49 protein-coding genes and 3 pseudogenes (1 of these 52 running past the window's edge) are annotated in these 57,671 nt (G+C 44.0%); all 52 read right to left on the bottom strand.

The window, feature by feature from the left end; genetic code table 11:
- On the bottom strand, nucleotides 1-385 hold the start of the coding sequence (locus ACYQ3Q_RS20145) for an AMP-binding protein (RefSeq protein WP_459930297.1). Its footprint begins 1,256 nt before the window's first position; 385 of the gene's 1,641 nt are visible here — the first part of the coding sequence; it begins with the start codon at nucleotides 383-385; its stop codon lies beyond the left edge, outside the window.
- 332 nt (nucleotides 386-717) lie between these two features.
- Nucleotides 718-1,875: an acetyl-CoA C-acyltransferase gene (locus ACYQ3Q_RS20140; RefSeq protein ID WP_459930296.1), complete on the bottom strand. Its 1,158-nt coding sequence runs from the start codon at nucleotides 1,873-1,875 to the stop codon at nucleotides 718-720.
- 11 nt (nucleotides 1,876-1,886) lie between these two features.
- The gene (locus ACYQ3Q_RS20135) at nucleotides 1,887-4,274 is read right to left on the bottom strand and encodes a 3-hydroxyacyl-CoA dehydrogenase/enoyl-CoA hydratase family protein (RefSeq protein WP_459930295.1); all 2,388 of its coding nucleotides are present in this window, start codon (nucleotides 4,272-4,274) and stop codon (nucleotides 1,887-1,889) included.
- A 159-nt stretch (nucleotides 4,275-4,433) separates the two neighbouring features.
- Nucleotides 4,434-5,048: a nitroreductase family protein gene (locus tag ACYQ3Q_RS20130; RefSeq protein ID WP_459930294.1), complete on the bottom strand. Its 615-nt coding sequence runs from the start codon at nucleotides 5,046-5,048 to the stop codon at nucleotides 4,434-4,436.
- A gap of 58 nt (nucleotides 5,049-5,106) precedes the next feature.
- Complete coding sequence (locus ACYQ3Q_RS20125) at nucleotides 5,107-6,921, bottom strand: acyl-CoA dehydrogenase family protein (protein ID WP_459930293.1); 1,815 nt, start codon at nucleotides 6,919-6,921, stop codon at nucleotides 5,107-5,109.
- A 153-nt stretch (nucleotides 6,922-7,074) separates the two neighbouring features.
- Nucleotides 7,075-8,553, bottom strand: a complete 1,479-nt coding sequence (locus ACYQ3Q_RS20120; RefSeq protein ID WP_459930292.1) for a 4-hydroxyphenylacetate 3-hydroxylase family protein — start codon at nucleotides 8,551-8,553, stop codon at nucleotides 7,075-7,077.
- 27 nt (nucleotides 8,554-8,580) lie between these two features.
- Nucleotides 8,581-8,750: pseudogene (locus ACYQ3Q_RS20115) on the bottom strand (enoyl-CoA hydratase-related protein); the annotation flags it as partial.
- 292 nt (nucleotides 8,751-9,042) lie between these two features.
- A complete protein-coding gene (locus ACYQ3Q_RS20110) occupies nucleotides 9,043-10,437 on the bottom strand; it encodes a sigma-54 interaction domain-containing protein (protein ID WP_459930291.1) in 1,395 nt (464 codons plus the stop codon).
- Between the two features lie 358 nt (nucleotides 10,438-10,795).
- Nucleotides 10,796-12,442, bottom strand: coding sequence for a long-chain-fatty-acid--CoA ligase (locus ACYQ3Q_RS20105; RefSeq protein ID WP_459930290.1), 1,647 nt, complete (start codon nucleotides 12,440-12,442; stop codon nucleotides 10,796-10,798).
- A 73-nt stretch (nucleotides 12,443-12,515) separates the two neighbouring features.
- Nucleotides 12,516-13,382 carry a 3-hydroxyacyl-CoA dehydrogenase family protein gene (locus ACYQ3Q_RS20100; protein ID WP_459930289.1) on the bottom strand — a complete coding sequence of 289 codons (867 nt, stop codon included), beginning with the start codon at nucleotides 13,380-13,382 and terminating at the stop codon, nucleotides 12,516-12,518.
- A gap of 683 nt (nucleotides 13,383-14,065) precedes the next feature.
- A complete protein-coding gene (locus ACYQ3Q_RS20095) occupies nucleotides 14,066-15,271 on the bottom strand; it encodes an ABC transporter substrate-binding protein (protein ID WP_459930288.1) in 1,206 nt (401 codons plus the stop codon).
- 352 nt (nucleotides 15,272-15,623) lie between these two features.
- A complete protein-coding gene (locus tag ACYQ3Q_RS20090; protein ID WP_459930287.1) occupies nucleotides 15,624-16,739 on the bottom strand; it encodes an epoxyqueuosine reductase in 1,116 nt (371 codons plus the stop codon).
- A 53-nt stretch (nucleotides 16,740-16,792) separates the two neighbouring features.
- The gene (locus tag ACYQ3Q_RS20085) at nucleotides 16,793-17,083 is read right to left on the bottom strand and encodes a putative quinol monooxygenase (RefSeq protein ID WP_459930286.1); all 291 of its coding nucleotides are present in this window, start codon (nucleotides 17,081-17,083) and stop codon (nucleotides 16,793-16,795) included.
- A 45-nt stretch (nucleotides 17,084-17,128) separates the two neighbouring features.
- A complete protein-coding gene (locus ACYQ3Q_RS20080; protein ID WP_459930285.1) occupies nucleotides 17,129-18,235 on the bottom strand; it encodes an oxidoreductase in 1,107 nt (368 codons plus the stop codon).
- 28 nt (nucleotides 18,236-18,263) lie between these two features.
- Nucleotides 18,264-19,055 (bottom strand): enoyl-CoA hydratase/isomerase family protein, encoded by a 792-nt coding sequence (locus tag ACYQ3Q_RS20075; protein ID WP_459930284.1) that lies wholly within the window; start codon nucleotides 19,053-19,055, stop codon nucleotides 18,264-18,266.
- Nucleotides 19,056-19,141: 86 nt separating this feature from the next.
- The gene (locus ACYQ3Q_RS20070) at nucleotides 19,142-19,414 is read right to left on the bottom strand and encodes a carboxymuconolactone decarboxylase family protein (RefSeq protein ID WP_459930283.1); all 273 of its coding nucleotides are present in this window, start codon (nucleotides 19,412-19,414) and stop codon (nucleotides 19,142-19,144) included.
- A gap of 49 nt (nucleotides 19,415-19,463) precedes the next feature.
- A complete protein-coding gene (locus tag ACYQ3Q_RS20065; protein ID WP_459930282.1) occupies nucleotides 19,464-20,765 on the bottom strand; it encodes a DUF362 domain-containing protein in 1,302 nt (433 codons plus the stop codon).
- Nucleotides 20,766-20,813: 48 nt separating this feature from the next.
- Complete coding sequence (locus tag ACYQ3Q_RS20060; RefSeq protein ID WP_459930281.1) at nucleotides 20,814-21,653, bottom strand: 3-hydroxyacyl-CoA dehydrogenase family protein; 840 nt, start codon at nucleotides 21,651-21,653, stop codon at nucleotides 20,814-20,816.
- Between the two features lie 54 nt (nucleotides 21,654-21,707).
- Nucleotides 21,708-23,261: an acyl-CoA carboxylase subunit beta gene (locus tag ACYQ3Q_RS20055; RefSeq protein WP_459930280.1), complete on the bottom strand. Its 1,554-nt coding sequence runs from the start codon at nucleotides 23,259-23,261 to the stop codon at nucleotides 21,708-21,710.
- A 69-nt stretch (nucleotides 23,262-23,330) separates the two neighbouring features.
- Nucleotides 23,331-24,809, bottom strand: a complete 1,479-nt coding sequence (locus ACYQ3Q_RS20050; protein WP_459930279.1) for a 4-hydroxyphenylacetate 3-hydroxylase family protein — start codon at nucleotides 24,807-24,809, stop codon at nucleotides 23,331-23,333.
- Between the two features lie 417 nt (nucleotides 24,810-25,226).
- On the bottom strand, nucleotides 25,227-26,432 hold the full coding sequence (locus tag ACYQ3Q_RS20045; protein WP_459930278.1) for an ABC transporter substrate-binding protein: 1,206 nt from the start codon (nucleotides 26,430-26,432) through the stop codon (nucleotides 25,227-25,229).
- A 316-nt stretch (nucleotides 26,433-26,748) separates the two neighbouring features.
- Nucleotides 26,749-27,123 (bottom strand): annotated as a pseudogene (locus tag ACYQ3Q_RS20040) (Coenzyme F420 hydrogenase/dehydrogenase, beta subunit C-terminal domain); the annotation flags it as partial.
- Nucleotides 27,123-27,221: pseudogene (locus ACYQ3Q_RS20035) on the bottom strand (hypothetical protein); the annotation flags it as partial. The pseudogenes ACYQ3Q_RS20035 and ACYQ3Q_RS20040, both read right to left, overlap by 1 nt.
- Nucleotides 27,222-27,329: 108 nt before the next feature.
- Nucleotides 27,330-29,144: an acyl-CoA dehydrogenase family protein gene (locus ACYQ3Q_RS20030; protein ID WP_459930277.1), complete on the bottom strand. Its 1,815-nt coding sequence runs from the start codon at nucleotides 29,142-29,144 to the stop codon at nucleotides 27,330-27,332.
- Between the two features lie 26 nt (nucleotides 29,145-29,170).
- Nucleotides 29,171-29,413, bottom strand: a complete 243-nt coding sequence (locus ACYQ3Q_RS20025) for a MoaD/ThiS family protein (RefSeq protein ID WP_459930276.1) — start codon at nucleotides 29,411-29,413, stop codon at nucleotides 29,171-29,173.
- A 265-nt stretch (nucleotides 29,414-29,678) separates the two neighbouring features.
- Nucleotides 29,679-31,523, bottom strand: coding sequence for an aldehyde ferredoxin oxidoreductase family protein (locus tag ACYQ3Q_RS20020; RefSeq protein ID WP_459930275.1), 1,845 nt, complete (start codon nucleotides 31,521-31,523; stop codon nucleotides 29,679-29,681).
- A gap of 23 nt (nucleotides 31,524-31,546) precedes the next feature.
- The gene (locus ACYQ3Q_RS20015) at nucleotides 31,547-32,716 is read right to left on the bottom strand and encodes an iron-containing alcohol dehydrogenase (RefSeq protein ID WP_459930274.1); all 1,170 of its coding nucleotides are present in this window, start codon (nucleotides 32,714-32,716) and stop codon (nucleotides 31,547-31,549) included.
- 80 nt (nucleotides 32,717-32,796) lie between these two features.
- Nucleotides 32,797-34,122 (bottom strand): acetyl-CoA hydrolase/transferase family protein, encoded by a 1,326-nt coding sequence (locus ACYQ3Q_RS20010; RefSeq protein ID WP_459930273.1) that lies wholly within the window; start codon nucleotides 34,120-34,122, stop codon nucleotides 32,797-32,799.
- A gap of 88 nt (nucleotides 34,123-34,210) precedes the next feature.
- Complete coding sequence (locus tag ACYQ3Q_RS20005) at nucleotides 34,211-35,101, bottom strand: MBL fold metallo-hydrolase (RefSeq protein ID WP_459930272.1); 891 nt, start codon at nucleotides 35,099-35,101, stop codon at nucleotides 34,211-34,213.
- 128 nt (nucleotides 35,102-35,229) lie between these two features.
- Entirely contained in the window at nucleotides 35,230-36,423 is a 1,194-nt protein-coding gene (locus ACYQ3Q_RS20000) for a thiolase family protein (protein WP_459930271.1), read from the bottom strand.
- A gap of 13 nt (nucleotides 36,424-36,436) precedes the next feature.
- Complete coding sequence (locus ACYQ3Q_RS19995) at nucleotides 36,437-37,585, bottom strand: acyl-CoA dehydrogenase family protein (protein ID WP_459930270.1); 1,149 nt, start codon at nucleotides 37,583-37,585, stop codon at nucleotides 36,437-36,439.
- Nucleotides 37,586-37,631: 46 nt separating this feature from the next.
- The gene (locus ACYQ3Q_RS19990; protein WP_459930269.1) at nucleotides 37,632-38,546 is read right to left on the bottom strand and encodes a 3-hydroxyacyl-CoA dehydrogenase family protein; all 915 of its coding nucleotides are present in this window, start codon (nucleotides 38,544-38,546) and stop codon (nucleotides 37,632-37,634) included.
- Nucleotides 38,547-38,622: 76 nt separating this feature from the next.
- Nucleotides 38,623-39,789 carry a thiolase family protein gene (locus ACYQ3Q_RS19985; protein WP_459930429.1) on the bottom strand — a complete coding sequence of 389 codons (1,167 nt, stop codon included), beginning with the start codon at nucleotides 39,787-39,789 and terminating at the stop codon, nucleotides 38,623-38,625.
- A gap of 26 nt (nucleotides 39,790-39,815) precedes the next feature.
- Nucleotides 39,816-40,682: a 3-hydroxyacyl-CoA dehydrogenase family protein gene (locus ACYQ3Q_RS19980; RefSeq protein WP_459930268.1), complete on the bottom strand. Its 867-nt coding sequence runs from the start codon at nucleotides 40,680-40,682 to the stop codon at nucleotides 39,816-39,818.
- A 71-nt stretch (nucleotides 40,683-40,753) separates the two neighbouring features.
- Nucleotides 40,754-42,568 carry an acyl-CoA dehydrogenase family protein gene (locus tag ACYQ3Q_RS19975; protein WP_459930267.1) on the bottom strand — a complete coding sequence of 605 codons (1,815 nt, stop codon included), beginning with the start codon at nucleotides 42,566-42,568 and terminating at the stop codon, nucleotides 40,754-40,756.
- A 32-nt stretch (nucleotides 42,569-42,600) separates the two neighbouring features.
- The gene (locus ACYQ3Q_RS19970) at nucleotides 42,601-43,380 is read right to left on the bottom strand and encodes an enoyl-CoA hydratase/isomerase family protein (RefSeq protein ID WP_459930266.1); all 780 of its coding nucleotides are present in this window, start codon (nucleotides 43,378-43,380) and stop codon (nucleotides 42,601-42,603) included.
- 327 nt (nucleotides 43,381-43,707) lie between these two features.
- On the bottom strand, nucleotides 43,708-44,586 hold the full coding sequence (gene sucD / locus ACYQ3Q_RS19965) for a succinate--CoA ligase subunit alpha (RefSeq protein WP_459930265.1): 879 nt from the start codon (nucleotides 44,584-44,586) through the stop codon (nucleotides 43,708-43,710).
- 1 nt (nucleotide 44,587) lies between these two features.
- On the bottom strand, nucleotides 44,588-45,706 hold the full coding sequence (gene sucC, locus ACYQ3Q_RS19960) for an ADP-forming succinate--CoA ligase subunit beta (protein WP_459930428.1): 1,119 nt from the start codon (nucleotides 45,704-45,706) through the stop codon (nucleotides 44,588-44,590).
- Between the two features lie 64 nt (nucleotides 45,707-45,770).
- Nucleotides 45,771-46,175, bottom strand: coding sequence for a MaoC family dehydratase (locus ACYQ3Q_RS19955; RefSeq protein WP_459930264.1), 405 nt, complete (start codon nucleotides 46,173-46,175; stop codon nucleotides 45,771-45,773).
- Nucleotides 46,172-46,570: an FAS1-like dehydratase domain-containing protein gene (locus tag ACYQ3Q_RS19950; RefSeq protein ID WP_459930263.1), complete on the bottom strand. Its 399-nt coding sequence runs from the start codon at nucleotides 46,568-46,570 to the stop codon at nucleotides 46,172-46,174. The genes ACYQ3Q_RS19955 and ACYQ3Q_RS19950 overlap by 4 nt, the downstream gene beginning before the upstream one ends.
- Nucleotides 46,571-46,589: 19 nt before the next feature.
- The gene (locus ACYQ3Q_RS19945; RefSeq protein ID WP_459930262.1) at nucleotides 46,590-47,303 is read right to left on the bottom strand and encodes an ABC transporter ATP-binding protein; all 714 of its coding nucleotides are present in this window, start codon (nucleotides 47,301-47,303) and stop codon (nucleotides 46,590-46,592) included.
- Nucleotides 47,296-48,060 carry an ABC transporter ATP-binding protein gene (locus tag ACYQ3Q_RS19940; RefSeq protein WP_459930261.1) on the bottom strand — a complete coding sequence of 255 codons (765 nt, stop codon included), beginning with the start codon at nucleotides 48,058-48,060 and terminating at the stop codon, nucleotides 47,296-47,298. The genes ACYQ3Q_RS19945 and ACYQ3Q_RS19940 overlap by 8 nt, the downstream gene beginning before the upstream one ends.
- Entirely contained in the window at nucleotides 48,032-49,072 is a 1,041-nt protein-coding gene (locus tag ACYQ3Q_RS19935; RefSeq protein WP_459930260.1) for a branched-chain amino acid ABC transporter permease, read from the bottom strand. Before ACYQ3Q_RS19935 ends, ACYQ3Q_RS19940 begins: the two co-directional genes overlap by 29 nt.
- Nucleotides 49,073-49,936: a branched-chain amino acid ABC transporter permease gene (locus ACYQ3Q_RS19930; protein ID WP_459930259.1), complete on the bottom strand. Its 864-nt coding sequence runs from the start codon at nucleotides 49,934-49,936 to the stop codon at nucleotides 49,073-49,075.
- A 190-nt stretch (nucleotides 49,937-50,126) separates the two neighbouring features.
- Entirely contained in the window at nucleotides 50,127-51,335 is a 1,209-nt protein-coding gene (locus tag ACYQ3Q_RS19925; protein ID WP_459930258.1) for an ABC transporter substrate-binding protein, read from the bottom strand.
- Between the two features lie 357 nt (nucleotides 51,336-51,692).
- A complete protein-coding gene (locus tag ACYQ3Q_RS19920) occupies nucleotides 51,693-53,372 on the bottom strand; it encodes a methyl-accepting chemotaxis protein (protein WP_459930257.1) in 1,680 nt (559 codons plus the stop codon).
- Nucleotides 53,373-53,408: 36 nt separating this feature from the next.
- Nucleotides 53,409-54,716: an MFS transporter gene (locus ACYQ3Q_RS19915; protein WP_459930256.1), complete on the bottom strand. Its 1,308-nt coding sequence runs from the start codon at nucleotides 54,714-54,716 to the stop codon at nucleotides 53,409-53,411.
- Between the two features lie 227 nt (nucleotides 54,717-54,943).
- Nucleotides 54,944-55,141, bottom strand: a complete 198-nt coding sequence (locus tag ACYQ3Q_RS19910; RefSeq protein WP_459930255.1) for a hypothetical protein — start codon at nucleotides 55,139-55,141, stop codon at nucleotides 54,944-54,946.
- A gap of 5 nt (nucleotides 55,142-55,146) precedes the next feature.
- Entirely contained in the window at nucleotides 55,147-55,749 is a 603-nt protein-coding gene (locus ACYQ3Q_RS19905) for a hypothetical protein (RefSeq protein WP_459930254.1), read from the bottom strand.
- A 41-nt stretch (nucleotides 55,750-55,790) separates the two neighbouring features.
- Complete coding sequence (locus tag ACYQ3Q_RS19900) at nucleotides 55,791-56,093, bottom strand: 4Fe-4S binding protein (RefSeq protein ID WP_459930253.1); 303 nt, start codon at nucleotides 56,091-56,093, stop codon at nucleotides 55,791-55,793.
- A 15-nt stretch (nucleotides 56,094-56,108) separates the two neighbouring features.
- Nucleotides 56,109-56,942 (bottom strand): 4Fe-4S binding protein, encoded by an 834-nt coding sequence (locus tag ACYQ3Q_RS19895; protein ID WP_459930252.1) that lies wholly within the window; start codon nucleotides 56,940-56,942, stop codon nucleotides 56,109-56,111.
- A complete protein-coding gene (locus ACYQ3Q_RS19890; protein ID WP_459930251.1) occupies nucleotides 56,926-57,603 on the bottom strand; it encodes a DUF6282 family protein in 678 nt (225 codons plus the stop codon). The genes ACYQ3Q_RS19895 and ACYQ3Q_RS19890 overlap by 17 nt, the downstream gene beginning before the upstream one ends.
- Between the last annotated feature and the right edge of the window lie 68 nt (nucleotides 57,604-57,671).

Raw genomic sequence — 57,671 nt, 5'->3', positions numbered from 1 at the left:
CTGCTGCCACGATCACTTTCGCTTCCATATCGTTGAGTTGGCTCTCCAATTCCCACTCCTTAAACAAAGGACTGCACGGCCCCACGACTGCTCCGATTTTCTGGATTCCATAATGCGCAATAAAATATTGGGGACTGTTAGTGAGAAAAAGCGCTACGTGATCTCCTTTCTTAACCCCGGAGACCGACAAGAAAGTTGCAAACCGCTCGCTGAGATCGTTTAGTTCACGATAGGTGATCTCTCGTCCATACCAGATGATCGCGATCTTCTCTGGATTCAAGTTGGCATTGTCCCGCAGGTACTCGTGCAAGGGCTTTTGTCCTTGCCGATAAGAGAGCTCCGGGGCTAAATCTGGGGGCCAACTTTTACGCTTACGATCGTCCATCTAACTACCTCCTCAAAAAAATTGCCTCACCAACGCCAAGGTTTTTGCACTTTTGGAAAAATTCTGACTTATTAGAACATCGTGATTTGCTACTTAAACAATGACCTGAGACCTGACCATTCCGAAGTGTGTTGAAAAGTATACACTTCAGAACTCAGGCGGTTACTCCATAGAGCATGCGCCTTGGGCATAGTCGTTAAAGCCCATTGCCCATTGTACATCACCACTTCATTGGATCTCTACAACCAGAAACCAAGGGGGCTTAGCTAAGTAAACACGTCAATAGAGTTTACTTAGCTAAGCGAGTGCTGAGCTAAAAGACCCTTACAGCCCTACAGTAATTCGTATACGCCTGCAGCTCCCATGCCACCACCGATGCACATGGTAACCATACCGTATTTCTTCTTCTGTTTTGTCAATTCATGTAATAGAGTAGCTGTAAGCTTAGCTCCAGTACAGCCGAGTGGGTGTCCAAAAGCAATGGCCCCGCCGTTAGGATTAACTTTTGCCAGGTCTATGTCCAGCGTCTTAATGATCGCCAGCGATTGCGAGGCAAACGCTTCATTTAACTCAAATAAATCGATTTGATCAAGGGTCAGCCCAACTTGCTTTAATACTTTAGGAATGGCCTTTATCGGGCCAATGCCCATCAGGTCGGGATCCACACCAGCGACTGCCAATCCACGCCAAACGGCTACAGGTTTGAGACCCAACTCCTTAACTTTCTGTTCAGACATAAGAATAGTGATTGCTGCTCCGTCACTAGTCTGGGACGAGTTCCCTGCCGTGACTGAGCCTCCATTCTTGAAGGCCGGCCTGAGTTTTGCCAACGATTCCAGCGAAGTTTCCGGACGAATCCCCTCATCTTTGTTGAACCATTTTTCACCAGGTTTTCCCCAAGTGGGAAGAGGGATTGGAACAATTTCATCATCAAATCGTCCGCTGCTTTGGGCAGCAAAAGCTTTCTGATGGCTTTGTACTGCGAAAGCATCTTGCTGATCACGGGTGACTTCATATTTCTTAGCGACGTTTTCAGCAGTTATGCCCATCGATATATAGACTTCTGGAGCATTCGCCAACATAAAGCGATTCGGTGCCGGTTTACCCCCACCCATCGGAACCATAGACATACTCTCTGCTCCACCAGCGAGCATGACATCAGCTTCACCCAAGCGAATCCGATCAGCAGCCATGGAAATCGCCTGAAGCCCTGACGAACAAAATCGATTGATGGTCACACCGCAAACTTCAATCGGGAGACCAGCGCGCAGGGCCATAATTCTGGCCATATTCATCCCTTGCTCTCCTTCTGGAAAGGAACAACCAAGAACGAAGTCCTCAATCTCTTCCCCTTTAAGAGCAGGAACATTTTTGAGAATATCCTGTATGACATAAGCCCCTAAATCATCCGGACGAACCTGTGCCAAGCTACCTTTGACAGATTTACCAATGGCCGTCCGCTTGGCCTGTATAATGAACGCCTCTTGCATGCTTTTCCCCCCTAATTCCGTAATGGCTTGCCTTTAGCGAGCATATGGCGGATGCGATCCTGTGTTTTCGCTTCCCCAAGTAAGCTCAAAAAGACTTCTCGTTCAAGATCTAAGAGATATTGCTCGTCCACGAGCATTCCGGCCGGACGATCCCCACCGGTTATGGCATAAGCCAGTTTATTGCCTAGCTGCTGATCATACTCAGAGATATAACGTCCTTCGCGCATTCCGTACATCGCCAGTTCCAAAGTGCCGCGCACACCGGAACCCGCTATTTTAACCTTCGTTGGCAAATTAGGCCTGAAGTTACGAGCCAAGTCAATGACCCTTGCCTTAGCATCCATAATGATATGCTCCGGATTCATGCTATAGCGGTCATGGTCACGCAAGAAACCAAGCTGACGTGCTTTTTCCGCACTCGTCGAGACTTGAGCCATGGCGATCACTTCAAAGCGTTTGGCAAAGAAGTAATCTGGAGCAACTTGTACACCCGGTAGAATTCCTTCCATCGCCCGAACAGCCAATTCCTTCGTCCCACCACCAGCTGGAATTAAGCCAACACCGAGTTCAACGAGTCCCATGTAAGTTTCCGAAGAGGCCTGAATGGCATGAGTGTGCAGACAAATTTCCGTTCCACCACCGAGGGCCATTCCGAAAGGAGCCGCTACGACAGGTTTCTTAGCGAATTTCAAGGCCATCGTTGCATTCTGTAATGCACGCACGCCCAGATCCAGATCAGCCCAGTTTCCTTTTTCGACTTCCTGTAGGATAAGCATGAGGTTAGCCCCCACGCAGAAATTCTTTCCTTGATTGCCGATCACCAGTCCTAGGTAATTTTTCTCCACTTCTGCTAACGACTTATTGATCATCTCTATAAGATCCGCGTCGATGGTATTATTCGGAGAGTGAAATTCCAAACAAGCTACATCGTCTCCAAGATCCACCAAGCTGGCACCTGCATTGCTCATGATCACCTTACCAGTTTTATGGGCTTGTTTTAACGAGAATGCGTATGGACTGACTGTTTTTTGATGATAGGTTCCATCCTTATAAAAAGCGGTCTCTCCGGTCTCCGTCTTCTGATAAAAGCTTTCATATCCTTTAGCGAATAATTCTTCCACGAGCGGGGGAATTACACCGCCTTCCGCCACAATACGATCCGCTGTAGCTTTGACTCCAAGTGCATCCCATAGTTCAAAGGGACCCATTTGCCAATTGTAACCCCAGCGCATAGCCTCGTCGATGCTGGTAATATCGTCTGCTATATCTCTGACTATAGCAGCAGCATAAATCAGAGACGTTTTTAAAATATTCCAAACAAACTCTGCCCCAATATCATCTCCGCTGACTAAGGTGCGAACTTTCTCGGGCAGACTTCTTGCCGCTTTTGCTTTTTCTAGGGAAGCAAAGTTCACACTTTTTGGGGGACCATAGGTCATCGTATGAATATCCAGAACTTCAATAACAGTGCCTTTTGGGCCTTTGGACTTTTTGTAAAAGCCTTGCTTTGTTTTGTCTCCCAACCAGCCATTTTTCTGCATAGTGAATATAAACTCTGGTAAAACAAGATTATCTTTTTCCGCAGGCACTCCATTAGCTACATTATTGTTGGAATGGATAAAGGTATCCAATCCGACGAGGTCTATCGTACGAAACGATGCGCTCTTCGGACGTCCCATGACGGGTCCTGTCAAGGCATCCACTTCATCAACGGTTAACCCTGTACGGAGCATTTCTTTAAGCAACACAGGAGAGCCGATGGCACCAATCCGATTCGCAATAAAATTGGGCGTATCTTTGGCTATGACAACCCCTTTGCCCAAGGCTCGCTCTCCAAATTCACATAGGAATGTGATGACATCTGGGTCAGTATTGGGACCGGGGATAATCTCTAAGAGTTTCATGTAACGTGGGGGGTTAAAGAAGTGCGTCCCCAGAAAATATCGAGTAAAGCTCTCTGGGAGCCCTTCTATCATTGATTTCAAAGAGATCCCCGAGGTATTAGAAGTGACAATCGTACCTGGGCGGACCTGCTCAGCAACCTTTTTAAAAAGATCCACCTTGATGTCGAGACGTTCTACTACAACCTCAATCACCCAATCAACTTCGCTCAAGCGCCCTAAATCATCACTTAGGTTTCCCACCTCAATTCGCTCCGCAAACTCAGGAACCAAAAATGGGGCAGGACTCATTTTTAACATATTGGCCTTATTTTGTTCCGCAATGCTATTTCGAACCTTACGGTCCTCGAGGGTTAATCCGGCAGCTTCTTCTTTGGCCGTTAGCTTGGAAGGGACAATATCCAACAACAGGCTGGGGATTCCAGCATTGGCCAAATGAGCTGCGATGGTACTTCCCATTACACCTGACCCTATGACCGCTACTTTATGAATCTGCATTTATATCCTCCTCTCGTTTCTTGCTGGGTGACCTCGTTTTATCTCTCTCAAATTTCTTCTTTAACCGAAGTACGCCTTCGAATTAAAACCCTTTTTCGTTTTCTTACCCCATTCTCCCTTGGCAAACTTCTCAACAATTATCACTAATTAGTAGCTTAATTAATCTACTACTTTATAGACGATGTCTTGGATACTTACCCGAGGACGAGGTGCCGGGTTCTGATCTGGAAAACCTACCGGCATCAACGCAGTGATCATCAAATTTTCCGGCATCTCCAAGATCTGGGCAATCTGCTTGGCTTTGAACAATTGCACCCAACAGGTGCCCAAGCCCAAAGAAGCAGCGCGTAAAGCAATATGCTCCGTAGCTATGGCCACATTTAACATGGCATGAGGAATAAAAGCTTTTAAGGTATTAAAGTCTTTAGGCTTATCAATATCTGGATAACTTTCGAATGCTTCTGGTCCAAATACCCCCGCATCAATCAATTCCTGTAACCGTTTCCTGGTATCGCGGGCATAGGTCGTAAGGTCAGCACAGCAGACTAATAGAATTGGTGCCTGGCTAAGGAATTTCTGATTAAACGCTGCGGCTTGAATCCGTTCTTTCACATCTTGGTTCTTGACCACGATGAAACGCCAGGGTTGATGATTGGTTCCGGATGGGGCTAAACGGGCAGCCTCTAATAATTCCTGCAGCATGTCGTCAGGTACTGGATCTGATCTATATTTACGGATGCTGCGCCGCTCACTCATAGCTGTTCTAATATCCAAAACTACTTACCCCCTTCTCATTCATAAGCCTGGTACTTTTGTCTTGGTTGGAGTCCTCTTAGAAAGCCGCTTCTGGAATATCGATTGCCGAAGTATCACCTTCTTTAATAATTCGTACTGTTGCCACCACATCAGGCACAATGTTAAGAACATAAAATTTAGCGCTCTGTATTTTGCCATTATAGAAGTCTTGGTCATCATTTCCTTGACCCAGTTTTTCTTGGGCAACTAAAGCTTGTTGCATCAGCAAGCAGCCGCCATAGAGTTCGGCTGTAATCCGCAAAATTCTTGTACTATACAGCGGTACCAGTCTGATATTTTCCTTAAAGTAGCCTAAGACTGTAGCCAAGAGTTCTTGGTATGCCAATAATGCTTTACTCAGCACCTCGAACTCACGGGCAAAGTTGGCATGATTCTGGTTAGCCTGTACGAATGTAGCCATCTCCATCAGCCATTCTTTGAAGATACTGCCTTTATCCAGACCCCACTTACGACCCACAAGGTCCATCGACTGTATGAAATTGGTCCCTTCCCAGATGGAGTAAATCTTGACGTCCCTGGCTTGACGCGCCACTGGGTATTCCTCTGTAAACCCGTAGCCAGCGAAGACTTGAATGGCTTCGGTAATCATAAACCACCCTTGGTCCGAGCAATAAGCTTTGACCAAAGGGGTGATGACTTCAATAGAGCGTTTTGCTTCTCGAAGATCTGCAGGATCCTCCCCGAATTCGATTAAATCTAAATAGTAGTAGCCTTTAAAAATCATGGCACGCATAGCTTCCAGCGTGGCCTTCTGGGTTAGCAGCATCCGGCGGACATCTTCGTGTTGAATGATGGGTACCCGACTCCCTTTAGGATTGTTAATGGGTCGACCCTGAATGCGCTCCTTGGCATAATGAACTGCATTGTTATACGCCACCGTCGCCACGGCTAGAGCACTGTGCCCCGTATCCATCCGCGATCCATTAATCATCATAAACATTTGCGCCATGCCCTGTCCGATCCCTTTTTCATCCGGTGCGCTACCTAATAGGACACCGCGACACTGGCCCTCGTCTCCAAAGCTGAGCATTGCAGTGGCCGAACCCTTGAGGCCCATTTTGTGTTCGATCCCAAGGGTTGAGACATCGTTGTGTTCTCCTAAGCTGCCATCCTCATTAACCCAGATCTTTGGCACAATGAATAACGACAAACCTTTAGTACCAGGAGCCGCGCCATCAACACGGGCTAGAACCAAGTGAATGATGTTTTCTGTGAGATCGTGATCTCCTCCGGTTATAAAACATTTTGTCCCTTTAACCTTATAGATTAATGGGTTTTCTGTGGCGAAAGCCTTGGTCGTCATATCCCCCACATCGGAACCGCCACCGGGTTCAGTTAGGCACATAGTGCCTTCCCAAGTGCCCTCGAACATTTTTGGGGTGTAGAGGGCGATCTGTTCAGGAGATCCGAAGGCCTTGATCACGGACGCTATTCCACCACACAACCCAATATAGGGGGACATTGCCGGGTTGGCTCCAATAATATATTCACGGACAGCTTCGTTAAGAATCTCAGGAAGGGCTCCCTCTCCGTCTACATCACTGTTGCTAGCACCCCACCCGTTTGCTTGAATAAATTGAAAGGCCTTATGGAAAGATGGTGGAACTGTAACTTTTCCATCCTTAAAGATCGCTCCGATCGTATCGCCATCATCATTGGTGGGAGCGACCACGTCTCTACATACTTTTAAGGACTGATCGAGAATTCCATCGACATCCTCAATGGAGAGATAATCCTGAAAGCGCTTTAAGCCAAGAATTTTTTTTCCATCCAACCATTCTTTAATAATAAATTTGTGATCCCTGTTGTTATAAATAAAGTTACTAGCCAAGTAGACTCATCCTTTCACTTCAACAATTCACATATCACCATGTTCGAGACTACACATATTCATTCCAATTTGATTCCAGCTAAGAATGTCGCCAGATCCTTTTTTGCTTTCAGCCATACTGACCTATAACTGCAATGAGTTCCATAATTCTGCTTATCTTTTCTTTGGATTGCGTGCCATTCCAGCTATAGCACGAACGATATCCTTCTTGGAATCCATATCATACTGGGAAGTGATAGCAATTTGTTCCATAATTGGGGATCCACCGCCATGGTACGCTCCATATTGTGTAGGACCTGAAAAGCTGGAGAGACCGAAATCTGTAAAGTTCAACCAGAACTTAATTTGATCCTCGATGGGAATCTTCGGATTTCGTTTAATGTACTTTTCTAGCAAATCTTTGGTGTCAGGGTTTATAAGGTCATTTTCATAAGGGAAGGTGGCAGGCATGCCCCCAGCGATGTTGCATAGGATCTCTTGCTCGTGGAACACAGCCTCTCCAGTCAAGCATCTCCCGACATTGGCATAGATTGAGTTCGGGATATAACTGCCAGGACCATACTTCATAACGCCCATACCAGGCATGTAAACTTCGGGCTTGCCGAGGGCGGATGCCGTGTAGCCTGCTGCGTATCCGAGTTCACCCGTCATGATCAGCTTGGACTGCATTTCACGCACGTGTGGGGTATTCTCAATGCCATTAATTTCCGCAGCCAGAGCACTTAGACCGATTACATAGTCGAGCATGGCAGGCTTGCAACCAGAGTAGGAATGACGGTGGAACAGAGCAAACAATAAAGCGGCAATACCACCGTGCTGAATTTCCCCACAAAGAAACACTCGTTCCCAGGGAACGAAGCAGTCCTCAAATATGATATAAGAGTCTGTATAACCGTATTCAATTCCCCTTTGATAGTGTTCGCGCTTGCGGACATTGTGGATATGAACTACTTGCTTGATACCTTCATAGTCCGAAGGAACTGCGAAGCATAGTGCATACGCTTCTTCGCCCTTTTTAAGGGCTCGGTTAGGCACTACCAAGATCTCGTCGGAGATCGAGGCTTCAGAAATATGGACCTTGGAACCGCGGACGATAATGCCGTCGCTCCGCTCTTCCACTACGTGCACATACATGTCAGGGTCATCCTGCTCGGATGGCCTCTTCAGACGCTCGCCCTTAACGTCGGTCTGAGCACAGCTTGCAACGAGATCCTCCCTCTGGAAACGTTCCAACCACTTAAGCCAGTTATCATGGTAGGCAGCTTTGGCCTTAGGGGACTTCTGCGCCTCGTAAGAAACCGCGTTGATCGCGTTGGCAGCATCAATACCCATGCATCGTTGGATACACTGCCCAACCTTGTTGCACATAAAACGAGTCATGTCTTGCTTCTTGTGCAAGTCTTCTACGTTCTGGTGAATGTGATTGAAACGGTTGATGATTTCTCCTGTGATATGGGACGTTGCCGTGCAGAGATCCTTGCTGGCGGGATCCCAGGCCGCGTCAAAGGTCAAGCCCATGACGTTAATAGTCCCTTCTTGACGCTCATCTAGCCTCTCCATCTTCTGTCCATTGCAATAGAGGTTGTTGTTCATCTTACCTAATCTCTCAATATACTGTGCTCTAGTTCTCATATTCCATCTCCTTTTGTTTTAGTGACCCTATCTTCCCAGGAATTTCGGTGAACATTTTCAGAAAAAGCCCTCATACCTTCTTTTTGATCTTCAGTAGCAAAAAGAAGACTAAAGCATTTATGCTCGTATTGCAGGCCTGCCTCCAAATCCATCCTTAGCCCCTCATTCACTGCCGATTTGGCCAGACGTAAGGCTACCCAAAAATCACTTCTTTTGCCCGCCTCATACAACACGTGGTACTTCAAACTCACTCCTTTGGGTTATTTTCAGAAATTTTTTACTCTTAAATTGCAAAAATTGTGCCAACTCATAAAAAAACAGAAAAACCCTCCAGACAAACAAATTAGCTTGCTGGAGGGATTTGTACATGTATGGAATTAGATACAAGCCACGATACTTATCCGTATTTTAGTGCGTAATACATACAAGTGAAATTAATACCCTTTTTAACATTTCCGATGACTAACTGCCACGACGGTTGGGCTACTACTATTCAATACCATACCGGTGTAACTTATCGTAAAACACCCGCCTAGAAAATCCCAATGCCTTCATGGCTTTAGTACGGTTATTGCTATAAGTGTCCAAGGCTGATAGAATCAGTTCCTTTTCCACCCTAGCGACAATCTCCTTTACAGCGTAAGGTTTATCCTTAAATCTTAAGTGATTATCATTGGCGGGAATTATATAAGCAGGCAAATGCTGAATTTCAATAGACATGCTGCTACACACTATGCTTGCATGTTCTAGGACATTTTGTAATTCCCGAATGTTCCCGGGCCAGTTATACTCCTGAAAAACCCTTGCAACTTGGGGAGACAGTGTCAACTCATGACCAACTTCTCGTGAGAACTGATCAAGAAATGTTTTAGCCAGTACCAATATATCATCTTTGCGCTCGCGTAACGGGGTCAGATTGAGAGGAACGATATTTAACCGGTAGTACAAATCACGCCGGAAGGTGCCTTTTTCGATCATGCTTTCTAAATCTCGGTTAGTAGCCGCGATCACTCGGATATCGACCTTGACAGTCTTTGTTCCGCCTACCCGTTCAAACTCCTTTTCTTGCAAGACTCGTAATAATTTAGCTTGCATGGTGAGGCTCATATCTCCGATTTCATCCAGAAAAATAGTACCGCTATGGGCTAATTCAAACTTACCAAGCTTGCCTCCCTTTTTAGCCCCCGTAAAAGCACAGTCTTCATACCCGAATAATTCACTTTCAAGCAAATTCTCAGGTATGGCGGCACAATTCACCTTAATCATAGGCATATCCTTACGTCGACTACTATAATGAACGGCCCTAGCTAATACTTCTTTGCCAACACCACTTTCACCGAGGATCAACACTGTACTATTTGTACGCGCTACTTTAGCTGCTAGCACAAGGGTTTCCTTCAATTGGCTGTTTTGTCCCACATATTCCTTGAAAGACAGAGGCAGTTGTTCCCATTGCTCTAACTGCTCTTTCAAATAGTCAGCAACTCCCTTTGTTTGCTGCAACTCACGGTTTAGTGCAACAACTTCAGTTATATTCTTAAAAATTGAAATACAGCCAATTTTTCTTTTGCCATTATATAAAAGAAATACACTTCCTATTACATTTATACCGAGGGAATCCAAATAGTCTTCGCCTTTTTGGGAGTTTCCAGTACGCAGTACGTTGATTGCCGCGGCTTTAGGTTCTATTTTGTCCAGCCTGCGTCCTAACACTTTCGCTACGGGCACCCCTAAAATCCTTGCATAGGCCTCGTTCGCATATACAATAGTTGTATCGGTATCTATTACAAGTACCACATCATGAATGTTGTTCAGGATTTCGAATAATAGCTCTCGATCCCAGCAAGGAAAATCGCTGGTTGTGATCGCATGTGCAGCACTCATGTTTATCCCCCATTTACTCCTTCTAATGTAAACATTATACAAGAGCAAAGCAATTGAAGTAAAGTTAAACCCTTAATATTGCAAAGTATTTTTAATATTCCTATAATTATCTTAAAATTCCTACGATTTATTTCTTGAACACTTTGCGGTGAAGGAAGAATCGACATCACCTAAAGTTTTTGAAGATCTCACCCCCGCTTATAGAGTAGCTAATATAATCAAGAACTTGTTTAATAATTTTTTTGATTTAGTTTTAAAAAATCGGTGCAAGTATCCATGAAAAGCTCAGTATCGAAAAAGAACTGTTTCCCCGGTTAAAGGGAAACAGTTCTTGTCTTTTAAATAATCAGAAACTTACCTAGGATTCAGTAGTGGCCGCCGTTTGAAGTTTCGCCTTTTCCTCTTCTACCAGCTTGCGGCGCAAGACTTTCCCGACAATAGTCCTAGGCAATTCATTCCTAAACTCCACGTGGCGGGGGACTTTATAAGCTGCCATTCTGGTCTTGCAAAAAGCGATGAATTCCTTTTCGTTTGCTTCCGTATTAGGATGCAAGACTATATAGGCCTTGACCGTTTCACCACGGTAGTGATCCGGTACCCCTGCTACGACAACCTCTTTAACCTTGGGATGTTCATACAGAACTTCCTCAATATCACGCGGATAGATATTATATCCCCCTGCAATAATGATATCTTTCTTGCGGTCGATAATATAACAGAAACCATCTTCGTCCATTCTGCCTATGTCACCCGTATGCAACCAACCGTTGCGCAAGGTTTCGGCCGTCTCCAGGTGCTTTTCCCAATACCCTTTCATCACTTGAGGACCCCGAATGCATAATTCTCCTATTTCACCCACGGGAACTTCCCGGTCGCCCGTCTCTAAATCCATAATTACGTAATCAGTGTCTGGGAGCGGTAAACCGATAGAACCAGCCAGTGATGGACGATCAAGTGGATTGCAATGCGTAACAGGGGAAGCTTCAGACAAGCCATATCCTTCGACTAAAATTCCTTCGCCATGGGTCACTTCGGCAAATTTTTGGGCTACCTCAATAGGTAAAGGTGCGGAGCCACTCGTGCAGGATTTTATCGCAACTAAGTACTCACGATATTCCGCGATCCGGGGATGATTGTTAAGTGCCATAAACATAGTTGGCGCGCCCGGGAAGAATGTCGGCTTATGGATGCGAATGGTTTCCAAGACTTGATCTACGTCAAAACGCGGCAAAATTATCTGCGTAGCGGCAAGAGACACGGCATAATTCATGCAATCGGTCATGCCATAGACATGAAATACCGGTAGGATCGTGAGAATCCGTTCATTTCCATGCTCTTTGTTGGGGTCCCATTCCTGAACTTGGAGGGTATTGGCAATCAGATTATGGTGTGTGAGCATAACCCCTTTGGATACACCTGTCGTGCCACCCGTATACTGCAAAACGGCGATGTCCTCGATGGGATTAATAGCTACATCGGGATAAACCGGATCATGTTTGATGAGTTCATCGTAGGAATACAAACCTTCTGCAGGCTGGACCGGTGCCAAAAAGTTAAAGACAACCACCCGTTGTAAGGAAGTTTCCTCCAAGATATTCTTAACCCTGGGATACATCATTTCTAAGACAATGATTGTCGTTGCACCGGAATCGTTCATTTGGTAGGCTATTTCCCGTTCAATATACATGGGGTTTGTTTGTACAACAATTGCGCCTAATTTAAGTATGGCGAAGAAAGCAATTTCCCATTGGGGGCAGTTCGGACCCATCAGCCCAACACGGTCCCCCCTTACAATACCTATATCAGCTAAAGCACCCGCAAAGCGATTGACCTGATCCCCGAACTGCCTATAAGTGACCGTCTGAGCCCCAAAAATCATAGCTACTGTGTCCGGCGTTTTGGCCACGGTCTCATCAAGCATTTGGCCAAGCGACTTATAGGGATAATCAATGTGATACCTAACATTACTCGGGTAGCTTTTCAACCATAGTTTCTCGTTTTTCATTATCCTTTACCTCCTCTTTTTCAGTATCTATAAAAAAGCCATAAGCTTGCCTAAGTTTTCTTTACAAATTTCCTCACTCATACGAATAAAAGCCTTTTTTAGTTTTCTTGCCATATTCCCCTTTAGAAAACTTCTCAATAATTAGTGGGGAGGGCTTGTCTTTAGGGTCACGGGTTTCTCTATATCGTTCCATGGCGATATAGTATGAAAGATCTATGCCTGTAAAATCCATTAGGCGGAACGGCCCCATTGGATGACCTAAAGCATTAGTCACCGCCATATCAATTTCTTCCGGGCTAGCAATTCCCATATCGGCCAGATACAGTGCCTCATGATGAAGCGCTGATAGGATCCGATTGACCAAAAAACCATAGATTTCTTTCTTCAGCAAGACACCGTTTTTGCCTAATTTAGTGCACAAATCCATGGTTACTTGCGCTGTTTCCAAGGAAGTATGCGGCCCTTGTACAACTTCGACCAGCTTCATTACTAGGGCGGGATTAAAAAAGTGCATGTTGCATACTTTTTCCGGTCGCTTCGTTGCATCGGCAATCTTTGAACTGACAATAAAGGAACTATTGGTGGCTAAAATTGCATGAGGAGGAGCTATTCTATCCAAATCAGCAAAAAGCTTCCTTTTAATGTCCATTATTTCTACAGCTGCCTCGATTACATAATCAGCCTCTCCAGCTGCTTCCTCTAAATTCTGGGTAAAACTGAGATTTGTGAGGCCTAGGTCAGCTTGCTCTTGCGACATTTTTCCTTTGGCAACCCGTTCGGGCAAATAAGTACGTGTGAAATCTTCTGCTTTATTCAGCATGTCTTGACTAATATCAGTACATCTAACCTGAAAGCCAGCCAATGCAGCGCATAAGGCAATCTGATGACCCATGTTGCCAGCCCCTATTACACAGATCTTTTTAATATCATTGATCTCCATCATTTACCTCCTGTAATATTACTTTTGCTTACATCCCTTTAATGTATTAAATCAAATATGTTCATAGTCCATGCATTACCTTATAATCGCTCTTGCTCTGGCTAATTCAAATTCCTCTATGTTAGACTGGCTTAAAGTCCCCACAAACGTTACAGACACTCGGTCATCACATTGAATTCCTGCAGCCTCGGCTATATATTTTTATATATTCATAACTTTCTGAATTATTTTTTTAATTTTTTTTTCTACAGCATATGTAGGATCAATGTTAGCTTAGCTGGAATAATTCATTTTACAGGGAAATACGCAATACACCTCCTTTCTTTTTTAAATATTCTGATAAATACAATTGCAATATTTGTGCCACTTAAAACTAATGAATATACCTCTAAAAAGTTGCTTCAGAAGAAGTCCTAGACTCCATCTGAAATTTTGCGGAACTATCCAAGAACTTGATGAGCCTGAAAAGTGTACGTAATCAATACAAATCTTTAGGTGTTTTGTGTGAATAGTATACGGTTCAATCAATGGTCAGTAACCCCTCGGTGTTTCGACCATTGAAAGATTGTCACCAGTCAGAAAAGCCGTTCTGGGCGTTTACCCCATTACGGCCCTCGCTGAATTTTCTGCTGCTCATATGTTTTATTATGCATACTTCAGTAATGAAATTTTGAATTAGCCGATTACTTGCTTGCTGGATTCTTAATAGTGAACGGCTTTCCGTACCTTCCACTTTCAATCATGATCCCTGTTCCATCCGTTAACATACCGCCTCCCGCATCGACTCCAGGCAGGGGAACAACAAGACTAGGATCATTAAAGGGAAAACTTCCCTTAATTCCTTCAAAAATCTTGGTTGCATCAGTAACACTACCAGACTTTTCAATCCCTTTTGCCACGAGCATCATCGCTTCATAGTTCCAAGTTGGTTCCCAGGCCGGAATTTTATTACTATATTTGGCTTTGAAACGATCCACAAAGGCCTTTGTTCCTGGACCCTCGAAAAGATAAACTGGTACAACACCTACAACTCCGTCCAATTCCGACAATGGAACTACTTCAGCCATTTGTTCTACTTTGGCTTGGTCCATGACTAAAAATCCGCCCTTGAAACCGAGTTGTCTTGCTTGTTTAATAACCATAGCCGTTGGCTGCGAAGGTCCACCTACGAACAATACGTCCGGCTTGCTTGCTAAGGCTTTGCTAATATAAGTATTGAAATCAGCTTCTTTGTTATAATCCACTGGATTATTGGCTACAACAGTGCCGCCCAGTTTTTCCCACACCGGGACGAGTACTGTAGTCCAATCTTTCCCATATTGGCTTGTGGTGGGAACTAGCGCAATTTTCTTACCATATTTATCCATGACTTTTTTTGAGAACTCCTCAGGATAGAGACTATACGGGGGAGGAATCCGGAGAGTTAATTTGTTGCCCCCCGAAGTAACCTTCGGTTCGCTAGTGTAAGCAGCGAGCAAAAATCCATCGGTTTCATTGAATTGTTGAAGAGCGAATGCACCGCCGCTGTGTGGTGTAAATATAACAGGTGTATTATACTCAGACTTTAATCTTCGAGCATTTGTCGCAGCTTTATCTGGCAAGTATTGGTCATCTAGTTTAACTAGATTGATTTTGTACTTTTGCCCTGATACAGTCAGTCCTTTGGCATTAATCTCTTCTACAGCCATATCCAAACCATCAGTATTATCTTTACCGTATAATGCAGCGCCGCCACTTAAAGGCCCAGTATATCCAATGTTGATCGTTTTTACCTCCGTGCTGACAGAGGAGGTGGTGCTACTAGTAGCCGCAGGTTTGGTATTACAACCTGAAATTGCCAGCAGTGCGATTAAAGTAATTACCAGCCATAAATTATTTTTACGTTTCATTAATCATTACACCTCTTTCTTTTTCTTAGCTCCTCCTTAATAATTGTTAACTGTTAATTTTTAAATATAATATACTCATTCCCCCTTTTAACACACGTCACAATGAAAATGTATATACCGGCTTTGCGGTTTCTAATATTCAGATAGTTTACTGAATATTATTAATTCATTGAATATTATATGCAATTTCTATACCATTAAATATTTCCCATGGATGGCAAATATATTTTTATATCTATTTACTTTTTATACACTTTAACCCATTTTTTGTATGTAAAGTAAACAAAAAAGACTAAACAGATTACCTGTATTAGTCCTTATTTTTTACGTATTTTGTTTTACCCGTTAAAAATCATCTTTCTAAGGCTTGAATGATCTCTTCTCTAGGCATACCTGCACTTTCTTTTAGAATCTTGTTTAACACTTCTAGCGCTTTAAAGCCCCCGATACAGCCCAATGCCCAGGCTGCCATTCCCTTAACCCGTTCATCGTTGTTCTCAGAAAAAGCCCTTTCCAAGTGAGGAATGTAGAAGGAATCATGGCTATTACCCATGACCCGTGCCACATTCATTTTCCAGCGCCAAATATCATCTGTAGGCATGTAAAACATATGTGGCCAAATCCGTTTCTTAAAATAAGCCACGTCCATATGTAGTAGTTTTGTAAGCTCGAAATCCTCCGCTCGCTCCTCGATAACTGGATTTATTGGAAGGTCTTGGGCCAACCAAGCCTCATTACGAGGACAAACGTTTTGGCACCGATCGCAACCATAAACCCACATACCCATCGGCTCTCGGAGTTTAAGCGGGGTAATTCCGTTACCGTAATAACTAAGAAACGAAATACATTTGCGGGGATCAATGTTTCTGGGGCCAATCAATGCATTAGTAGGACAAGCAACTAGACAGGTGTTTTTGCACCATCTGGGACAATCTTCTATTAAAGTCGGCGTATCAGGTTCAAATTCGCAATTCACTACAACTCCCAGTACGATAATCCAAGAACTTTTCCGAGCGACTTTATTTGAATAAATAAGACAATTCCTGCCGAAGGTCCCCAGCCCAGCACGAGCCGCAGCCAGACGGTGAGGCAGGTTGGAGGGGATTTTAGTTTCAATCCCGTTCTCACTCAGAAAATCACAAAATTCCTTCGTTCTACGATACTGGCTACCTCGGGTGACCCTGTCGTCATCAACATAGCACCGACCGAACTTCCCCACCAAAGAAGCCGGAATTGAATGTCGGAAATATGATTTAACTAAAACGATGATTGACTTAGCTTCTGGAAAAGTACTTTTGGGATCGGTTCCTTGTATGAGATCCATACCCTTTTCCTTGAGCCACGAATAGTTTTCTTGCCTGTCGGAAAGAACCTTTTGTTGTGCTTCAAAGGCATCGGCAGTCGTAAAACCAACGTCATCAAACCCTAGTTTTCGAGCCTGGTCGATAACCTCACGTTTAGTAATCAATTATCCCACCTTCTCTTTCTTTTGTCGGGTTCTAGATAAACCTGGTTCCTTTATTACTCCAACTCGTTTAAGATTTTTATGACGGGCGGAGCAGCAAGAAGATCTTTAAACTTAGATCCAGCCTCTTTGAAATGAGCTGAATGTCGATGATCAGCCATAGCTTGCTCATCTTTATATTTCTCTACAAAGATAATCTCGGTAGGGTCGTTCGCTGTAACATGGGCAATGTACATTAAATTACCTTCTTCTTTGGTCCTTACCTCATTGACCAGTAGGGCGCAGGCTTCAACTAATTCGGTCTCTTTGCCCATTTGGGCTTTTAATACAGCTAAAATGGTTATCATTTAAAAAATCCCCTTTTTTTAAAAGTTGTTAATCGTAGTTCTAGTTCATCGATCAACTTGGTTACAATCAATCGGCCTACCTTTATAAATTGCTTCGACACATTTATTACACGAGATACATTTTGCTTTCTTGTTCTCATTTGTTTTCCAAAGGTTGATCAGGTTTGGTTCACAGATAAGGGGACGACATAGCGAAATAAAATCAGCCTCTTGATTCTCCATGATCTCCTTGATAAGAGAAAAGCTTCTTAATCCACCCACCATCATAGTTGGAATATCTGTCTGGCTTTTAATTTCTCGGCACCAATTGCGAAAGTAGGCCTCTTTATTGAGGCTATCGATATTAGTTTTGTATTCGGTACCCCCATACCGTTTACCTCTTAACCCCTGACTGATCTCTAAAGAGTCAAATCCAAAATCAGCCAGCAGTTTGGCGGCTTGTTTTCCCTCATTAAACTCTAGTCCGCCCAAAAAACCATCTTCTACACCGATTTTAATCAATACTGGGTAGTCATTGCCAACCTTTTTCCTAATGTCCCTATATATTTCGAGATGCAGACGAAGGCGATTTTCGAGATTCCCGCCCCATTGATCCTGTCTTTGGTTTGTATAGGGTGAAAGAAATTGACTTAAAAGATAGGCATGGGCACCGTGAAGCTGTACAGCATCGAAACCGGCTTCCTTGGCTCGTTGTGCTCCATCTCCAAAGGCATGAATTATCTCCCAAATTTCACTATCAGTCAGGGCCCGATATTCGCCTTGATAATATTGATCATTTTCAAGGATTGAGGGGGCTAGAGGAAGATTATTTTTCGTTTTTAGGTATTTAGCCTCTCTCCCGCCATGAAAAAGTTGAACAGCAATTTTAGCTCCTCGTTCGTGAACTGCACTGGTAAGTTTTCTAAAGCCAGGGACAAATTCATCCCCTGCAATAGAGTTCTGAAATGGGGATACCTGTCCGGAATGATGAACATAGGCTATACCCGATATGATTAATCCTACCCCACCCTCAGCTAAATCAGAGTATAACTTTATTTGTCCATCAGATATATGACCGTTGTTATCAGCAAAACCATCATAAGTAGCAGATCTTACAAAGCGATTTCTAAGCTCCAAATTCTTAAGACTGCAAGGCTCAAATAAAATACTCATGCTTGCCTCCATCTATAAAACTTTTAACTTACTTGCCCTTAAATTTGGGCTTTCTTTTTTCTTTAAAGGCCTGTACCCCTTCTATAAAATCCTCAGTGCCCGCACAAAAGGCCTGATAGGATGCCTCGCTATCAAAGAATGTCGCGAGGTCTGTCTCAAAACTTTTATTGAGCATTGCCTTTGCTAATCCAATAGCTTTAGTCGGACCTTGGGCAAGTCGTAAGGCCAATTGCCAAGTCACGAGTTCCAGTTCCTCTGCTGACACGACCTGATTAACAATCCCCCAGCGTTGTGCGGAGTAAGCATCAAAAATTTCTCCGGTAAAGGTGAGTTCTTTGGCCTTATTCAAGCCAACTAGCCGTGGTAAAAGGTAACTGCCAGCTAAATCCGGGGCTAGTCCGATACCCACAAAGGACTGGGCAAATTTGGCATTTTCCTCTGCAATAATGATATCCGCTGCCATCGCTAAACTCATTCCTGCCCCTACTGCAAAACCATTAACTGAAGCGATGACTGGTTTATCAAGGTTGATTAATTCCGTAAGCCAACGGTGTGTATTTTTCAAACCAGCACGTCGTTCATCAGGAGAAGATGAACTGAACTTGCTCAACATCCCTTTGATATCCCCACCTGCGCAAAAGGCCCTGCCGACTCCGGCAAGAATAACACATCGCACCTCGTGGTCTTCACGGATTTCCACCACCGCTAAGCCTATTTCTTTTCCCATCTCACGATCCAAAGCGTTAAGCACTTCCGGCCTATTAAACCTGATGGTGGCTACTCCCGAGTCCTTGGTAACGATAATAGTTTTATAATCCATGGATATTACCCTCTTCCCTAGCTCACTTTTTCTGGGCATACTTTAAGAGCTAACTGTATTGGTGTTCAGGGTCCGCTGCGAGTGTTTCACTCGATCTCCACACCTGTATTTTCCAAAAACCGGGCTACCATATTATAAAAGCCGATCGTAAGAGTAAGTTCAACTAATTCTTGGTGGCTAAGGAACTGGGATAGTTCGGCAAAAGACTCTTCACTTGATTTAACATTGAGTGTAACTTCCTCAGTATATTTAAGGACGGCACGCTCTTGATCATTGAATACCTGACTATCTCCATCTAGCCTAATGGCTGAAATCTGTTGTTCCCTGAAATTAGTTCTGCTTTTTATAAATCTTTCCATTGGAGAGTATCTCCGAAGCCGCCTTCCAATTGCGAAGGAGTACTTTAATCTATTCAACCGACCAGTCTGCGAGCCTAAAACCCTCGACATTCTTATATCTGTCATATAGGTAGTGCCGAAAACGCACATATTCTTTATAGTCGCACTCGATCCCTTCTTTAGCTAACACTTCTACCAATTTCTCCATATCAGGAGGACATCCCCAAATTGGTATAGCCTTTGTAATGGCTGGATTATCCTTATTTAGGTGGCAAGCACATTTGCCAAATAGAACTGAGTAGTCAAAACTAGAACTGGCCAGTTGTTTCTTTCCGGTGACTACCTCTACATTTGGAAAGGGCTTTCCCTTATAAGCTGAGGAAAAAAGAATCAACATGGGATTATATTGTGCCGAGCAACCGGTACAAAGGCTACTGTCATATTTACGGATTGCTAGACCGGTAATGCCGCGCTTTTTAAATCCGGCTGGACCAGTGTCTTCCTCTGTCCATTCCCAGTCATAATTAACATACTGTTGATGATCGGCAATACGTTCTCCCTTAACCTCATAATCTCCAAGTTCCAAACTGTAACCGTGCCGTTTAGCATAGTTTGTCAAATGTACCACTTCTTCAGCTTTATAGCCTATGATAGCCGCACCCACAAGATCACAAGCAAAAGGATCACGAGAAGCTATTAAAAGATCCTTTCTGAACGCCTTACCGGTTGGACCAGGTCCCTTTTCAAGAGTATAGAGACCATCGATAATCGTTAAAGCCACTGGCAACTTTTCAATGATCCGCGGGAATGTACTACTGAGTTCTCCATCCCCAAGTCCGTGGCAAAATTGTTTTGATTTTTTATTAATACACCCCTTAAGGTTCTTAATACCTAAAGATACTTTAGCCTGATTATGAGACTTTAGCACGGGTACATTGATAATTTTATCAGCTTCAAGAGCTTTTTTAGCGATGTCAAGCTTAAACCCGTCACCATAATCCGTCGTTACAAACTCATCTTGGTTGAAATCTACTAATTTAACTCCGTAACGTTCCTGCAATTTTTTATAACCCAGCGCTTCGAAAACAGCATCTCCTTGAGACTTTCCATTTGTAACTGCACCTTCGCCAATGGTTAGATCTTTAAACCCATGTTCAACTAAAATGCGCACTAATGCACTCATAACGACACTTGTAGTAACAACACCAAATGGAGGAAATGGTAAATCGAAATCCCAGCTTACAATGTTCGGCTTGATGAGAATACGGTCGTTCACGTTTAATCCTGCTAGTCCATCACTTAATCTCAAACTTTCTTGTAGAGATTCGTAGACGTCAGTTACTTTTACAATTGATACAGTGGCTTTTTCCATAGTTACTCTCCTCGATCCTTATGGTTTTCTTGGTCGTTCTCCGGTTGACTAGTATTCGAAAAAACCCTTACCGGTTTTTCTACCTAAGTGGCCTGCGCTGACCAATTGTCGTAATAAAACAGGAGTCCGATATTTAGTATCACCCGTGTCTCGAAACAAGGTTTCTGAAACCATTAGAACTACGTCTAGACCACAGAAATCCGCTAAAGCTAATGGACCGATTGGGTGATGTCCAGCCAGTTTCATAACTTTGTCGATATCTTCTGCCGTAGCCAATCCCTCTTGTAACACAAAGATAGCCTCGTTGATCATGGGATTGATGATTCTATTGAACACAAATAAAGGACTATCCTTAACTTTAATGACTGTTTTTCCAAAGCTTATTAAAAGTTTTTCCGTTTCTTTCAAGGTGGCTTCAGACGTGTGATAACCTTGTACTAACTCTACTGGTTCCATGCGCGGGGGTGGTATAAAAAAGTGTGTGCCTATCACTTTTTCCTGTCTATTTGTAGCTGCAGCTAATTCAGTAATACTAAGCCCTGAAGTGTTGGTCGCTAGAATTGTTTCAGGTGGACAAAGACCGTCTAGTTTTTTAAACAGACTCTTTTTAATCTCCAATTTCTCAATGACCGATTCAATAATAAAGTCCGAGGAACTGAGATTTGCTAAATTGGTGGTCGTATTAATTCGCTCTAAACACTGTTTAGCAGTCTCTACGGTTGTCTCACCTTTTTGTGCGATCATATTCAAGCTTTTCTGGATGCTGGCAAGACCGCTCTGTACCAACTCTTCATTCAAATCCCATAAGAAAACTTCGTATCCTGCTTGGGCTGCCACCTGGGCAATACCCGCCCCCATGGTTCCGGATCCAACTATTCCAATCGACAACTCATCCCACTCCTCAAATACGAATCGCCACTTCGTCCCAAGCTTATTTCTCTTTTATGGTCGCATAGCATGTTGGTAGGGACCCAATAGTTCTGGCAAAAGCGCATAAGCATCTTTCACCCAGTCACAAAGAAGTGGACGGGTTTCACGAGGGTCAATAATCTCCTCGATGCCAAAAGCTTCTGCTGTTCGAAAGGGTGAACGAACGGACTCCATTCCATCCATAATTTCCTTAAGAAGAGCCTCGGGATCCGAACTGGCCTCTAACTCTCGTCGATAGGCCGCTTGTACTCCTCCTTCTAAAGGTAGGGAACCCCAGTCACCCGACGGCCAAGCGTAACGCAAATGAAGAGCATGACCATTGATCATCCCTGCTCCGCCAACACCAAAGACTCGTCTTAAAATAACTTCAAGCATAGGTACTGTTGCTTGGTAGATAGCAGCTATTGCTCGAGCACCTCGACGAATAGTCCCCCTCTTTTCCGCATTCAAACCAATATCCATTCCAGGTTGATCTACCAAATTGACAATGGGCAAATGAAATGTTTGGCATAGATCGACGAATCGTTCTAATTTGTCCGCCCCTTTGTCGGTAAGCCCTCCCCCCCGAATAAAGGGATCAGGGGCGATAACACCTACAGGATAACCCTCTAAGCGTGCCAGCATTGTAACAGTGCCAGCACCGAAAAAACGTCCCATTTCGAATAAAGAGCCTTGATCAAAAATCATGGGCAATAATTCTCTGATCTTATAGGGCCGCCTTCGATTGCGAGGAATTACTGCAAGCAATTTTTCCTCTTTACGCTGAGGATCGTCGTTCGAAGCCGAAACGGGTGGAAGCTGCCATACATTAGACGGTAAATAAGAAAGAAATTTTTTTATTTGTTGGAAAGCCTCCTGTTCTGATTTAACCACATTATCGACAACCCCGCTTGCTCTATGAACAAGAACCCCTCCCAGTTCCTCTTTCGTTAAATCTTCTCCAGTCCCGAATTTGACAACAGGCGGACCCGCCACCATAACCTGGGAATTACTCTCAACCATCACCGAGAAATGGGCGGTTACAACCCTAGCCGCCCCCAATCCCGCTACTGATCCGAGACAAGCCGCTACCACAGGGATACGACCCAGGTTAGCAATCACTAAGTCCCAGGCAGGGTTGACTGGTACGTAAGTGTACCCCTCATTGGACAAGAATTTTACGCTTCCTCCACCCCCAGTGCCATCCACAAAACGAACTAGAGGGATTTTAAGGTCATGGGCCATACGCTCTGCATACTCCTGCTTACCTCGCACTGACCCATCCGCAGCGCCGCCGCGCACGGTAAAATCATCCCCTCCAACCACAACTTTACGCCCCTCAATACGACCTGTACCAAGGACAAAATTAGCTGGACGGAAATCGGTCATCTTGCCTTCCTCATACACTGCTTTTCCTGCTAAAGCTCCCGTTTCGTGAAATGTGCCTTGATCAAGGAGTTGATCAATTCTTTCTCTTACCGTCAACTTGCCTTGAGCCCGATGTTTAGCGACCCGCTCTTCTCCCCCCATTAGTTGGGCTAATTCTTCTCGTTTATGCAATTCATCAACTTCGGGTTGCCAACTCAAGTTATAACCCCCTCCGAACCTTTTGGGCGTCTAGTTCTTTCGATACTTTGGGTTTTTCGACCCACTGCACTATTTCTTCTTTGGCCTAGGTGCCATTCCAGCAATGGCTCTGACTATGTCCTTTTTGGACTCTATGTCGTACTGGGAAGTAATGGCAATCTGTTCCATGATCGGGGAACCGCCGCCATGATATGCACCATATTGGGTAGTTCCAGCGGACCCGGAGAGGCCGAAATCAATAAACGTCATCCAAAACTTAATCTGTTCTTCAATAGGGATTTTCGGGTTACGGTTGAGGTACTTCTCTAACAGATGTTTAGTTTCGGGGTTGGTCAGATCCTTTTCAAAGGGGAAGGTCGCTGGCAAACCCCCCGCGATGTCGCAAAGGATTTCTTGTTCATGGAACACTGCCTCACCCGATAGACACCTTCCGACGTTGGCATAGATGGAGTTTGGAATATAGTTACCAGGTCCATACGGTACAAGACCCATACCTGGCATGTAGACTTCTGGCTTTCCGAGAGCTGATGCCGTGAAGCCAGCCGCGTATCCGAGTTCACCCGTCATGATCAGTTTAGACAGTAGTTCACGCACATGTGGAGTCTTCTCAATGCCGTTAATTTCCGCTGCCAGAGCCGCCAAACCGATGACATAGTCGAGTGTGGCAGGCTTACAGCCGGAGTAGGAATGACGATGAAAGAGAGCAAAGAGCAGAGCTGTCAGGCCGCCATGCTGGGTTTCCCCACAGAGAAAAACGCGTTCCCAGGGAACGAAGCAATCGTCAAAGATGATATAAGAATCAGTATAGCCTGTTTCAATTCCCCTTCGAAAATGGTCACGCTTACGGCTACCATGTAAATGGACAACCTGCTTAATGCCTTCATAGTCCGAAGGAACCGCGAAGCAAAGTGCATAGGCCTCTTCACCCTTTCTTAGAGCCCTGTTCGGTACTACTAGAATCTCATCGGAGATCGAGGCTTCAGAAATGTGAACCTTAGCGCCGCGGACAATAATCCCGTCGCTCCGCTCTTCTACCACGTGTACATACATGTCCGGATCAGTCTGCTCTGCCGGCCGTTTTAGGCGCTCGCCCTTGACGTCAGTCTGTGCGCAGCTAGCAACTAAGTCTTCGTTCTGGAAGCGTTCCAGCCATTTTAGCCAGTTGTCATGATACGCGGTTTTGGCATTGGGATCTTTCTGTGCTTCGTAAGAAACTGCATTGATCGCGTTAGCAGCATCTACTCCCATGCACCGTTGAATACACCCTCCCACCTTGTGGCTTAACATACGGGTCATGTCTTGCTTCTTATGCAAGTCGTCAACGCTTTGGTGAATGTGATTAAAACGGTTGATGGTTTGCCCAGAGATGTGGGACGTTGCTGTAAAAAGGTCCTTGGTCGCGGGATCCCAAGCCGCATCAAAGGACAAACCCATGACGTTAATCGCTCCTTGTTGACGCTCATCAAGCCTATCCATCTTTTCACCGTTGAAATAAAGGTTATTGTTCTTCTTGCCTAATCCCTCGATATATTGTGCTCTTGTTCTCAAACTAAGTAGACCTCCCTCAAATTTTAATAATGTTTTGTTCCTCTTCTTGCACATGTGCAAGGGTCGCCGTTCATTTAATAATAATTTGGAAAATTCTAATTAAGTACAACTGCAAAAACTATACCAACTTAGAATAACACTGCCATCTCATTTAAGATTATTATTAAAGGCGCTTTGAACAAGCATACTTAACTTAACTTGACTTAGCTCCGATTCCTTGGAATGAACATCAATATATTTTTCAAGTCATACTCTATTTGCCCTTTTCTCTAGCAATTCGTTGCCTTATAAAATACAATTTCCCCCAACAATTCAGGTCAGGGGAAATCTGTACTTGAACAGTGTTTTCTTGAGAAATCTCCAGGTGTAACAATATTCTCGATTCAGGTGGGGTTTTTACCCCACCTGAATTGCCTATTAAGGACTTAATGGATTTTTAATCATAAACACTTTATTGAACTTCCCATTTTCTACCATGATCCCAGCACCATCCGTCGTTGAAGCGCCTCCAGGACCAATACCATACAGTGTATGGACCATGCTGGGATCATTAAGGGGCATAACCCCCTTCATTCCCTCAAAAATCTTTGTCGCGTCGGTAACATTTCCAGCTTTCTCCATGCCTTTAGCAAGCAGCATCATGTGTTCATAATTATAAGTTTGCTCTGAAGCTGGTATTTTACCTGCATACTTCGCTTTGTACCGTTCCACAAAAGGAGCTACCCCTGGGGAATCAAAATTGGCAATCGGACAAACACCCACAGCTCCTTCCAAATCTGTCAATGGAACTATAGCCGCCATTTGGTCAAGTTTAGCTTGGTCCATGACTATAAATCCGCCCTTGAAACCGAGTTGTCTAGCTTGTTTGACAACTGTAGCAGTCGGTTGGGAGGGTCCGCCTATAAACATTACATCTGGTTTTGTTGCCAAGGCCTTGCTGATAAAGGTATTGAAGTCTACTTCTTTGTTATAATCGACAGGGTTATTGGCGACAATCGTTCCACCGAGCTTTTCCCAAGCAGGAATCATCATTGCACTCCAATCCTTACCGTACTGGGTTGTGGTGGGAACAAGGGCTAATTTCTTACCAAATTTATCCATAACCCTTTTGGAAAACTCTTTAGGATAGAGATTATTGGGTGGAGGAAGTTGCATAGTCAATTTATTTCCCGTTTGAGATATCTTCGGTTCACTCGTGTAAGCCATTATCCCAAATCCATCCGTTTCATTGAATTGTTGGAGGGCGAAAATACCGCCGCTATGAGGAATAAAGATAACGGGGGTATTGTACTCAGCCTTGAGCCTACGCGCATTCGTTGCAGCTTTATCAGGCATATATTGGTCATCAAGTTTGACTAGATTTATTTTGTACTTTTGTCCGCTAACGGTAAGCCCTTTGGCATTGATCTCCTCTACTGCCATATCTAAGCCGTCGGTTACATCTTTACCATATAAAGCAGCACCGCCACTCATAGGTCCGGTATACCCAATATTTACAGTTTTGACCTCAGTATTCGCCTTAGGTTCGGAATCACTGGTTGCTGCTGGTTTAGTACCGCAACCCGAGACCACGAGGAGAGCGCTTAGAGAAAGTACTAACCCTAAATTTTTGATCCATTTCATTTAATATTTGCACCTCTTTCATTTCCTTTAAATGAGATGTTCCTCTTTTCCTAATCTTATGACTGTCAAAACAAATTTTACGCTAAGTGCATCCTCCTTTCCTGCGATCGGCTAGAAGCCATTATTTCCTCAAAATCAACAGATTACAAATTTATTACAAGTCTATTATGAATTTTCTAAAAATTCATAATAGACTTGTAATTTTAACATTGCAATAAATATGCCAGTAAAAATTTTAGTCCCTCCATGTTCTGCGCTTTTAAATATGTGTAATTTGCATACACTCTGAACAACAACCTGTTTACCTTGTATACATTCAGATCTCTTGGGAACTACGTTCTTCAGGATACGGTTTAGTCTCTAGAAGTCCCGCGATACAAACCTTTTTGACGATTTCCTGTCCTCTAGAACTTCTGATAATTAAGGTATTCCATTCTGGGTCGTGCTCAGTTGAACCAACCGAAACGTCGGCGAATTCCGCGGTTGGATCAAAACAGCGCTGACAGGTTGGACGGATGAAATCCCTTAATTCATCGACTGGTATCCGAACCTCTCGCTTTTCCGTCGTAGCAACTAAATAGTCATCAGGGATATCCAATCTAAGGATTCTATCACTACCAATTTTGGCTTGCAGAAATGGGTAAAAATTAGGTTCCAAAGACCAAAAGCAAAAAAGTCCAATCGTAAAGTTTACTTTTTTAGCGTTCCATTATCCTGTCTTTTTGCAAGAACTGCCATTTGAGATTCGCCGCTCTCAATCATGTAGGTAGCTAAAGTGCTCACTACTCCACCGTATTGATTATCTTATAAAACAATAGAGCCATTCACCACTAACATTCAATTCAAGTGGTGAATGGCTCTGTGCAATTTATATGGGTATAATGGGGGATCACGTGGTTAAAAAGCAACTTCAGGCATGTTAATGGCAGAGGTGTCAGCCTTTTTAATAATTGGAACCGTTGCCATCACATCAGGAACTATATTGTTTATATAAAATTGAGCAGTGTGTATTTTCCCGATATAGAAGTCCTCTTTAGGGTTCCCCTGACCTAGGTTTCCTTGGGCCACCAAAGCTTGTTGCATTAGTAAACAACCTGCATAGAGTTCGGCTGTAATTCGCAGTATTCTTGTGCTATACAACGGAACGAGCCGAATATTATCAGAAATGTAACCAGAGACTGTATCCATAAGTTCGCGGTATGACTGTATGGCATTACCCAATACCTCGAACTCGACATTAAACGTGGTATGGTCCTTGTTGTCTTGGACAAATGTAGCCAGTTCCTCGAGCCATTCCTTAAATATACTGCCTTTGTCCAAACTCCACTTACGAAAAACCAAATCTAACGACTGGATGAAATTCGTCCCCTCCCATATGGAGTAAATCTTGACATCCCTAGCCTGGCGCGCTACTGGGTACTCCTCAGTAAACCCGTAACCTGCGTAGATTTGAATAGCTTCTGTAATCGTAAGCCAAGCTTGGTCCGAGCTATAAGCCTTGATCAAAGGAGTGATAACTTCAATTGAGCGCTTGGCTTGACGGATATCCTCTGGATCATCCCCATAGACCATTAAATCTAAATAATAGTAAGCCTTATAAATCATAGCTCGCACAGCTTCTGTTGTAGCCTTCTGCGTGAGTAGCATACGACGAACATCTTCATGTTGAATGAGGGGTACTCGACTTCCTTTAGGATCGGTTATGGGTCTACCTTGAATACGTTCCTTAGCATATTGAACCGAATTGTTATAGGCTACGGTCGCTACCGCTAGGGCACTATGTCCTGTATTGACTCGCGATCCATTGATCATTTTAAACATTTGGGCTATCCCCTGCCCAAACCCTCTTTCGTCCGGCGGGCTTCCCAACAATATACCGCGACAACGGTCCTCTTCACCAAAACTAAGCATAGCCGTAGCGGAACCCTTGAGACCCATTTTGTGTTCGATCCCAATAGTTGATACATCATTAGGTTCCCCTAAGCTACCGTCTTCATGAATCCAAATTTTTGGCACAATAAATAACGACAGTCCTTTAGTTCCGGATGCCGCCCCCTCAACCCTCGCTAATACCAAGTGCACAATATTTTCTGTCAGGTCGTGATCCCCTGCGGTAATAAAGCATTTCGTCCCTTTAATTTTAAAAATAGAGGGTTGATCCGTAGGGTAGGCCTTGGAAGCCAAGTCTCCTACATCAGAGCCACCGCTAGGTTCGGTTAAGCACATGGTCCCTCCGCAAAGGCCTGCGAACATTTTTGGAGTAAAGCGATCTATTTGTTCCTGAGACCCAAACTCTTTGATCACAGCTGCTATCCCACCCGCTAAGCCTACATAGGGCATGAAAGCAGGATTGGCTGCATAAACAAACTCACGAACAGCACCGCTCAGAATCTCTGGAAGGGTCCCTTCTCCATCTATGTCTTTGTTACTAGATCCCCAACCGTTTGCTTGGATATACTTGAAGGCCTTATGAAAGGACGGGGGGACAGTGACTTTCCCGTCCTTAAAGACCGCCCCGATCGTATCTCCGTCGTCATTGGTGGGCGCAACAATTTCTTTGCACACTTTTAAGGCTTGGTCAAGGATACCGTCCACATCATCAATGCCAAAAGTATCCCTAAAACGCTTCAATTCGAAAATCTTTGCTCCGTTTAGCCATTCTTTGAGAATAAACTTATGATCTTGGTTACTGTACATAAAATTACTAGCCAAAATAATCCTCCTTTAGACTTATCTCCTTAGCCCCCTATCATAGGGGTTAAAAACAGTACTTCATCTCCATCTTTCAGTTTCGTTTTTCCTCTATCTTGATTCATGACATTTTCATTATTTATAAGAACAGCACAGCTTCTGAGACTATCAGGATCAACCCTATCAAATTCCTTACAAAGTTTAAGAATTAATTCTTCGACATTAGCTGCTTCTAGAAGTATTGCTTGATTACTACAATGATTAACGCCAAATACTTGAGCTTGAATCATAGATACTCCCTTCGAAACCTCTTTGGTTGCTGCTTTGTTTATGGGGTTCTGATGGAAAAAATATATCGTGCATAGGCATCCAATCTTTCTCTGCTATGCACGACCGGTTTACCACTTGTTGCCGTAAAGACCCTAGATTTATCTAACTGGGAGTTGTCAATCGAGTGTCAGAAGGATTCTCCCACATCTATAAGGGGTGTTCCATATTCTTTTCGTACTGGAGACTTACGGCACCGTCTCGATGTTCAGCTTAAGCTGAACAAGTTCATTGATATAGGTCTTTAATCACAAAGTCTAGTCCAAGCTCCGTTAACTTTTCCCTAGTAGGCTTGCCATCGTTATTCCATTCTCTCGCTTGGTAGTATTCGAGAAGCATTTTATCAAGATCAGGCACAATACCTTCATTTGGACCACCAATGACAGAGGTCATCACACGTTTAGGCAGGGCATCGTCCGCTTTAGTTATCCCGAACTTGTTATTAAAAGCTCTTTGAAGATTGAAGATTCTTTCTCCAGTTTTTAGAACTCTCTTGCTATCATATTGATAACCTGTCGCTTCAGTAAGGATCGCAGCTAATTGAGTCGGGCTCAGGGCATACAAGGTGAAATAACAAATAATAGAACCGTTAACCGCTGAACAAAAGTCTTGTACCGCTTTTACCAATAAGCTTTTTCCTTCCTCTTGATGCGGTGGCAGCACCCCGACAACACCCGCTTCTGGCATGTCTCTGGATCCATCCCATCCTCCGATATAGCCATGACAGTGGCATCCACCACGAGGGGATGTGGCATAGGTTACTGCAAATCCGGAAAATGCTCTAGGGTCATGCATGGCAAGCTCCATTCCTTTGACATGAACAGCAAATTCTTCACTGCCTTTTCCAATTACGGAAGCAGCGTGCCTTACTCCATTTCCTAGCAGTTCTCCAATTCCATCCTTGTGCATAATGAGATTGAGCAGTGCCAACATGGCGTCTTGGTTTCCCCATTTTAAATCAATTCCACCAAGCTCTTCTTTAGAGATAATCCCCTTTTCATAGGCCTCCATTGCAAAGGTAATTCCAGCTCCAGCTGAAATAACGTCAACACCCTGTTCATTACAAAGCATGTTAAAGTAGGCTATGGACTCCAGGTCATCGTTCAAAGCATTGGACCCGAATGAACCTAGCGCTTCATATTCGGGACCGCTTCCTTTCATCTCGTAAGGTCCGTCGGGAATCTCTACGTATCGAGCACAATGGATCGGGCAAGCATGGCACTCAGGCGCATGTTCTTCCAAAATAGTATTTGCCATATAAGGGCCAGCAATTTGGTTATATTTATTCCATGTGCCAAGAGCAAAGTTTTTAGTGGGTGCATCTCCGTTTCCAGGAGCCAGAGCCATTCCAATTGCTGTTCCATATTTTCTCATTGAGGCTGTAATAGGATGGTTTTTGATGCATGTCATCGTTTCCTTGACAAGTTCCTTCCAAGAATCTTCTTCAAACTTGGCAACTTTATTGTCTCCAGCCACAAGAATGGCCTTGAGATTCTTGGAACCCATTAAGGCACCCGCTCCACCACGACCAATGGCCCGCGCTGAGTCATTAATAATACAAGCAATTTTAATTAATTTTTCCCCTGATGGACCAATAGCTGCTACACTGGATTTTTCAAGACCACATTCTGCTTGTACAGCCTCAATAGTAGCCGAAATCGTCTGTCCCCACAATTTCGAAGCGTCCTTGATTTCTACTGAATCATTGTTAATACAAATATAGACGGGATCTTTTGATTTACCTTCCAGAATAATCGCTAAATAACCGGCCTTTCTCAAGACAAAGCCAAATTTACCTGACGAACTTGAGTCCAACCAGATGCCTGTCAGAGGGGACCTGCAGGACACATTATACCTTCCTGAGGTCGGGAAAAGTCCTCCATTCAGAGGCCCCACTGAGAACATAAGCTTGTTACTCTCATCGAAAACGTCATCACTAACTGGAATTTCATCATACAAGTATCGAGCGGCTAAGCCTGCCCCCCCGATGTAATCCCGCAGGTATTCCTCTGGAATAACTTCAGTAGAGATTTTTCCACTCGTTAAATCTATGCGTAATAGTTTATCTAACATCCTCAAACCTACTTCCCAAAAAATTACTTTTCCCCTCTGACATAGGCTTCTTCCAGCATAGCTAAGAGATTTCGTTTATTTGCCTTGGTTGGATAATAGAAGTAAGTTGTATCCATAATGACTAAATCTACAATATCAGCGAAATCATCCCTGCCAATATTCAGGTCTTGTAAAGTAGGAATCCCTATTTTGGCGTTTAGTGCATACATAGCATCTGCAACAGCCTGTCCAATTTCTTCTGCACTAAGCTCTTCTTTCAAATTTAACCCCATTGCATTCCCGACACGTCTTACGTTGGCGGGGTCGGTTTTCGACACGTATTTCATAACGGATGGCAGAGCAATAGCACATGCACTGCCATGAGGGACATGGAATTTTGCGCCCAGGGAATGTCCAATACCATGGGCCATGTGAACAGTAGCATCTGTAAACGCAATTCCAGCATAAGCAGCAGCCAGCAGCATATGTTCTCTGGCTTCTATATTATTGCCGTCAGCGACAGCTATAGGAAGATATTTAACCACATATTCAATGGCCTTTTCCGCAAACATTGCAGAATATTCATTCCAGTTGCGCTTAATTGTTAGGGCCTCAGCAGCATGGGCTATTACGTCCATTCCTGTTGCTGCGGTTGGATAAGGAGGCAATCCTATGGTTAATGTGGGGTCTAAGATTGCAACGTTGGCCGTGCACCCTTCACCATAGATAATTGTTTTTCGATTTTCAGTAGAAGAAGTAATAACTCCCATATTCGTCATTTCACTGCCGGTTCCAGCTGTCGTTGGAATCATGATCATAGGGGTTCTAGACTTATTGTAAACAGTTTGTATGCCATATTGGACTATGCTGCCGGGGTTTGATAACAAGATATTTACACCCTTAGCCGTATCCATGGCACTCCCACCGCCAATTGCTACAATTCCATTGACTTTTTCCTTCCTTCCCAGCTCTCCAGCTTCGTTGACCACGGTATCCGGGGGATCTGGCAAGACACCATCGTAATGTATGACTTCAATCCCTTCACTTTCAATCGCTTTAACTATCTTGTCTACAAGACCAGCAGCCTTCACTCCTTTGTCATAGACACAAATAATCTTCGTACATTCTAATTTTTTCAATCGAGTACCTGTTGTTAGTGAAGCATCGGCTCCAAAGATCAATTCTGGTTTGGCAAGAACAAAGAAACCATTCATTAAATCGAACCTCCTTAAGATTAATGGTGTTGTTCATTAAACAAATCTCCATGCCTTTCATAGCTAAGTTTCCACGTATTTTATCTCAACAGATCTAATTTTTGTGCCTCTCGGATTAACTCATCCCTAAAATCTGGGTGAGCAATGCTAATTAATCTCTCTGCACGTTCCCAGATCGGCTGCCCTTTGAGATTAACGATCCCATACTCCGTCACAATATATTGAACGGCTGGTCGCGTAACTGTAACCACAGCACCTAAAGTCAGGAGAGGGTTAATGCGGGAATGCATTTTTCCTTTCGAGTCTGTATACGTTGAAGCTATACAAAGAAAGCTTCTTCCGCCCTTGGAATTATAAGCGACATCTACAAAATCCAATTGCCCGCCTGCTCCGCTGATCATACGAGTCCCTTTCGATTCCGAACACACTTGTCCTGTGAGATCGATTTCGATAGCATTATTAATCGATACCACGTTATCATTTTGACAAGCAATGTTACGACCATTGGTATAATCAGCTGGATAACCCGCACATTCAGGATTATTATCAATAAAATTATACAGTTTTTGTGATCCGGCAGCGAAGGTATAAACCATCCGACCTTGATCGATTTGTTTTTTCTTGCCGGAGATCCGTCCTGCTTCCACCATATCCACCATACTGTCACACAACATCTCCGTATGAATTCCTAAGTCTTTTAAATCAGACTGAGCTATCATTTTCCCCAGGGCATTAGGCATCCCGCCAATCCCAAGTTGCAAACAATCTCCATCCCTAAGCTCCTTGAGAACAAACTCCGCGATTTTCTGATCTACTTCCGAAGCTTCTTCGTTAGCAATCTGCGGTAATTCTTGATGCCCGCCTTCAACAACGTAAGTAACTTCAGAAATATGAATATTATTGCCGTACCCGCCGTGAGCATAAGGCATGCTCTCGTTGACCTCGACGATAATCGTTTTGGCTATGTCTGCTGCAGCACGATAATGGCTAATTGTTGGCCCCATATTGAAATATCCGTGTTTATCCATTGGGGCGACTTGAATCATCAGAATGTCAGGAGGACAATTCTCCCGAACATAGCGCGGGGCTTCAGAGTACTTCATGGGACCATAATACACTTTCCTTGTTTTTGCATACATTCGGTCCAAAGCCGTCATGTGAGTGGAATTCCAAATACTATGGATCCCTGTGGGATCTGCCTTATGAATAGCATGCGGACGCGCCGAGATTCCATTGACAATGACAATATCCTGAAGATCCGGGATACGTACAGCTAAAGCAGGGTCTAGCACTGGCAATGTGTTTGCAGCAAATGTATATGTAATCCAATCCCCATTTTTAACAACACTAACTGCTTTCTCTGGAGAAACGAGCTTACTTTGGTATACCTGCGCCCATCTGTTCATCTTAATTTTCCTCCTCGTGTATTCATCCCTAACTTATCTTAAATCACTCAACTTTGGTGTAACCTACGGATCACAATCAGGTTCCATTTTACGAGCATTTGTATCTTTCATTCGATTTTACATAAACCTTACCTTGCTTCACTAAGGATTGTAGATGTTTTCTAAGCATTACCTCTTCGAAGAAACGATAGAGCTTTTCTGGTTCAGGAAAACGTTGGTAAATAATTTTTGAATCCACTAGTTCTGTTATTGTTTTGGGAACATGTAAATGCTTTAAAATCTGTTCGTCACGGATTTGGAGCTTATCTGAGTATTCTTGTAAACTCTCCTTGATATGGTCTGTGACAATACCCCTATGACTTGTCACCAATACCTTGGGGTTTAACTCAATTAGACGATGGATGGAACCTTTAAAATCTTCAAGTTCCGAACGAAGATTACCATACCAAGGTCCAAAAGGTGATAGATCGATATCCCCTGAAAACAATATACCCGCCTGTGGTTCATAGAGGGCAATATGCCCGGGAGTATGACCTGGGGCGTGAATCACCTGTAATTTGACCGCCCCAAAATCCAGTATTTCCTTGTCCGCCAATTCTTTAGCTACCTCACAGCTCGGAGGACCTCCAGGAAAATGCAAGGGGGCGGGGAATCCTAGTCTTTCATTTAATCCGGTGTAAGCCATAAATTCCTTAGGGGAACGCAAGGCGGGAGCATCCAGGGTGTGGGCCCAAATCTTGGCATGTGGGAAATACTTGTTACCAAAAACATGATCCAAGTGATAATGAGTATTGATGATGACGTCCACTTCACCGGTTTGGATAATCCGCTCTATCCGACTGCGTCCAAAACCTGTATCGACCAAAACTTTAAGCTCGGTATCGATCATTAACCCATTGCTATAGGGAAACCGCCCACCCTGCTCACCGAGCACAAAGTATAAATTCGGCAACAGCTTGGTAAACATTTTGTCACTCATTATTTACTCTCAGTTCTCTCGTCACAGTAAAACCTCCCAAGTCATAAGCGGCATTGCTACATTATTCCTTTAATTTTAAATATTCAGTTATCAAATGGTACACTTATTGAAAATAATCTGTTTTGGAGTTAGATCGTCAGATTTTCGACTACAGTGGAGATACCTTGACCTCCGCCGATACACAAAGTTGCTAAGCCGAATCTCTTGCCAGTCCGCATCATCTCATTAATTAATTTGATTAAGATGATTGCACCAGTTGCTCCCAAAGGGTGCCCTAAAGCAATCGCACCGCCATTAACATTCGTTCTCGAAAGATCCAAGCCAAGTTCTTTTACAACGGCCAATGACTGAGCCGCAAATGCCTCGTTTAGTTCTATCAAATCTATCTGATTTAAGCTTAGGCCTGCCATTTTAAGAGCAGCTTGAGAAGCCGCCACTGGGCCGATACCCATAATTTGAGGCGGTACTCCTTTTGCCCCAATTCCGATCACTTTAACTAATGGTTTCAGCCCGAACACTTTAGCCTTTTCTGGAGTCATTAGCATTAATACGGCCGCCGCGTCATTGCGGCCGCTGGAATTACCTGCCGTGACAGTACCCCCTTCTTTAAAGACAGGGGCCAATTTGGTGAGCTGAGCCATACTGGTTTGACGAGGGTGTTCATCTTGATCAAAAACGACAACACCCTTTTTACTTTTAATTTGATAAGGAACAATTTCCTCCTTAAATAGTCCTGCCCCAATCGCTCGCAGGGCACGTTCTTGACTAGCAAGGGCAAATTCATCCTGTTCTTGGCGACTGATATTATATCGCTCAGCCAGATTCTCTGCAGTCATTCCCATTGTCAAGCGTCCATATTGATCTTCTGGCTGGCAGCGAGGTTGACTTTCAGTATTTGAATCTAAAATTTCGGCATTTCCCATCCGAAAGCCGTACCGAGCGTTCCTCAGATAATAGGGAGCCGTGCTCATGCTTTCTGCGCCACCAGCCATGACCACTTCCGAGCTTCCTGCCCAGATCCCCTGAACTGCGTTATTAACTGCTGTCAAGGCAGATCCACACTGACGATGGACCGTATATGCGGGTACTTCTTCGGGCATATTGGCCCTCAGTAAAGCTAAACGAGCAAGGTTAGGATTATCCCCACTCTGTTTTGTATGACCTAGTATGACTTCATCGACTGACTGCCCGGGAATCCCACTGCGCTTGAGTATTTCTCGCATGACTTCAGCCGCTAAATAATCGACCTCAATTTCTTTGAGAGCACCACCCACTCTACCGATAGCGGTACGCACCCCAGCCACAATAACTGCCTCTTGCATTTCCTCTCCTCCTTTATAGCGCAAATTCCTTCCTTAACTGATTGGCGATGATATTGCGTTGAATTTCTGAAGTGCCTTCGTATATGCGTGCAATCCTAGCGTCGCGATAGAATCGTTCGACTTCGCACTCTCTCATATAACCCATACCTCCGTGAATTTGAACAGCCATATCCGCTACCCGACCATAGACTTCGGAGCCAAAGGTTTTCACAATAGCTGCCTCTTTGATCACGGTTTCTCCTCGGTCAATTTTCCGAGCAACATCATACGTCAAGCTGCGCAAAGCCTCAATCTCAATTGCCATATTGGCTAAATAATGCTGTATAATTTGATTCTCAAAAATCGGCTTGCCAAATTGGACGCGCTGCAGAGCGTATTTGATACTTACTTCCATTAACTTTTGGCTAGAACCAAGATTTCGAGCTGCCAGTCCAGCTCGTCCATTAGCCAAGATTTTAAGGGCATTAACATATCCCTGCCCTAGCTCACCTAAAACATTCTCAACGGGGACCTCGCAGTCTTCAAAGATCAGCTCAGCCGTTTGAGACCCGTGAAGTCCCATTTTCTTCTCATACTTACCGACAGTGAACCCTTTAAAGTTCCGCTCAACGATAAACGATGTAATACCCTTGCTCCCTTTACTCTTGTCCGTTACAGCCATCACCGTGAATACATTGGCTATATCGCCATTGGTTATAAACTGTTTGGTGCCGTTTAAGATATATTTATCACCCTTTAACACGGCGGTTGTCTTCATGTTGCCAGGATCAGAACCCGCAGACGCTTCTGTTAGGGCAAAGGCGCCTATCAGCTCGCCCACTGCCATTTTAGGCAGGTAACGTTTCTTTTGCTCTTCATTGCCAGCCATCACAATCCCGACACTACCAATTCCATTGTGGCAACCAATTATGGACACAAAGCAATTCGGCCCGCGACCTAATTCTTCAAAAATCATGACTTTGCCTACCATACCTGCCCCTAAGCCGTCATACTCTTGGGGAATGCTTAGACCAAACAATCCCATCTCCGCAGCCTTATCGAGCAAACTTTGAGGGACTTTATCTTCTTCCTCCATCTGCTCACTCAGTGGCTCCACATCTCTTTTAATTAAAGTGCGCACTGCTTGACGGATAATATTTAACTCTTCCTCAGAAACATTCATCGCAATCCCTCCTGCCCTTCAATTTTCTGGTATAGGAAATAGCCACTTAGCCATTGGGGTATTCGTAAAATCCTTTGCCTGTTTTCCGTCCCCATTCTTTCTTTACAAACTTCTCTGCTATTGTCGGGGAAGGACGGTAAATTGGATCTCCCGTTTCTTGGAAACGTTCTAAACCTATAATATAGGTAAGATCAATACCCGTCAGATCCATTAAACGAAAGGGCCCCATCGGATGTCCAAGGGCAAGGGTAACCGCTGTATCAATCTCTTCGTGCCCCGCTATTCCCATGTCAAGTAAATAAATGGACTCATTTTTAATCGCGGCAAGCATCCGATTGACGAGAAAACCGTATATTTCCTGTTTTAATAAGACAGGGGTCTTACCCAGGCTAACGCAAAAGTCCATTAATGTTTGGGCGGTTTCCTCAGAAGTATGGGGTCCCTTAACAACTTCTACTAGTTTCATGACCAAGGCTGGATTAAAGAAATGCAGGTTACAGACCTTTTCTGGACGATCCGTCACGTCTGCAATTTTCGAACTCACAATATAGGAACTATTCGTGGCGAGAATGGTATGGGGCGGACATAGGCTGTCTAATTCTGCAAACAACTTGCGTTTAATTTCTAATCGTTCAATAATTGCCTCTATCACCAGATCTGCCTCACCAGCAGCCTTTGATAAATCCTTCGTGAACGAGAGATTAGCTCTGGCAGCATCTACCTGATCCTGCTTCAGCTTCCCTTTAGCAACCCTTTCCTGTAGATAGGTTGTTACAAATTGCTCCGCTTTTTTTAATACCTCTTCATTCACATCCGTGCATTTCACTTCGAAGCCCGCCAATGCAGCGCTTAAGGCAATTTGATGCCCCATATTCCCAGCCCCAACGATACAAATCTTACGAATCAGATGCGCTCCCACATTCATACCCCCTAGCAATAATTCTTCACCAGAGCCTACCATAAGATGCCTAAGGATAAGTCTCCCCCAACCCCTCGGGGCCAGGGGAGATCTATCAACCTTACGCTTAAGGACTCACTTAGACTCTCTCAAAGATTGTAGCAATACCTTGTCCGCCACCAATACAAGCCGTAATCAAGCCAAATTGAACATCCCTGCGAGTCATTTCGTGGACTAATTTTGCAGTGAGAATTGCCCCCGTTGCAGCGATCGGATGACCATGGGCAATCGCACCACCATTAACGTTCACTTTATCCATGTTAAAATGAAGTTCTCGATCCACTGCTAACACTTGGGCTGCAAAAGCCTCGTTTAATTCAATGAGATCGATATCGTCTAAGGAAAGACCTGCCTTTGCTAAAGCTTTCTTGGTAGCAGGCACTGGACCGATTCCCATGATGTTTGGATCAACACCAGCATAAGCAAATGTGCGAATTTTAGCTAAAGGTTTAAGACCTAAGGCCATCGCTTTGTCAGCCGACATTACCACAACGGCAGCTGCCGCATCATTTAAGCCCGAACTGTTTCCCGCTGTGACCGTTCCGTTCGCTTTAAAAACGGGAGACAGTTTGCCCAATCCCTCAAGCGTTGTCTGCGGACGTGGATGTTCATCCGAATCAAAAACCATCGTCTTATTCTTGCCTACTGGAATGGTGAGTGGGACAATTTGGCTCTTAAACATACCCGCTTCCATTGCTTTACCCATTTTTTGTTGGCTGTTTACAGAGAATTCGTCCTGTTCTAAACGGCTGATCTGATATTTTTCCGCCAAATTCTCTGCGGTGATCCCCATTGGTGGATTACCGATTTCATTAGTAGAGAGTTGGAAACCACTACGGAACTTAGGCGGAGTCTTACTGAAAAACTCCATATGTTCCATTATATATGGTTTAAGAGAACAGCTCTCAGTGCCCCCCGCAATAAAAACGTCGCCCATTCCTGCCATTACAGCTTGAGCCGCTAAATTCACGGCGTTCAAGCCAGAGCCGCACTGCCGATCAATCGAAACGCCTGAAATCTCCACTGGCAAGCCTGCCTGCAAAGCGCATAAACGCGCAATATTACCACCAGCGTTCAAACAGTTTCCAAAGAATACATCTTCGATCTCGTTGGGATCTAAGCCTACGCGTTTGATCGCTTCTTTGATGACTTCCGCTCCATAATATTCGGGAGGAATTTTACCCAAGGCGCCCCCTGCCCGACCAATAGGACTTCGAACTGCGGATACGATAACTGCTTCATTCATCATGAAAATACCCCCTATGTTTTAGATCACTCGTAAGTGTAATAGCCCTTTTTAGTTTTCTTGCCCCATTCTCCCTTGGTAAATTTCTCAACAACCAACGGTGAGGGCTTATCTTTAGGATCACGACTCGTTTGATAGCGTTCCATAGAAGCATAGTAAGAAAGATCAATACCTGTTAAATCCATGAGGCGGAAGGGTCCCATCGGATGGCCTAAGGCATTCGTCACCGCAAGATCAATCTCTTCTGGACTGGCGATCCCCATATCGGCGAGGAACAATGCCTCTTGAGCTAGTGCAGACAGGATTCTATTAACTAGGAAACCATAGATTTCCTTCTTAAGCCAGACTGCTGTCTTGCCAAGTTTAGCGCATAAATCCATCGTTACCTGAGCGGTTTCCGTGGAAGTATGCGGTCCCTGCACAACTTCAACCAATTTCATAACTAAAGCGGGATTAAAAAAGTGCATATTACAAACCTTATCCGGACGATTGGTTGCATCTGCTACCTGTGAACTAACGATATATGAACTATTTGTGGCAAGTATGGCATGAGAGGGCGCAATTCTATCTAAATCTGCAAAAAGCTTCCGCTTAATATTCATCTTTTCAACAGCGGCCTCAATGACAAAATCAGCATCCCCTGCAGCATCTTCTAGGTTCGAAGTGAAACGAATGTTCGCTAGGGCTTGGTCTGCTTTGTCTTGGCTTAACTTTCCCTTAGCGACCCTCTCCGGTAAATACGATCGTGCAAAACCTTCTGCTTTATCCAGCATCTCTTGACTAATATCTATGCAGGCCACTTTATAACCTGCCAATGCGCAAGCTAAGGCAATCTGATGACCCATGTTGCCAGCCCCAACCACACAAATAGTTTTAACATCTTCTATCTTCAATTTTATTGCCTCCTTTATGAATATACTCTTCTAAGCTAATGAGAATTGTCTGGATTTTAAACTTTGAACCCCTAAAAAGCTCCTTCCGGAATCTCCATAGCAGAGGTGTCATAATCTTGAATAATCTTGACCGTAGCCATCACGTCAGGCACAATATTTCGTAAATAAAATTGAGCTGACTTAATTTTACCTTGATAAAAGTCTGTGTCCCCAATTCCTTGAGCCAGTTTTTCCTGAGCAACTAACGCTTGTTGCATCAGCAAAAAGGCGCAATAGAGTTCGGCTGTAACCCGTAAAATTCTCGTGCTATACAGGGGCACCAAGCGAATATTTTCTTTCATATAGCCAAACACGGTTGCCATGAGTTCCTGATAAGCCTTTAAAGCTTGACTTAACATTGCCATCTCGCGAGGGAATTTAGCTTTCGCTGAATCTTCCTTAACAAATACTGCAATATCCTGTAGCCACTCCTTAAAAATACTACCTTTATCCAATCCCCACTTGCGGAAGACTAAATCCAGCGACTGGATGAAATTTGTTCCTTCCCAGATGGAATAAATCTTAACATCTCTCGCTTGACGAGCAATCGGGTACTCCTCGGTATACCCGTATCCTCCATGGACTTGAATAGCTTCCGTAATCATGAGCCAAGCTTGGTCAGAGCTGTAGGCTTTAATTAAGGGAGTAATTAGTTCAATATAACGTTTGGCTTGCCGAACATCTTCTTGAAGATCTCCAAAAGCTATTAAATCCAAATAGTAATAGCCTTTAAATATCATAGCTCGCATAGCTTCAAGCGTGGCCTTTTGAGTGAGCAACATGCGCCGGATATCTTCGTGTTGGATAAGGGTTACCCGACTTCCTCTAGGATTTTCAATGGGACGACCCTGAACACGTTCTTTAGCATAGGCAACTGCGTTATTATAGGCTACAGTCGCCACGGACAGAGCGCAGTGTCCAGTGTCTACCCGGGAACCATTAATCATCTTAAACATTTGGGCCATGCCTTGCCCAACCCCATTTTCGTCCAGTGGGGCACCTAACAGAAAGCCGCGACACAAACCCTCTTCACCGAAGTTAAGTACTGCTGTGGCAGATCCTTGAAGCCCCATCTTATGCTCGATTCCTACGGTTGCAACATCGTTTCGTTCGCCGAGACTACCATCTTCATTAACCCAGATTTTAGGGACTATGAAAAGTGACAAGCCTTTGGTGCCGGGAACTGCCCCATCAATTCTGGCCAAAACCAGATGAATGATATTTTCTGTAAGATCGTGATCCCCACAGGTAATAAAGCACTTTGTTCCTTTTATTTTATAAATTTTAGGGTCATCCGTGGGGTAGGCCTTACTTAACATATCCCCCACATCAGAACCGCCACCAGGTTCAGTAATACACATCGTTCCTCCCCACACAGCCTCGAACATTTTAGGGGTGAAGAAGTCGATTTGTTCCTGGGAACCGAATTGCTTAATAATGGACCCAACGCCGCCGGGCAAACCCAAATACGCTACGAACGCAGGGTTGGCAGCAATCATATATTCATGGACTGCTCCATACAGAAGCGATGGAAGGGAGCCCTCACCGTCTGCATCCTTATTGCTAGCACCCCAACCATTTTCTGCTACATATTTGAAAGCGTGATGAAAGGAAGGGGGAACCGTCACTTTCCCATCCTTAAAGACTGCTCTGATCGTGTCTCCGTCATCATTAGTGGGAGCAACAACGTCTTTACAGACTCTTAAGGATTGGTCAAGAATTCCATCGACATCCTCCATACTGTAGACATCTCGAAAGCGTTTCAATCCAAGAATTTTCTCTCCATCCAGCCATTCTTTAATAATGAATTTATGGTCGCGGGTGCTATATAGGAAATTACTGGCCATAACATACACTCCCTCTTTGCTGATTAAATGTATTATTTTCCTTGGAAGTTTGGTTTGCGTTTTTCAACAAATGCGTTCATGCCTTCTTTTTGATCTTCAGTAGCGAACAATAGGCTAAAGCATTTGTGCTCATATTGTAAGCCCCTATCTAAATCCATCCGCAGCCCTTCATTGACACACGTTTTAGCCATCTGAATGGCCACAGCGCCTCGGGCTGCAAATTTTTTAGCCATTTTCTTTGCTTCGATTAATAATTGACCTGCAGGTACCACTTTATTCACAAGACCAATCCGCAAAGCCTCCTCTGCTGAGATAAAATCACCACTAAAAATCAACTCTTTTGCTTTACCTGCACCGATGAGTCGAGGCAGACGTTGAGTTCCCCCACCGCCCGGTAAAATACCCAACTTGATTTCTGGTAAACCAAACTGCGCATTGTCAGCTGCAATACGTACATCAGCCACCAAGGTCAGTTCACACCCACCACCTAAAGCATATCCTGCGATTGCAGCAATTACAGGCTTGTTCATAGCTTCAATAAAATTAAATGATTTTAATGATGGTCTAATGCCTGTCGCTACATCCACTGCTGTGGCCGAAGCCATTTGTTTGATGTCTGCTCCAGCTGCAAATACTTTGTCGCCGCCCGTGATAATCACTACCCGTACAGAATTATCGGTACTTAACGTTTCGGCAGCCTCCCCCAACTCAATGAAGACCTGACTATTCAGAGCGTTTAACACCTCTGGGCGGTTTAGAGTGATTGTAGCAATACCCTCTTCAATTTCCACAAGGATTGTTTCGTAAGCCAATTTACCTACCTCCCTCAATTCTTTATTTCTGTCTTACTTAAGTCTTAGTTCTTCGATCTCAACCATTTTTCGAATATTCTAAAAAGCATACCTATTCTTATATACAAGAACCATGCCAATTGCTAAAAAAATAAGAAAAAAACCAAACTAACCTAAACTATGCTTCAAGTAGTCGCTTTTCAACCGATTGGAGCAACTTTTTTCTTCCTAAAAGTCAAATTAAAACGGTTGACAACCCAATTATGACCCTCATGTTTGTATACAATTGAAACAATAGCGCTCCTTTAAAAACAGACTGTATACAAATAACACAACGAGAGTTTATAGTTAGGACTTTTCCTTGGCAAGAATTTCTTTTACAATTCCAGGCACTTCAAAAGGTAACTCTGCCACCCTGGCACCTGCCAATCTCAACGCGTTTACTTTACCTGCATAAGTTCCTTTACCCCGTTCGATAATGGCTCCCGCATGACCCATCCGCTTTCCTGGAGGCGCGCTCTTGCCAGCAATATATGCAACGACTGGCTTGGTCATCTTCTTAATATATTGGGCCGCCTCTTCTTCAGCGTTCCCACCAATTTCGCCTATTAAAACTACCACCTGAGTTTCAGGATCTTGCTCAAATTGCTTTAAAACATCCACAAAGCTAAGTCCAACAACCCTATCTCCACCCATACCTACAACTGTGGACTGTCCGATACCCTGAGCCGTGAGATTCCCGACGATTTCATAAGTTAGAGTTCCAGAGCGGGCTACTACACCCACTGAGCCAGGTATGAAGAATTGATTCGGTGGAATACCTATTTTACATTTACCAGAAGACACAATACCAAATGTATTCGGTCCAATTACGGTAGCCTTTAGGCGTTTTGCATACGCAACAATGATCATCTCATCATGTACTGGAATGTGTTCTGTAACCACGATGATAACCTTAATACCCGCTTCAAGTGCTTCCAACGTTGCATCTTTGGCAAAAGAAGCCGGGATAAAGATAACAGAAGCATTAATACTATGTTTTTCACATGCCGCTTGAACACTATCGTAAACTGGAATACCTTCAATGGTAGTTCCACCTTTGCCCGGAGAAGTGCCAGCGATAATCTTGGTGCCATAGGCCAACATTTGCTGAGTATGGAAAAGGCCCTGTTTTCCAGTGATACCTTGGACCAAAACATGGGTAGTTTCATCAATTACGATGGACAATTCAATTACCCCCTGCTAGTTCAATTGCCTTTTTGATAGCATCCTGCATATAATCAAAAGCCTCAATCCCAACATCTTTAAGAATTGCTCTTCCTGCTTCTTGGTTGGTACCCACCAAACGGAAGACGACTGGAACCGAGATACTTCTGTTCATTTTGACGGATGCGAACGCCCTAGCCACATCGTCACAACGCGTGATCCCACCAAAAATGTTGATAATAATTGATTTGGGGTTTCTTGACAGGATAAGTTCAAGGGCCTTAGCAGTACCTTCTACACCCGTTCCGCCACCAGCGTCTAAGAAGTTTGCCGGTTTACCACCGTAATAGGTAAGCGCATCCAGAGTACCCATTGTGATCCCAGCACCGTTGGCCATAACCCCGATATCTCCTTCTAATTCTACAAAGGAGAGACCTAGGTCGTGCGCGGCCTTTTCGGCTTCAGTACGTTCCTCCACTCGAGGCAGGTCTAATTGACGATAAAGTGCTTCGTCATCGATTGTCACTTTAGAATCTGCAGCAATAACCTGATCGCCGCTGATCACTAGTGGATTGATTTCCACTAGTTCGGCGTCTTTTAGGATAAAAAGCAGGTATAAGCAGTTAATGATCTTAACCAATTCTTTACTTTGGGGACTGTTCAAGGAGATATCCATTCTTCTTACTACGTCACTTGCAATAAAGTTTTGCATCCCCAATTCCACATCGATATATTTCTTAATGATATGTTCTTCAGCAACTTCTTCAATATCCATGCCTCCCTGGGCCGAAGCAATAAGTACTGGCTGTTTGGTCACTGAATCAATCGTGATAGCCAAATAAAGTTCCTTATCGATTCGAAGCTTTTCTTCGACTAGGAGAACCTCAACAGAGAGGTCTTGGATCGTCATGCCCAATAGTTCCTGTGCCGCCGCTTTTACATCTTCTGGATTTTCGACGAACTTGATACCGCCAGCCTTTCCTCGCTTACCCGACAAAACCTGGGATTTGATGACTACGGCGCCTCCAATTTCTTTTGCAGCTTGGGTCGCTTCATCCGAGGTGGTTACCATTCTTCCCTTCGGCACTGGAAGTCCAAACTTGGCGAATAGTTCCTTCCCCATGTACTCGAACATTTTCACGTTTCCAATCACCCCTCTCTCCTAATAATCTCAAAGTGACGATTACAATTTTATGCCTGGCTCTTTATAGTTTGATAGTTATAGAAGTCGAACCCGATAAGACTCTCTCCATTTGATCGTTAACAGCCTCAATATTACAAATTAAACAATTTCCCAATCGTTCTTTAACAAAACCGTAGAACTTTATCGTGTCACCTGGACGAACCAGCTGCTCGAAGCGAACCTCAAGGTTACTAATTATCCCCTCAGTGCCGATCCATTCAGTGAGCATGGCTGCCATCTGAGCCATCGTCAGCATGCCATGAGCAATCACTCCCCCCAATCCGGCTTGGCGCGCGTAATTATCATCAAGGTGAATGGGATTAAAATCTCCTGAAGCCTCCGCATACTGACGCACTTGCACTTGGGTGGGCACCCATTCTCGAACAGGAAGTCGGTCAGAGACCTCATACTTCAGTAAACTTTTCATACGTCTTCCCCCTTTACCGGTGCAATCAATGTGGAACGGCTTGAAAAAACTAATTCACCGGTCATATCGCAACCAGTCGTCTCGATGACCACAAACATCATTTTACCGAGCCTGCCGACACGTTCATAAACGTCTTTAATAAACCGCTTATACTTCAGAGTCTCCCCTATCTTAAGCTGACGATGGTATGTAATTTTTTGTTCTCCGTGAATCATTCCCGGAGCAGGTAATTCAATTCCGGGAATACTCGCCTGCATCAATGTACCCACAAATGTCGGGGGTACCTGATCATCGAACGGAATCCCAATGGCCTCGGCAAACCTTCTCCCTGCCTCTGGCTGTAAATGGATTAGGACGGGCTCACTCTCCAGACCCATTAATTCCTTTCCGATCATAAACCTTACCTCCTTTCCTTTAATCACTAACCCCGATATAGGCCTTTTTCACATCTTCATTGCCCGCCAGTAAGTCACTGCGATCATGCATAACAACTCGACCATTTTCTAGAACATAACCACGGTGAGATACTTTTAAAGCCAAATGGGCATTCTGCTCCGCTAAAAGCACTGTCTTTCCAGCCTCGTTAACAATCTTCACGGCATCAAATACCTGCTGGACCACTATGGGAGCCAGACCAATCGAGGGCTCGTCTAACAGTAACAACTCTGGGTCAGACATGAGTGCCCTTCCTATCGCTGCCATCTGTTGCTGCCCTCCGCTCAGAGAACCTGCCAATACATTTTCTTTATCTTTTAGAACGGGAAATAGTTCGTAGACCATGGCCAGACTCTTTTTAATTCCTTCTTTATCGTGGCGCCTTACATACGCTCCCAAAAGTAAGTTTTGGCGTACTGGCATGTGTGAAAACAGAGCACGCCCTTCTAAGCATTGCGAAATCCCCAACTCGACCACTTTAAAGGCAGGCAATTGATTCATTTTCTGTCCCTTAAACTCGATGACCCCGCTCGTCGGTTTTTGCAATCCGCTGATCGTACGAAAAAGCGTCGATTTACCCGCTCCATTCGCTCCTAACAAGACTACAAATTCTCCCTTGTTGACTTCTATGTTAACATCCTGGAGAGCTAAGTAACTCCCATAGGATACATTGACATCGGATAATTTAAGCATGTTTAGTCCCCCCTAAGTATGCTTCAATAACTCGTTCGTTGTTGCTAATTTCTTTGGGGGTCCCTTCCGCTATTTTACTGCCGTAATTCAAAACCATAATTCTGTGCGCTAAATTCATGACCATCTGAACTTTGTGTTCGATTAAACAGACCGTTGTACCGGTTTGTTGGATTTTCTTAATTAACTTAGCAAGTTCGTTGGTTTCACCATGATTAACCCCTGCTGCCGGTTCATCTAGTAACAGTAAGCGTGGTTCTGTCACCAGGGCTAATCCGATGGCTAACCGTTTGGCCGCTTCTTGGGAAATGTTGCCGACGGGTTGACTCTTGACCGCTGTCAATCCAATAAACTCTAAGACCTCTGCCGCTTTTTCTCGACTCGCCCCTTCATCCCGGCGAGCACGCGAGGTATTAAAAATAGCATCCAGCATTCCCATTTTAGTTTTGGAGCGATAACCAATGATTAAATTGTCCAGCACCGTACTATCCGTAAATAAGTTCGTGGTCTGAAAGGTCCTCCCTATGCCCCTGCACGCAAACTCATGGGTTGGAGTTCGGGTCATATCCTTGCCCATAAAACTTATCGTTCCGGAACAAGACGGATAATAGCCGCTGATTAGATTGAAAAAGGTGGACTTTCCGGCGCCATTTGGGCCGATAATGGCTACGATTTCGCCCTCTTTGATCTCAAAGTTCACCTTGTTTAAGGCGGTTAAACCACCGAAGTTCTTAGTTAAAGCCTCGGTTTTTAGCAGCATGGCTTTCTCCTTTCGAGGGTGCGTTGCTTCCCGACTTGTTTGCTTTGTTGATCCGCTTTTCGAGGTTTGCTTTTAAATTCATGGTTGCTCCCACAAGCCCTCCTGGGAAAAACTTAACGATTAAGATCAACAGAGCTCCAAAGACAACCATCCGATATTCCTGCATAAACTGGAGGCTTTCCGTGAGTCCTGTGGCTAAAAGGGTTCCCACTAGGGGACCGGCGATGGTCGCTTGACCTCCTATTAATAAAAATAACAAAAATTCAAAAGTTAGATGGGGGTTACTAATATCCGGACCTAAAAACCGGATATATCCTGCAAACAACGCCCCCGCTATACCCGTGAAAAAGGCAGCGATGCCAAAGGCTAGGAGCTTGTTAAGCATAACATTGATCCCCAGAGTGGCCGCTAATTCTTCACTGTTACGGATCGATTTGAAGGTTCGGCCTACGAGGGATGAGGCGATCCGACTCATGACAAAAATGGTTAGAATCAAGAAGACAAGAACTAGGTAATACTGAGATTCCAGCGATATGAAGTCAATGGGCCCAATGCTGGTAGGCCTAGGTATTCCAATTAGGCCCCTGACTCCTCCGGTTAAATCATCCCATTTCTCAATGACTAAGTTGATGATCACGCCGATGCACAGGGTGAGAATGACAAAATAGTGCCCTCGGGTGCGAAAGGAGATTAATCCGACCAGCAAGGCGATTAGGGTAGTTACCACGGCGGCTATTGGCAGGCATAACCAAAACGATAAGTGGAGCTTTAGACCGAGTAGACCCGACACATAGGCCCCGAGTCCAAAAAATCCGGCTTGGGCCAGAGAAAGCTGCCCTAAATAACCGACGATTAAGTTTAAACCATAGACTGCAATCGCATAGATAAAGCCTAGGGTCACGACAGTTAGATAATATCGATTGGGACTTATAAAGGGAAACGCGATGGCGACGGCTAAGAGCACGCCATAGGCAATGAGCTTAGTTTTTGATTTTTTCATAACGTCAAGCACTTATCTGGCCCCCTTTGCAAAAAGGCCTGAGGGTTTGATGGAAAGGATTAAGACCAGAATCGCAAAGGCCACGACATCTTTATAATTACTCGATAGATAGGTAGCGCCGAGGCTTTCCGTTAATCCCAGTATGAAACTGCCGAGCACGGCTCCCGGAATGCTGCCCATTCCCCCGATCACAATGATCACGAAGGCCTTCATAATGATCAGCGAACCCATGCCAGGATAGACTAGGAAAATCGGTCCGGCTAAGGAGGCAGCTGCTGAAGCCAAGATTGAGGCTACAGCAAACGTCAGCATCGCCACTCGGTTGACGTCAATTCCGACGAGACTGGCACCCTCCCTATTTTGGGCCATAGCCTCAATCGTCGATCCGACCATTGTATGTTTTATAAACACATAAAGGGCTATCATTAAGATGACCGCTCCCGCGATGATGATCAGTCGTTGTTCGGTCAGTCTAACTCCACCAATCACAACCACTTTGTCATAGATGGCCGGGATACTACGAAAATCAGAACCCCAGAGCACTCGGGCTGAGGCTTCAAGAAACAACATAGCGCCCACTGCGGCAATGAATTTATTGGAGCTTGGACTGTTACGCATAGGATTGAACACTATTCGCTCTAATAAAATACCAAGGACGGCTAAGACGATACCGGAAATGATGGCTGACACCCAGTAGTTGATTCCATACAGCGTCATCATGAAAAAGGTAACATACCCTCCCACCATGTATAAATGGCCATGGGCAAAGTTCGGCACCTCCATGATGCCATAAATAAGGGTGAGTCCTAACGCGACCAAGCAATAAATGCTTCCTAATGTGAATCCGTTGACAGTTTGCTGAATCAATAAATCCATAGAGCCACCCCTTCTAATCCTCACCGGAGTGCAACAAGCGTCGACCCCGGATTGTTTTGACCCTTAAATTTTCCAGGACCATAAGGACCGCTATGGGCTTTCATTAAAGCGCCATCACGGCCCTTTGATCTCACCTCATACTATTGAATATATTCAACGAAATTAAGATTTTCGAACTGTAAATTACGAATTACTTACTATTCGGATCTGCCGGGTTTTTAATCGAAAAAGGTTTACCATACGCTCCATTTTCTATCATAATACCTACGCCAGGCGTCATTGATGCTCCTCCAGCTCCGATTCCAGGGATAGGAGTTGTGATGGATGCGTCACTAATGGGCGTTACCGCCTTCATGCCCTCAAAGATCTTTGCAGCGTCGGTAACATCTCCGGCTTTTTCGATCCCTTTGGCTAACAGCATCATGTGATCATAGTTTTTGCTCGCTTCCCAAGCCGGTACTTTCCCGTTGTATTTAGATTTGAACCGCTCCACAAAAGGAAGTGCCCCTTCGCTAGGGTATAGGAACACCGGAGTAACACCTATAGACCCTTCCAAATCTGTCAAAGGAACAACAGCCGCCATTTGTTCTAACTTAGCTTGGTCCATAACCACAAGCCCACCCTTGAACCCAAGTTGTCTGGCTTGTTTTATTACCATTGCAGTTGGTTGAGAAGGGCCCCCTACAAACAAAACATCCGGCTTTGCAGCTAGGGCTTTGCTTACATAGGTACTGAAATCGGCTTCTTTGTTATAATCCACAGGGATGTCGGCTACGATAGTTCCACCGAGCTTTTCCCAAGCTGGCTTTAACACGGCAGTCCAATCCTTGCCGTATTGACTGTTAGTAGGGATAAGGGCAATTTTCTTCCCGTATTTTTCCATCATCATTTTGGAATAGATCTCAGGATAAAGATCATAAGGAGAGGTCATCTGCATGGTTAATTTATTACCCGCTTTGGCAACCTTAGGCTCACTTGTATAAGCCATAAGCAAAAATCCATCAGTCTCATTAAATTGTTGGAGGGCAAAAGCACCACCACTGTGGGGAACAAAGATGACAGGTGTATTGTACTCCGACTTTAGCCTGCGAGCATTGGTTGCAGCCTTATCCGGCATGTATTGGTCATCAAGTTTCACTAAATTGATCTTGTACTTTTGACCACCGACCATAAGCCCTTTAGCATTAATTTCATCAACAGCCATATCTAAGCCTTCGGTTACTTCCTTGCCAAATAAGGCCGCACCGCCACTTAATGGTCCTGTATACCCTATGTTCATGGTTTTGACCTCACTGCTCGGGGCAGGGTTTGACTCACTCGTGGAAGATTTAGAATTACACCCAGAAACAACCAATAGAACAATTAGACACAGGACTAGCCATACACTTTTTCGTCTCATTTCGTGTTTGCACTCCTTCCATTTTATAAAGGAACTGTTTTTTACCCACATAACCTTATAGTAGACTCTCTATGCTTTTGTGATTTTCCCCCTTTCAGATTCCGGATCCCAGTAGATTAAAAAATGATGCAATATTTTTAACATTTAAACTATAATTGCAAGAACTATGCCATTTGAAATTAGGCCCCTAGAGTTACTACTTCATTAAATAATGTTTAGTTTGGATACACCCTGGCTTTACAATGTTTACTTTGTATATCAATTTCAATAAAAAAAGAACTTTTGTCATTGCTTACTCTGACAAAAGCCCCTAGGACATTATTTATTTAAAAAGGCATTATTTACACAAAAAGGCATTTATACTTTAAACTTAGCAACGCCATCAGCCAAACCTTCGGCATGCTGATTAAGATTGGCCATGAGTTGATTAACTTGTTCCAATTCCGTCGAGACATTTGTCGCTGCAGCAGCAACTTGTTGTGAACCAGCTGCCCCTTGACTAATGGTTTGGTTAACAGTATTGACAGCCAACGCCACAGAATTGACTATTTGGGTCAATTGCGCAGCCATAGTAGAAAAAGTCTCGGTCAAGATAAAAAAGGTCTTAGCGTCATTTTCATATTGAGTACCGGTTTCCACCAACTTATCATAGTCGGGTCTTACAACAGAGTTGATAAAATTAAGGACTTCGTATGCCCCAGAAGCCAAATTCTCTTGCGCCATAATCACCTGTGCCACTAGAGCTTTAATGTCTTGAGCCGTTAGGGAGGACTGTTCGGCCAATTTACGGACTTCCTCAGCTACAACAGCAAACCCTCTTCCATTATCCCCTGCACGTGCAGCCTCAATAGCAGCATTTAACGCCAATAAATTGGTCTGTTCCGCTATCGTCGAAATACTCTGGGTGAGTTCACTAATCTCTTGAACGACCAAGGACTCTTCGATTGCCTGTTTAAGCCTCTGTTCTTTTTCTATGTAGATTCCGGTTGCTTTTAGCACAGCAGCATTAGCTTCTGTCTTCAACTGTTGAGCACGCAGCTCAATTTCTTGAGCCTCTTGGCTCCCTTGACGTGCATTTCCCTCCATCTGGGCAATAGAATGGCGAAGTTCTTGACTCGAAGCTGAAATTTGTTGAGCTGTAGCAGATATCTCCATCAATCCGCTAGAAACTTGTTCTGTCGAAGCAGCAATCTCCTCTGAACTTGCCGTAACCCTCCATATAGCCTCTCGTGACGAAGTTGTTGCCTGCTGGAGATTCTGGTTAAGCCCTACCGCCAAGGCTATCATTTCCCTCAGGCTTCGCGCCGCCTTGCCTAATTCCCCTACTAAGAGACCTAATTCATCTTTACCAGCCTTGGCTTCGACGACCAAATTGCCTTCAGACAGAGCTTTTGCTACCAGCATTCCGTTGGCGATGGATTTATTTGCAGAACGCATGATGGTATAGACCAGAATTATCCCAATAACTAGGGAAATCCCGAATATGGCTAGGCTGATTGTGTTGACTCTTTTGGCAAGAACTGAGGCCAAACCCGCGCCCTTATTCATTTGATCGTTTTCAGAAGCAATAAATTGGTCTAAGGCAGCCATGAGTAAAACATTATCTGGGCCTGCTACCTGTGTCATATACATAGTAGCTGAGGATAAGCCTTGGTTTTTGTACATGCTAATAATGTAATCCGGGTGATACGAGAATTTTTGAGCAGCCGTTTTGACAGCCTCAAATTGAGGCCTAGAATTCTCCTTCACTCTCTCCTCAATGTAGTTAAGCTCTTCTGTACTTTTGCTAGTCGCTTCTTTATACTGCGCAATATATAGATCGGATCCATTCGCTAAATAGCCTTGAATTGCAGCATTTTGGCGGGTGTACTGCAACCCTAAATCTTGCGCAGCTGCCTGAATTGGCAACTGATAACTGCCAAAATCATCGACCACATCTGTAAGCCCTCTAACCATATAAAAGACTGTACTAACGAGAGATGCCATCAGCAAGAGTATAATTAAGTAGCCTAACGAAATCTTTCTTGACAATTTCATGATGCAAATCTCCTTTCAAGTTTCTATCTTGGACATTCATCGTCTGACCTCACTCTTGCACATATTCTTCTCAAGTGAGGTATCTTTGGAAAAGATCGTAGCGAATCCTGCTGCTCCAGATATTAACAACAAATAACGATAACCATTAGTAAATGATTCGACTGACATGACTCCCGTGCTTTGGGCACTCTGAGCGATTATTACACTGCAAAAGAGTGGAATTATTGCAGCCCCTGCCATAGTAAAAAAGTTCCCAATTCCTATCGCCGTTCCTGTCAAGGGCGTAGGATATAACTCTTTAAGTAATGTGAAAACCGGACCAGAGCTAAAACCCGCTAATAACCCACTGAATATAAATAAAACGGCAATATGCCAGGGCAACAAAACACTCGAGAAGAAAGCAAATGGTAACCAGAATATTATTGAACCAAAGCTGGCAATCAGCAAAGGCACCTTTCGCGAATGAAAAACCTTGTCCGAAAGCATTCCACTAAAGGGTAGGCTTAATAATTGACCCACTGATAACAACATAATCATATAGCCCGCCGATACCCTATTCATTCCAAGAATTACTATCAAGTATGGCCCTGCCAACAGACTTTGGAAAGCCATGGTCACACCGTAACCAAGGAAGTTTCGAATAGCGATTGGCCACATACCCCATTCTGAAAGTACCCATTTCAAGCCCCTCTTAAAACCAATTTCATCGGATTTCTGTTCGGATTTTTCCAACATCTGTTCATCATCGAGCAAAAACCATGCAGCGATGCTCAGAAACAAGGCCATGACACCCATTAAAAAATATACGGTACGCCAGTCCAGAAGTTCTACCAAATAAGCTAATGGGACAGAGGCACAAACGGTCCCTATGATTCCAGAAAAGACCAGTAAACTTGTTAATGTCGAAAACATTTCTTTAGGGAAATAGTTCGCTATGAATTTTTCCGCAGGCACAAAAACACAGGAGACTGATAATCCTATGAGGAGCCTTGCAATAATGGTTAATTGAAATGTTGTTGCGAGAGCAAAAGCAATTGAAGCCACTGCGGTCAGTAGCATCATTGCAGAAACTAATCGTTTGGGTCCAATACGGTCGACTAAAATTCCGACAGGGAGCTGCATTAGAGCATATGGGTAAAAGTATACAGCCGTCATAACGCTCATTTCCGCAAGGTTTAAATGAAGATCGTGAATTAAACGATCTGCCATAATGGCAATTGCTACTCTGTGAAACATTGTTAGAACATATCCCAAATAAAGTATGAGTAAAGCACCCCGGAGGCGCAGACTGACCTTAAGAAACATCCCAAAGTATGACGTACCCTTTTCAAGTTTTACTACCAAAGCCAATCCCCTCAATTTTTCCGATAGATTCAGAAGGGGTAAAATAACTCATCTGAATCAAGAATATTTTTTATCCGAAACGTTGTATGGGTAATCTTTATTGTGTATTTTTCCTCATAAAAGAAAATTAGGGTAATTAAAACCCTAATTTCTCCAATATTTTTAAACCAAAGGATTATCATAAGTTCTGGAAGGGTTTTGTGATCCATCAACTTGCTTCTTACCTACTAGAAACCTAACTTCAGGTTGAGTTCAGCTAGCTTAGTCTGAGCTATTTCTAATCCTGGATCAAGGACATTGGCTAACATATACTCGTTTAAAGCTTCATGTAAATATCCTGCTTGTTCTTTAAGAATACCTTCCCCTAAATGCCTCATTGCTAAGCTCTCATGATCAAAATCGTCCTGATTATGTCCGATATGCATACCGGTTAACCCCCTTGTGGCATCCGAAATACTAGCTCGCATAATCCGCTGACCTCTAAATCCTTACTGTTAGACATCCTTAAATTCAGACCGGCTTTTTCTGCAGCAACTTGATTGGCCGCTTGACAGAAAATATGACAGTTATCTAGTCCTTTTTCCGCGAACATCTTGCCTATACTACAATTGAAATTACGAACTTTTAGTGTCTTAGTCGTCGCCTCAGTGACAGTCCAAGCATCCCTTGGGCGAAGGTTCAGTATGCCAAGTTCAACATACCGCTCGAACACGTGGGGAAAGCGAATCCCAGTTTGCTGGGCTACGCATTCAATCATCTCAGCCGTTCTATCCCGAAAAGCATCAGAGTCGGCTTCTCTTATTAATAGGCTCATAAAGGTTTTTCCCTGTTTTATTAAATAATCCTCGTTAGTATCTCCCTCCTGATTAAATAGACTTTCTAGAGGAAATTGATGATTGATCGTAGCTATAAGCTCCTTGGGCATATCGTAGGCATAATCTTGACCTGGGTTTATCTTCAGCCGTCGATCAGCAGCTACCTCGGTACTGGGGTTGCCTTTGACTTTTTGTAAAACCTTAAAATCCAAAGCCATACTTAACTCCCCTTTATTACATAATTGAGCAAGATTTCAAATTAGGAATTTCGCTCTTTCAATTGAGCTATCCGCTCCTCTTGATACATTTGTGCTAATTGTTCTTTTGGTAGGAATCTCAAATCAATGGCTCCAGTCGGACAAACCTTAACACAGTCGCTACACCCGGAACACTTATCCAAATAGCGTCCGAAAATTCGATATTCTTGGGGATCTGTCTCCCGCCCTTTCCATATCTTCGTAGGACCACATACGAAAACTACGGATGGACACACACTTAAACACTGGCGGCATTTTAAAGGATCTTTACATAAATCATGGTTTATTTTAATCTGAGCAATCATCACGTTCCCCCCTTATTACCAGTTCTCGGCCAATCCAGGTAAACTCTCTCTGTCTAATAGCTCTATAGCTCCGCTTGGACAAGCAGTAATACACAAGCCACATCCAAAACATTGATCCATATCAACATAGGCTTTATTGGTGTACACCTCTAGGTTGAGGGACTTAAACTGGCATCTTCCTAAGCAACTTTTGCAACCGGTACATTTTTCACGATCCACCTTAGCTACCGTATGCCCTTTTAGCAAAAACTTGAAGTCATAATCGAGCCGATTTCGAACCGCTACACACCCTGGATATTCACACTGGCAAAGTCCTCCGATATATGGCGTGCCGAACACGTCCACAGTCTGAACTCGCCCCTCTTTATGGTTCATCATAGCCCATTGCTTGGCTTCCTCTGGAGTAAGAAACTCGACCCCTCCCCGATAAGTCTCCGGCCAGCGTTCCCATTTATACATGCCTGGTCCGATGCCCATGCAGGTAAAGTTTTCCTCATCGGGCATACCCCGTTGAACCCTACGGCATCCACACGTCATTTTGACTAATGGATAGGCAATGTCCAAAATTTGCAGATACTCATCAAGCGTGACGACCTGTCCAAAATGAGTTTGATAAGCATGTTCCAAGGCATCACGTTTAATTTCCTCTTCCCATTTCAGGTCCCCACTGATCCGCGCCTTAACTAACTCCGCCACTACACCTGCTCCCATTCCTGCTGCCTGCGGATCAGCATCTGCACCAGAAGCTTCACGTCCTTCTTTTCTCACCTTATAAAGACGCCGTGCATAGTTTTCAGGGTTGAGATACCATTTCTCTCCGTTACCATATTTTTTACATACCCAACACATTTCGAGATTCCTCCTTCTTCTTGGCATGGAAGCTTCCATTACGCAATTGAGCTAACAGCTGGGCGTAGTTCATAATCGGAGCATCAAAAACTGTAACACAGGAACCAACGCTAAGTGTACTATGGGCATCACTACCCCCAGTTCCCTTTTTGCCCAAAATCACTGCAGCCTTTTGGGCTGCCTGAATTTCCTTCCAACTGCTGCGCCCGTTGTAAACTTCCACTGCATTAACAAAGCTAAACACCGATTTCCTACACAATTCCTCCACATGGATTGGCTCCAAACCACGTTCTTCCCTAGAGAGAGCCGACAATCCAAACTCGATTCGAAATGGGTGAGCTACAACCATCACGCCTCCTAATTCTTCCACCAGTATGGCTAATTTAGGCAGGTTATCCCTGAGATGAAGTAAGGATTGGTGAACACCATAGATCAAGATCTCGCCTACATAGGTACTTAATTCAATTCCGCTGTAAACTTGGACCCCGCTCTCGCTGTACAATTTAGCCAACTCACGTGGATCCCAGCAGTAATCATGATCCGTGATGCAAACACCATCTAAACCTTTCTCGCACGCCGCCTGAACCAAGTCCCAGACATTCATACGACTACAAACAGAACCTTGGCTGGAATGAGTGTGTAAGTCAAATTCCATGCTCATTATACCAATCCTTCGTCAATCCTTTGGCTAATAACATTGCAATAAGTGTGCCAACCTTCGCTTTTTTC

The sequence above is a fragment of the Desulfosporosinus burensis genome, from assembly GCF_054657535.1.
This window is presented reverse-complemented; position numbering and strand designations above follow the sequence as displayed.

What these genes read in the sequence shown, in the direction of transcription:
- ACYQ3Q_RS20140 (WP_459930296.1), bottom strand. Translation starts at nt 1,875, where the DNA reads ATGCAAGAGGCGTTCATTATACAGGCCAAGCGGACGGCCATTGGTAAA.
- ACYQ3Q_RS20135 (WP_459930295.1), bottom strand. Translation starts at nt 4,274, where the DNA reads ATGCAGATTCATAAAGTAGCGGTCATAGGGTCAGGTGTAATGGGAAGT.
- ACYQ3Q_RS20120 (WP_459930292.1), bottom strand. Translation starts at nt 8,553, where the DNA reads ATGAGAACTAGAGCACAGTATATTGAGAGATTAGGTAAGATGAACAAC.
- ACYQ3Q_RS20110 (WP_459930291.1), bottom strand. Translation starts at nt 10,437, where the DNA reads ATGAGTGCTGCACATGCGATCACAACCAGCGATTTTCCTTGCTGGGAT.
- ACYQ3Q_RS20105 (WP_459930290.1), bottom strand. Translation starts at nt 12,442, where the DNA reads ATGAAAAACGAGAAACTATGGTTGAAAAGCTACCCGAGTAATGTTAGG.
- ACYQ3Q_RS20100 (WP_459930289.1), bottom strand. Translation starts at nt 13,382, where the DNA reads ATGGAGATCAATGATATTAAAAAGATCTGTGTAATAGGGGCTGGCAAC.
- ACYQ3Q_RS20095 (WP_459930288.1), bottom strand. Translation starts at nt 15,271, where the DNA reads ATGAAACGTAAAAATAATTTATGGCTGGTAATTACTTTAATCGCACTG.
- ACYQ3Q_RS20085 (WP_459930286.1), bottom strand. Translation starts at nt 17,083, where the DNA reads ATGATAACCATTTTAGCTGTATTAAAAGCCCAAATGGGCAAAGAGACC.
- ACYQ3Q_RS20080 (WP_459930285.1), bottom strand. Translation starts at nt 18,235, where the DNA reads ATGAGTATTTTATTTGAGCCTTGCAGTCTTAAGAATTTGGAGCTTAGA.
- ACYQ3Q_RS20075 (WP_459930284.1), bottom strand. Translation starts at nt 19,055, where the DNA reads ATGGATTATAAAACTATTATCGTTACCAAGGACTCGGGAGTAGCCACC.
- ACYQ3Q_RS20070 (WP_459930283.1), bottom strand. Translation starts at nt 19,414, where the DNA reads ATGGAAAGATTTATAAAAAGCAGAACTAATTTCAGGGAACAACAGATT.
- ACYQ3Q_RS20065 (WP_459930282.1), bottom strand. Translation starts at nt 20,765, where the DNA reads ATGGAAAAAGCCACTGTATCAATTGTAAAAGTAACTGACGTCTACGAA.
- ACYQ3Q_RS20045 (WP_459930278.1), bottom strand. Translation starts at nt 26,432, where the DNA reads ATGAAATGGATCAAAAATTTAGGGTTAGTACTTTCTCTAAGCGCTCTC.
- ACYQ3Q_RS20025 (WP_459930276.1), bottom strand. Translation starts at nt 29,413, where the DNA reads ATGATTCAAGCTCAAGTATTTGGCGTTAATCATTGTAGTAATCAAGCA.
- ACYQ3Q_RS20020 (WP_459930275.1), bottom strand. Translation starts at nt 31,523, where the DNA reads ATGTTAGATAAACTATTACGCATAGATTTAACGAGTGGAAAAATCTCT.
- ACYQ3Q_RS20015 (WP_459930274.1), bottom strand. Translation starts at nt 32,716, where the DNA reads ATGAATGGTTTCTTTGTTCTTGCCAAACCAGAATTGATCTTTGGAGCC.
- ACYQ3Q_RS20010 (WP_459930273.1), bottom strand. Translation starts at nt 34,122, where the DNA reads ATGAACAGATGGGCGCAGGTATACCAAAGTAAGCTCGTTTCTCCAGAG.
- ACYQ3Q_RS20005 (WP_459930272.1), bottom strand. Translation starts at nt 35,101, where the DNA reads ATGAGTGACAAAATGTTTACCAAGCTGTTGCCGAATTTATACTTTGTG.
- ACYQ3Q_RS20000 (WP_459930271.1), bottom strand. Translation starts at nt 36,423, where the DNA reads ATGCAAGAGGCAGTTATTGTGGCTGGGGTGCGTACCGCTATCGGTAGA.
- ACYQ3Q_RS19995 (WP_459930270.1), bottom strand. Translation starts at nt 37,585, where the DNA reads ATGAATGTTTCTGAGGAAGAGTTAAATATTATCCGTCAAGCAGTGCGC.
- ACYQ3Q_RS19990 (WP_459930269.1), bottom strand. Translation starts at nt 38,546, where the DNA reads ATGGTAGGCTCTGGTGAAGAATTATTGCTAGGGGGTATGAATGTGGGA.
- ACYQ3Q_RS19985 (WP_459930429.1), bottom strand. Translation starts at nt 39,789, where the DNA reads ATGAATGAAGCAGTTATCGTATCCGCAGTTCGAAGTCCTATTGGTCGG.
- ACYQ3Q_RS19975 (WP_459930267.1), bottom strand. Translation starts at nt 42,568, where the DNA reads ATGGCCAGTAATTTCCTATATAGCACCCGCGACCATAAATTCATTATT.
- ACYQ3Q_RS19955 (WP_459930264.1), bottom strand. Translation starts at nt 46,175, where the DNA reads ATGAAAAGTTTACTGAAGTATGAGGTCTCTGACCGACTTCCTGTTCGA.
- ACYQ3Q_RS19950 (WP_459930263.1), bottom strand. Translation starts at nt 46,570, where the DNA reads ATGATCGGAAAGGAATTAATGGGTCTGGAGAGTGAGCCCGTCCTAATC.
- ACYQ3Q_RS19945 (WP_459930262.1), bottom strand. Translation starts at nt 47,303, where the DNA reads ATGCTTAAATTATCCGATGTCAATGTATCCTATGGGAGTTACTTAGCT.
- ACYQ3Q_RS19940 (WP_459930261.1), bottom strand. Translation starts at nt 48,060, where the DNA reads ATGCTGCTAAAAACCGAGGCTTTAACTAAGAACTTCGGTGGTTTAACC.
- ACYQ3Q_RS19930 (WP_459930259.1), bottom strand. Translation starts at nt 49,936, where the DNA reads ATGGATTTATTGATTCAGCAAACTGTCAACGGATTCACATTAGGAAGC.
- ACYQ3Q_RS19925 (WP_459930258.1), bottom strand. Translation starts at nt 51,335, where the DNA reads ATGAGACGAAAAAGTGTATGGCTAGTCCTGTGTCTAATTGTTCTATTG.
- ACYQ3Q_RS19920 (WP_459930257.1), bottom strand. Translation starts at nt 53,372, where the DNA reads ATGAAATTGTCAAGAAAGATTTCGTTAGGCTACTTAATTATACTCTTG.
- ACYQ3Q_RS19910 (WP_459930255.1), bottom strand. Translation starts at nt 55,141, where the DNA reads ATGCATATCGGACATAATCAGGACGATTTTGATCATGAGAGCTTAGCA.
- ACYQ3Q_RS19905 (WP_459930254.1), bottom strand. Translation starts at nt 55,749, where the DNA reads ATGGCTTTGGATTTTAAGGTTTTACAAAAAGTCAAAGGCAACCCCAGT.
- ACYQ3Q_RS19900 (WP_459930253.1), bottom strand. Translation starts at nt 56,093, where the DNA reads ATGATTGCTCAGATTAAAATAAACCATGATTTATGTAAAGATCCTTTA.
- ACYQ3Q_RS19895 (WP_459930252.1), bottom strand. Translation starts at nt 56,942, where the DNA reads ATGTGTTGGGTATGTAAAAAATATGGTAACGGAGAGAAATGGTATCTC.
- ACYQ3Q_RS19890 (WP_459930251.1), bottom strand. Translation starts at nt 57,603, where the DNA reads ATGAGCATGGAATTTGACTTACACACTCATTCCAGCCAAGGTTCTGTT.